Source organism: Stenomitos rutilans (assembly GCF_059505485.1).
In genome coordinates this window covers 57,672-115,342 of sequence record NZ_JCACKR010000025.1, presented here as the reverse complement: position 1 = coordinate 115,342, position 57,671 = coordinate 57,672, and the positions used below count along the sequence as shown (strand labels likewise).

51 protein-coding genes and 1 pseudogene (2 of these 52 cut by a window edge) are annotated in these 57,671 nt (G+C 50.6%); 26 read left to right on the top strand and 26 right to left on the bottom strand.

Going from position 1 to position 57,671, the window contains the following annotated elements; all coding sequences use genetic code 11:
* A protein-coding gene (locus AC5JLP_RS03175; protein ID WP_496066450.1) for a BrnA antitoxin family protein crosses the window boundary here: on the top strand, window positions 1–256 show its 3' portion. It extends 5 nt beyond the left edge of the window; 256 of the gene's 261 nt are visible here — the last part of the coding sequence; its start codon lies off the left edge, out of view; the stop codon is at window positions 254–256.
* Window positions 257–541: 285 nt separating this feature from the next.
* On the opposite strand, the gene AC5JLP_RS03170 is transcribed toward AC5JLP_RS03175, so the two are convergent.
* Window positions 542–1,027, bottom strand: a complete 486-nt coding sequence (locus AC5JLP_RS03170) for a discoidin domain-containing protein (protein WP_496066449.1) — start codon at window positions 1,025–1,027, stop codon at window positions 542–544.
* Between the two features lie 406 nt (window positions 1,028–1,433).
* Here AC5JLP_RS03170 and AC5JLP_RS03165 point away from each other — a divergent pair, with 406 nt between their 5' ends.
* Window positions 1,434–1,790, top strand: coding sequence for a VOC family protein (locus AC5JLP_RS03165; protein ID WP_496066448.1), 357 nt, complete (start codon window positions 1,434–1,436; stop codon window positions 1,788–1,790).
* 109 nt (window positions 1,791–1,899) lie between these two features.
* Here AC5JLP_RS03165 and AC5JLP_RS03160 read toward each other — a convergent pair whose 3' ends face one another.
* The 6 genes from AC5JLP_RS03160 to AC5JLP_RS03135 form a co-directional block, all read right to left on the bottom strand.
* Complete coding sequence (locus AC5JLP_RS03160; protein WP_496066447.1) at window positions 1,900–3,291, bottom strand: hypothetical protein; 1,392 nt, start codon at window positions 3,289–3,291, stop codon at window positions 1,900–1,902.
* A gap of 156 nt (window positions 3,292–3,447) precedes the next feature.
* The gene (locus tag AC5JLP_RS03155) at window positions 3,448–3,630 is read right to left on the bottom strand and encodes a hypothetical protein (RefSeq protein ID WP_496066446.1); all 183 of its coding nucleotides are present in this window, start codon (window positions 3,628–3,630) and stop codon (window positions 3,448–3,450) included.
* A 485-nt stretch (window positions 3,631–4,115) separates the two neighbouring features.
* Window positions 4,116–5,315 (bottom strand): glycosyltransferase family 4 protein, encoded by a 1,200-nt coding sequence (locus AC5JLP_RS03150; RefSeq protein WP_496066445.1) that lies wholly within the window; start codon window positions 5,313–5,315, stop codon window positions 4,116–4,118.
* A complete protein-coding gene (locus tag AC5JLP_RS03145; RefSeq protein WP_496066444.1) occupies window positions 5,293–6,579 on the bottom strand; it encodes a glycosyltransferase family 4 protein in 1,287 nt (428 codons plus the stop codon). Before AC5JLP_RS03145 ends, AC5JLP_RS03150 begins: the two co-directional genes overlap by 23 nt.
* Window positions 6,576–7,700, bottom strand: coding sequence for a glycosyltransferase family 4 protein (locus tag AC5JLP_RS03140; protein WP_496066443.1), 1,125 nt, complete (start codon window positions 7,698–7,700; stop codon window positions 6,576–6,578). The genes AC5JLP_RS03145 and AC5JLP_RS03140 overlap by 4 nt, the downstream gene beginning before the upstream one ends.
* Before the next feature lie 234 nt (window positions 7,701–7,934).
* Window positions 7,935–9,191 carry a glycosyltransferase family 4 protein gene (locus AC5JLP_RS03135; RefSeq protein WP_496066442.1) on the bottom strand — a complete coding sequence of 419 codons (1,257 nt, stop codon included), beginning with the start codon at window positions 9,189–9,191 and terminating at the stop codon, window positions 7,935–7,937.
* A gap of 344 nt (window positions 9,192–9,535) precedes the next feature.
* Here AC5JLP_RS03135 and AC5JLP_RS03130 point away from each other — a divergent pair, with 344 nt between their 5' ends.
* Complete coding sequence (locus tag AC5JLP_RS03130) at window positions 9,536–10,579, top strand: bestrophin family protein (RefSeq protein WP_496066441.1); 1,044 nt, start codon at window positions 9,536–9,538, stop codon at window positions 10,577–10,579.
* Between the two features lie 136 nt (window positions 10,580–10,715).
* Here the strand turns inward: AC5JLP_RS03130 and AC5JLP_RS03125 are convergent, their stop codons facing one another.
* From AC5JLP_RS03125 to AC5JLP_RS03085, 9 genes are all read right to left on the bottom strand, one after another.
* Window positions 10,716–12,314, bottom strand: a complete 1,599-nt coding sequence (locus tag AC5JLP_RS03125; RefSeq protein WP_496066440.1) for a peptide ligase PGM1-related protein — start codon at window positions 12,312–12,314, stop codon at window positions 10,716–10,718.
* 104 nt (window positions 12,315–12,418) lie between these two features.
* Window positions 12,419–13,189 carry an MBL fold metallo-hydrolase gene (locus tag AC5JLP_RS03120; RefSeq protein WP_496066439.1) on the bottom strand — a complete coding sequence of 257 codons (771 nt, stop codon included), beginning with the start codon at window positions 13,187–13,189 and terminating at the stop codon, window positions 12,419–12,421.
* A gap of 136 nt (window positions 13,190–13,325) precedes the next feature.
* Window positions 13,326–14,048, bottom strand: a complete 723-nt coding sequence (locus AC5JLP_RS03115) for an anthranilate synthase component II (RefSeq protein WP_496066438.1) — start codon at window positions 14,046–14,048, stop codon at window positions 13,326–13,328.
* A gap of 158 nt (window positions 14,049–14,206) precedes the next feature.
* The gene (locus AC5JLP_RS03110) at window positions 14,207–14,674 is read right to left on the bottom strand and encodes a diacylglycerol kinase family protein (protein WP_496066437.1); all 468 of its coding nucleotides are present in this window, start codon (window positions 14,672–14,674) and stop codon (window positions 14,207–14,209) included.
* Window positions 14,675–14,835: 161 nt separating this feature from the next.
* Window positions 14,836–15,375, bottom strand: a complete 540-nt coding sequence (gene ybeY / locus AC5JLP_RS03105; RefSeq protein WP_496066436.1) for an rRNA maturation RNase YbeY — start codon at window positions 15,373–15,375, stop codon at window positions 14,836–14,838.
* 59 nt (window positions 15,376–15,434) lie between these two features.
* Window positions 15,435–15,698, bottom strand: a complete 264-nt coding sequence (locus AC5JLP_RS03100; RefSeq protein WP_496066435.1) for a DUF3285 domain-containing protein — start codon at window positions 15,696–15,698, stop codon at window positions 15,435–15,437.
* Between the two features lie 121 nt (window positions 15,699–15,819).
* A complete protein-coding gene (locus tag AC5JLP_RS03095) occupies window positions 15,820–17,112 on the bottom strand; it encodes a glycosyltransferase (RefSeq protein WP_496066434.1) in 1,293 nt (430 codons plus the stop codon).
* 352 nt (window positions 17,113–17,464) lie between these two features.
* Window positions 17,465–18,578 (bottom strand): peptide chain release factor 2 gene (gene prfB / locus AC5JLP_RS03090; RefSeq protein WP_496066433.1). Its coding sequence is split into 2 segments (ribosomal slippage): window positions 17,465–18,505 and window positions 18,507–18,578, totalling 1,113 coding nucleotides; the frame shifts between segments, so codons are not numbered across the junction.
* Between the two features lie 167 nt (window positions 18,579–18,745).
* Entirely contained in the window at window positions 18,746–19,474 is a 729-nt protein-coding gene (locus AC5JLP_RS03085; protein WP_496066432.1) for a Bax inhibitor-1/YccA family protein, read from the bottom strand.
* 274 nt (window positions 19,475–19,748) lie between these two features.
* Between AC5JLP_RS03085 and AC5JLP_RS03080 the strand changes: the two genes are divergently transcribed.
* Window positions 19,749–20,534 (top strand): RNA polymerase sigma factor SigF, encoded by a 786-nt coding sequence (locus tag AC5JLP_RS03080; protein WP_496066431.1) that lies wholly within the window; start codon window positions 19,749–19,751, stop codon window positions 20,532–20,534.
* Between the two features lie 235 nt (window positions 20,535–20,769).
* On the opposite strand, the gene AC5JLP_RS03075 is transcribed toward AC5JLP_RS03080, so the two are convergent.
* Both AC5JLP_RS03075 and AC5JLP_RS03070 read right to left on the bottom strand, forming a co-directional pair.
* Window positions 20,770–21,675 carry a 4-hydroxybenzoate solanesyltransferase gene (locus tag AC5JLP_RS03075; RefSeq protein ID WP_496066430.1) on the bottom strand — a complete coding sequence of 302 codons (906 nt, stop codon included), beginning with the start codon at window positions 21,673–21,675 and terminating at the stop codon, window positions 20,770–20,772.
* A gap of 123 nt (window positions 21,676–21,798) precedes the next feature.
* Window positions 21,799–22,863 carry a hypothetical protein gene (locus AC5JLP_RS03070; protein ID WP_496066429.1) on the bottom strand — a complete coding sequence of 355 codons (1,065 nt, stop codon included), beginning with the start codon at window positions 22,861–22,863 and terminating at the stop codon, window positions 21,799–21,801.
* A 326-nt stretch (window positions 22,864–23,189) separates the two neighbouring features.
* Here AC5JLP_RS03070 and purC point away from each other — a divergent pair, with 326 nt between their 5' ends.
* The 7 genes from purC (at window position 23,190) to AC5JLP_RS03035 (ending at window position 31,844) form a co-directional block, all read left to right on the top strand.
* On the top strand, window positions 23,190–23,918 hold the full coding sequence (gene purC / locus AC5JLP_RS03065) for a phosphoribosylaminoimidazolesuccinocarboxamide synthase (RefSeq protein WP_496066428.1): 729 nt from the start codon (window positions 23,190–23,192) through the stop codon (window positions 23,916–23,918).
* A gap of 237 nt (window positions 23,919–24,155) precedes the next feature.
* Window positions 24,156–26,615 (top strand): BamA/TamA family outer membrane protein, encoded by a 2,460-nt coding sequence (locus tag AC5JLP_RS03060; RefSeq protein WP_496066427.1) that lies wholly within the window; start codon window positions 24,156–24,158, stop codon window positions 26,613–26,615.
* Window positions 26,615–27,508: a UDP-3-O-acyl-N-acetylglucosamine deacetylase gene (gene lpxC, locus AC5JLP_RS03055; RefSeq protein WP_496066426.1), complete on the top strand. Its 894-nt coding sequence runs from the start codon at window positions 26,615–26,617 to the stop codon at window positions 27,506–27,508. Before AC5JLP_RS03060 ends, lpxC begins: the two co-directional genes overlap by 1 nt.
* 92 nt (window positions 27,509–27,600) lie before the next feature.
* A complete protein-coding gene (fabZ, locus tag AC5JLP_RS03050) occupies window positions 27,601–28,146 on the top strand; it encodes a 3-hydroxyacyl-ACP dehydratase FabZ (RefSeq protein WP_496066425.1) in 546 nt (181 codons plus the stop codon).
* 179 nt (window positions 28,147–28,325) lie between these two features.
* Entirely contained in the window at window positions 28,326–29,159 is an 834-nt protein-coding gene (gene lpxA / locus AC5JLP_RS03045) for an acyl-ACP--UDP-N-acetylglucosamine O-acyltransferase (RefSeq protein ID WP_496066424.1), read from the top strand.
* Window positions 29,152–30,507, top strand: a complete 1,356-nt coding sequence (gene lpxB, locus AC5JLP_RS03040) for a lipid-A-disaccharide synthase (protein ID WP_496066423.1) — start codon at window positions 29,152–29,154, stop codon at window positions 30,505–30,507. Before lpxA ends, lpxB begins: the two co-directional genes overlap by 8 nt.
* A gap of 308 nt (window positions 30,508–30,815) precedes the next feature.
* Window positions 30,816–31,844 carry a class I fructose-bisphosphate aldolase gene (locus AC5JLP_RS03035; RefSeq protein WP_496066422.1) on the top strand — a complete coding sequence of 343 codons (1,029 nt, stop codon included), beginning with the start codon at window positions 30,816–30,818 and terminating at the stop codon, window positions 31,842–31,844.
* Between the two features lie 353 nt (window positions 31,845–32,197).
* On the opposite strand, the gene leuS is transcribed toward AC5JLP_RS03035, so the two are convergent.
* Entirely contained in the window at window positions 32,198–34,921 is a 2,724-nt protein-coding gene (gene leuS / locus AC5JLP_RS03030) for a leucine--tRNA ligase (RefSeq protein ID WP_496066421.1), read from the bottom strand.
* 233 nt (window positions 34,922–35,154) lie between these two features.
* Entirely contained in the window at window positions 35,155–35,505 is a 351-nt protein-coding gene (locus AC5JLP_RS03025; protein WP_496066420.1) for a hypothetical protein, read from the bottom strand.
* A gap of 558 nt (window positions 35,506–36,063) precedes the next feature.
* Between AC5JLP_RS03025 and AC5JLP_RS03020 the strand changes: the two genes are divergently transcribed.
* Window positions 36,064–37,221 carry a tetratricopeptide repeat protein gene (locus tag AC5JLP_RS03020; protein ID WP_496066419.1) on the top strand — a complete coding sequence of 386 codons (1,158 nt, stop codon included), beginning with the start codon at window positions 36,064–36,066 and terminating at the stop codon, window positions 37,219–37,221.
* Between the two features lie 100 nt (window positions 37,222–37,321).
* Complete coding sequence (locus AC5JLP_RS03015) at window positions 37,322–37,744, top strand: hypothetical protein (protein ID WP_496066418.1); 423 nt, start codon at window positions 37,322–37,324, stop codon at window positions 37,742–37,744.
* 73 nt (window positions 37,745–37,817) lie between these two features.
* On the opposite strand, the gene AC5JLP_RS03010 is transcribed toward AC5JLP_RS03015, so the two are convergent.
* Window positions 37,818–38,003: a hypothetical protein gene (locus tag AC5JLP_RS03010; RefSeq protein ID WP_496066417.1), complete on the bottom strand. Its 186-nt coding sequence runs from the start codon at window positions 38,001–38,003 to the stop codon at window positions 37,818–37,820.
* 358 nt (window positions 38,004–38,361) lie between these two features.
* On the opposite strand from AC5JLP_RS03010, the gene dps reads away from it, so the two are divergent.
* The 6 genes from dps to AC5JLP_RS02980 all read left to right on the top strand — a co-directional run bounded on the left by dps (window position 38,362) and on the right by AC5JLP_RS02980 (window position 44,357).
* The gene (gene dps / locus AC5JLP_RS03005; RefSeq protein ID WP_496066416.1) at window positions 38,362–38,943 is read left to right on the top strand and encodes a DNA starvation/stationary phase protection protein Dps; all 582 of its coding nucleotides are present in this window, start codon (window positions 38,362–38,364) and stop codon (window positions 38,941–38,943) included.
* Window positions 38,943–39,764 carry a tetratricopeptide repeat protein gene (locus AC5JLP_RS03000; protein WP_496066415.1) on the top strand — a complete coding sequence of 274 codons (822 nt, stop codon included), beginning with the start codon at window positions 38,943–38,945 and terminating at the stop codon, window positions 39,762–39,764. Before dps ends, AC5JLP_RS03000 begins: the two co-directional genes overlap by 1 nt.
* 269 nt (window positions 39,765–40,033) lie before the next feature.
* Entirely contained in the window at window positions 40,034–40,744 is a 711-nt protein-coding gene (locus tag AC5JLP_RS02995; RefSeq protein ID WP_496066414.1) for a hypothetical protein, read from the top strand.
* 118 nt (window positions 40,745–40,862) lie between these two features.
* Entirely contained in the window at window positions 40,863–41,933 is a 1,071-nt protein-coding gene (locus tag AC5JLP_RS02990; protein ID WP_496066413.1) for an ABC transporter permease, read from the top strand.
* A 68-nt stretch (window positions 41,934–42,001) separates the two neighbouring features.
* Window positions 42,002–42,940: an ABC transporter permease gene (locus tag AC5JLP_RS02985; protein ID WP_496066412.1), complete on the top strand. Its 939-nt coding sequence runs from the start codon at window positions 42,002–42,004 to the stop codon at window positions 42,938–42,940.
* Window positions 42,941–43,535: 595 nt separating this feature from the next.
* Window positions 43,536–44,357: a squalene/phytoene synthase family protein gene (locus tag AC5JLP_RS02980; protein WP_496066411.1), complete on the top strand. Its 822-nt coding sequence runs from the start codon at window positions 43,536–43,538 to the stop codon at window positions 44,355–44,357.
* Here the strand turns inward: AC5JLP_RS02980 and AC5JLP_RS02975 are convergent.
* The 4 genes from AC5JLP_RS02975 to AC5JLP_RS02960 form a co-directional block, all read right to left on the bottom strand.
* Window positions 44,337–44,462, bottom strand: a complete 126-nt coding sequence (locus tag AC5JLP_RS02975; RefSeq protein ID WP_496066410.1) for a hypothetical protein — start codon at window positions 44,460–44,462, stop codon at window positions 44,337–44,339. The genes AC5JLP_RS02980 and AC5JLP_RS02975 overlap by 21 nt on opposite strands.
* 141 nt (window positions 44,463–44,603) lie before the next feature.
* Window positions 44,604–45,482: a 2-hydroxy-3-oxopropionate reductase gene (locus tag AC5JLP_RS02970; protein WP_496066409.1), complete on the bottom strand. Its 879-nt coding sequence runs from the start codon at window positions 45,480–45,482 to the stop codon at window positions 44,604–44,606.
* Window positions 45,483–45,526: 44 nt separating this feature from the next.
* Window positions 45,527–46,762 (bottom strand): hypothetical protein, encoded by a 1,236-nt coding sequence (locus AC5JLP_RS02965; protein ID WP_496066408.1) that lies wholly within the window; start codon window positions 46,760–46,762, stop codon window positions 45,527–45,529.
* Between the two features lie 72 nt (window positions 46,763–46,834).
* Window positions 46,835–48,163, bottom strand: a complete 1,329-nt coding sequence (locus AC5JLP_RS02960) for a four-carbon acid sugar kinase family protein (protein WP_496066407.1) — start codon at window positions 48,161–48,163, stop codon at window positions 46,835–46,837.
* A gap of 217 nt (window positions 48,164–48,380) precedes the next feature.
* On the opposite strand from AC5JLP_RS02960, the pseudogene AC5JLP_RS02955 reads away from it, so the two are divergent.
* From AC5JLP_RS02955 to AC5JLP_RS02940, 4 genes and pseudogenes are all read left to right on the top strand, one after another.
* Window positions 48,381–48,533 (top strand): annotated as a pseudogene (locus tag AC5JLP_RS02955) (BrnT family toxin); the annotation flags it as partial.
* Between the two features lie 195 nt (window positions 48,534–48,728).
* Window positions 48,729–48,995, top strand: coding sequence for a hypothetical protein (locus AC5JLP_RS02950; RefSeq protein ID WP_496066406.1), 267 nt, complete (start codon window positions 48,729–48,731; stop codon window positions 48,993–48,995).
* A gap of 60 nt (window positions 48,996–49,055) precedes the next feature.
* Complete coding sequence (locus tag AC5JLP_RS02945) at window positions 49,056–50,594, top strand: cryptochrome/photolyase family protein (RefSeq protein ID WP_496066405.1); 1,539 nt, start codon at window positions 49,056–49,058, stop codon at window positions 50,592–50,594.
* A gap of 181 nt (window positions 50,595–50,775) precedes the next feature.
* Window positions 50,776–52,182, top strand: a complete 1,407-nt coding sequence (locus AC5JLP_RS02940) for a hypothetical protein (protein WP_496066404.1) — start codon at window positions 50,776–50,778, stop codon at window positions 52,180–52,182.
* 12 nt (window positions 52,183–52,194) lie between these two features.
* Here the strand turns inward: AC5JLP_RS02940 and AC5JLP_RS02935 are convergent, their stop codons facing one another.
* Window positions 52,195–52,503, bottom strand: a complete 309-nt coding sequence (locus tag AC5JLP_RS02935; RefSeq protein ID WP_496066403.1) for a hypothetical protein — start codon at window positions 52,501–52,503, stop codon at window positions 52,195–52,197.
* Between the two features lie 613 nt (window positions 52,504–53,116).
* Between AC5JLP_RS02935 and AC5JLP_RS02930 the strand changes: the two genes are divergently transcribed.
* The 3 genes from AC5JLP_RS02930 to AC5JLP_RS02920 form a co-directional block, all read left to right on the top strand.
* A complete protein-coding gene (locus AC5JLP_RS02930) occupies window positions 53,117–55,624 on the top strand; it encodes an MASE1 domain-containing protein (protein WP_496066458.1) in 2,508 nt (835 codons plus the stop codon).
* Window positions 55,625–55,626: 2 nt separating this feature from the next.
* Window positions 55,627–56,946 (top strand): hybrid sensor histidine kinase/response regulator, encoded by a 1,320-nt coding sequence (locus AC5JLP_RS02925; protein ID WP_496066402.1) that lies wholly within the window; start codon window positions 55,627–55,629, stop codon window positions 56,944–56,946.
* A 528-nt stretch (window positions 56,947–57,474) separates the two neighbouring features.
* Window positions 57,475–57,671: the start of a cell division protein SepF gene (locus AC5JLP_RS02920; RefSeq protein WP_496066401.1), read on the top strand. 346 nt of this gene lie beyond the right edge of the window; 197 of the gene's 543 nt are visible here — the first part of the coding sequence; it begins with the start codon at window positions 57,475–57,477; its stop codon lies beyond the right edge, outside the window.

The following is a 57,671-nucleotide window of genomic DNA, read 5'->3' as shown; positions in this document are numbered from 1 at the left end:
GGAAGCAGAGTACGATTTCAGTCAAGGAAAGCGCGGTGCAGTTGAACCGATCGCGGCTGGAAAAACTCGCATCACCATTCGGTTAGATGATGATGTGTCGGCATGGTTTCGGGAACAGGTTCATGCAGCAGGCGGCGGCAATTATCAAAGCTTGATTAACGAAGCCCTGCATCAACACATTGAGCAAAAACATGAGCCTTTAGAAGCAACCTTGAGACGAGTGTTGCGCGAGGAACTTGAACGGGTAGGCAAGTAGTAAACACAGGTGATACCGATTTAAAGAATGACGGCTACAGATCAATCGGTGGGTAGGGGCAAGGCAATGCCTTGCCCCTACAGGATGTGTCGCATTTTCAATTCAAATTGGTATGAGATTCACAAGCTAACAAAGTGCGATCGTCCATCTCGTCACTTGAATCGGTAGTAGAAAATCCAATATCAAAACTATGTCATGCGATCGAAACCAGTAGTTCTGCCTTTCTATAAGATTGCAGACTCACTTTTTCTTTACAGAGTAAGCTCGGAGTTGATGGAAGGTGCCCTAGCCATTCCATGAGCCATCGGGTGGTTCCCAATACTTGACGTAGCGAGCTGCGATCGGTTGAATGGCAATATCAACATTGAGTTTATTGGAACCACTTGTACCAGAGTAGGGATGAACAATTTGAGATGCTAATTGCCAATTTTTATTATTGGTTGAGACCTCTACGCGAAAGGTTAGTGAATTCTTAAAGGCACCGTCCCAGTCAATGTTGTAGCCAACCTTATTAAGTACACAAACCGCGCCTAAATCCACTACTTGAACAGTCCCGTTGCCATTGTTGGTTTCGTTTCCCCAACGCCTTGGCTGAGGATAGTTTGTTGTTGTTCTGTAGTCCACTGAATCGTTAGCATTACCCCAAGCGGGATAGGTAATCCCTCCGGCTCTAGCAATGACTCGTTTACTGGCTGCAACATTAACAACCGCCACAGTCTTTCGCTTCGCAGTTGTATTTTTGCCAATGCTGCTTTCTGGCGTTGCTTTCACTGCTGACGGTGGAGACCCAATAGTATTTGATACTTGAGTAGGTTGAGCGTAACCAACCAGTATCAGACCACTAAGGGAGATCCAAGCAGCCAAAGAACGGGCTTGTCTAATCATTTTTCTCATTCAATAGCAATACTCAACCTAGGTTGCACTGCAAGGAGAAAATTCTATCATCTTGACTAAGAGAAATTAGCTATAGCGATCCTATTTGGATTGTGAGAAAGGATTCCACTGGAATCCTTTCTCACCAAGCCTCTCAATCTCACAAATGATTTAGGACTGCTATAGATCGGTGATCGGTTTAGTTTTCCTAAGCAAGCCAGGCAGCAAAAAAGACGAGGAACGGTTAAGATTCAGTGGAGCAATTCGTTAAAGAATGCCCTTTGTCGTAACACAGACCACTCCAATGAGTATTGAATCGATCGACCATTTGTATGTTGAAACCCCTGCTTTTGAAGCAGCCTGTACTTTTTGGAAAGGGCTAGGCTTTAAGCTTGTTGATCAGTGGGAAGAGGAGACCCATCGTGCTTGTCGTTTAGAAGCTGGTAATACCTACATTGTTTTGGCGGAAGCTGCAAAGCCTTCATTGACTGTTCATTTTCGCGTCACTAATCTTGAGAGCGATGCTCAACAGATCGGAAAAAATGAATCAATCGTGGTTCAAACTCCACTAGAAGCAACTCATTGGGGCAGCCATTGGATGTGCGTTCAAGATCCAGATCAACATCTATTTGCTTTAGAAGAATCAAATAACGATTCATAGAGTCGTTATCTCAAGCTAACAGTGCCTATCTACATGTCTAATACAGGGTTGTTTGTAATCGCTGTTGGTAGAGAGCAATTGCCCCTCCACTTTAGTGTTCTCCTTCGCTCTACTGTCTATCTGGATAGTAGATCATCGTGGCTAACGTGTTAAGTTGCTCATAATGTTGCTGCCGTTTAAGCTGACGCTCTTGCCACTGTAAGCCGATTAGTACAGCAATAGAAAGCATAAAACCAGGTTCTTCTAGCAGTGTAAAGATGAAGCCATTAATCAAGACATTAAAAACAATGAATTTGGAAAGGTCATCGGGGCAAAGGCGTTGCCATACAACGATCCAGATATAGATATAAGCAATTAAGCCTAAAACGCCTAAATCCCCCCAAATGGCAGCCCATCCCCAGAAGGGAGAGAACATACTGGAGTCTAGATAGCTGCCATCCCAAATTTTCCAAAACTCGTTTGTCACCACACTATTGCTAGTTGCACCAAGCGGATTGAGAATACTTGCATAGTCTCGAATCATCCAGCCACCAAGACGACCGATCGTGTGCCCAGGGCCGAGTCCTAAAAAGCTATTCAAGATTGATGCGTAATAGGTGGGAATAATGCGAAGCGGTGACAACTTTTGCAAAGTCGCATCACCATCAGGCCCATAAATTTCTGGCCTTACCCACGTTTTGTAAGCTCGAAAAAGTTCGATGTTCTCGACACACCAAAATAACATGAGTACAACCACAGCAGCTAGCGCTACGTATTGTAAAGTCACACGGATATTTTTGGCACGGGCAAGAATCAGGCAAACCCAACTCACTAAGGCGACCAAAAGCACCTGCTTTGCATCGGCAATTAAAATTTGCAGAAAAGCCGCAAAGACGATCGCGAGTCGAATCCAAAGTTTAACGTTTTTAGCAGATGCTAGATAGTAAAGGCTAAAAAATAAGGAAACAGATGCCGCTACGACGTGCCCACCATAGGAGAAATAGAAAACGCCTTGCACATTGTCTTCGATCGTGGCTTTAGTATGAGCGAGAATACCTAAAGCAATAGCAATTCTTTGACCAAATGCCAGGATAGCATGCCCAGCGATAAAGCCTAATAGCCAGTTTCTAAATGATTGAAACTCTTTCCAGGAGATGGGGATACAAAGAATCGTTAGAAGCAGAAGGAATCCTTCCGTCAGCAGTAAAAAATCTAATGTGACATTAATAGCAGCGGCTGTATTGAGCAACGCACTGGCGATAATGACTCCCAGAAACAGTAAAAGACTGGATGCTAAGGCTCTAATCGTGGCAATTTGTTGTCGATCTTTGACGCGGGTTTGAAAGAAAATAAGTCCGCATACGAACGGAACCACTGCAAAGTGCACAAAATTAATGGCTGGCGGTGCACCCATTGCACTCAAAATTCTGGGAAAGAAAGCAGTGGCAAAGGCGATGAGAACGAGTGTTGAGCCTTTGAAGATGCCACCTTCGTGTTGATAGGTCACTGTGTGTCCGTTCATGACGCTCTTTCAAGGTGAGTCTTGGTGAGTATTGTCTGCTGCGGGCAGTCTGATACCAATTTGAATTGAAAATGCGACACATCCTGTAGGGGCAAGGCATTGCCTTGCCCCTACCCACCGATTGATCTGTAGCCGTTATTCTTTAAATCGGTATGACTAGAGTTTATGGCGATGACAGATGATGACGATCGCAAACAATCCGTCGCTTTCACCAACGGCAGCCTGCTCCCTTGTCTCTATTAGCAGCCGTGCCGCTGCTGCATCAGGAAAATGAGCGAACTGGATGGCTTGTTGGTTAGCTGAAGTCTGTTGGCTAAAATCTTTGATGGCAGAACGCAAGTATCATCCGATCACTTCACCTGATTAGGACTTACGCAAAAGCGGTCATCTTTCGCCCCCTAGTCCCCAACTTTTGGGGGAACCGTCTCAATCAAAGCCCCCAAGATTGGGGGTTTGGGGGCAAATGCGTAAGTCCTACTGATGCCTGCGTTCTGCTGGAAGCCTTACTGTACAGCGTTGTCTGCGTTTCAGTCTCTATCTGTTTGCTGGTTGAGTCAGTCTGGAGCGTTTTGCTCTGCTAAAGGTCGGGCTGGACTCTAGGGCAGTCAATCGATTTGCGTTGAGACGGTGTGCCAGTTAGTGCTGAAGCTTTTGGTGAGAGTCAAACGAAGCAACCTTCTTTGCTGCTGCTTAACTCTGTTCTGATTGAACGGTTGTTTTACGTTTAACTGATGTTGCTTAACGAACGTTGCGCTTAACTGATCTCGTGTCTTTTCGGTTTAAGCTGCCTACTCATGCCGTGTGATGAATCGCATGGTTCGCTATCAACCAACTTTAACGGGCGTTACAGATTTAAAGACAGCATTTGGCTGCACTCGTGCGTAAATATCCATCAGCTTGTGGTAGTTCTTAGATGGTGTGTACTTTGCCTCATACTCGGCACGTGCGGCCTTCCGCATCTGCGCGAGTTTACTGGCATTGGTCATCGCCCAGTCAACTTTTGCCGCTAGGTCGTTGGAGTCAGCCGGATGGAAGTGGAGACCAGTCCGATTGTTGTCTACTAATTCGGCGATCGCGCCAATGTTTGACGCAATGACAGGCGTTCCTTTGGCAAAGGCTTCGATAGCAACCCGACCAAAGGTTTCATACCATTTAGACGGGAAGACAAGGAATTGTGCCTCACCCATGAGGGCATACACCTCTGACATGGGTTTGCGTCCTAGCCATTCAATGTGGGGCGATCGTTGGCTAGCTGCCATCACTAGATCGGCAAGCGGCCCGTCCCCAACGATTTTGAGCGGCATGGGATGCTTCAATTTTTCCCAGGCTTCTAGCAGCGTATCCAGCCCTTTTTCTACCGAGAGCCGTCCAACGTATAGCGCATAGCCACCCTGTCCTGATCCCTGACGTGAATCGGAATAGACAAAGTTTGGCTTCACGACAATCTTCTCAGCAGGCAAACCACCCTCAATAAATTTTTGGCGAGCAAATTCAGTCAAGGCGATGTAAACATCCACCATGTCTGTCCATGTGCTCATGGCGCGGTGCGTGGTGATCATAGCTGTAACCGCCGTGCTAGCAGGGCGACTACCGCGATAACACCCACGTGCTACCGCTGGGTATGGGACGGGTTTACCCATGCAGTCTTCGCAAACCTTGCCTTCCCGGAAAAAGAGACCGTTAGGGCACAGTAGACGGTAGTTTCGCAGCGTTTGGACAACGGGTACACCCTCAGCTTTGGCGGCATAATAAACAGAGGGTGAAATCAACGGAAAGAAATTTTGGACATGGATTGCGTTGTAATCAGCTCGCTTCAGCCGTTTGCTGACCATTTGATAGGCTTCTTGAGACCAGATGGTTTTCATAGCCATCTGTACTGGATTCATCTGTGAAACCTGATCGTTGCTCTCCTCGTACACATCAACCAAATGCCCCCTGTCTCGTAGCAACCGCTCTTCGGCTTCGCGTGACTCATCTTCGCCACCGCGAATTTGATACTTGTTATGTACGCTTAGGATACGCATGTGGGTCAATCTCCTGAGTGAGGGCTTGCGTCTCTGCTGCCGAAAGCACGTCGGCATAGAGCTGTGTGAAGCGATGCACCCTAACGTTCCAGTCGAAAACGGTCTGCACCCTCTGCTGACCGGCTTGTCCCATCTGAGTGCCTAGCTCAGCGTTGTGCGCGAGGTGCGCCATTGCCTCTGCTAGATGTTTGACGGCCTGTTCTGGGTCAGGCGCTGGTACTTTGAACCCAGTTGCCTCTGTGACCTGAGTGGCTGGGCCACCCAAATCTAGGCAGATGACGGGACGGCTAGCTGCCATTGCTTCCAGGCAAACCCAACCGCCAGAATCGTGCAGGCTGGGATGGATCAGGGCATGGCACGTCTCCAGCTTTTGCAGGGTTTGGTCACGAGGCAGCAAGCCCCAGAACCGCACCCGATCGCCAATCCCCAACGCTTGAGCCAGCGCTTCTAACGCAGCTTTCTCAGGCCCGTCCCCCACCACCCAGTACTCGGCATCAGGAATATTGAGTTGAGCAAACGCTCGTAGCCCCAGGTGGAAGCCTTTCCAATGCAACAGCCGACCGATCGAGATGACACGAAAGGTTGATTGCGGCATGGGAGACAGAGCCGAAAGGGTGGCGAAATCAGTTTTGGGAATCCCTGCAACCCCGAAAATTTCGATGCGCTTGCACCCCATAGCGGCCAAACGATCGCGGGTTTCGGCGGTAGCTGCCAGGGCGATCGCGCTGCGTCGTGCTGTAAGCCGCACGAAGGGATCGCGTTCACCGAGCGATCGCGCCGTATCACGCAACAGTTCATAGACCTTGCCGCGCAGGCTCAGGTCATGCCAGAAGGGTTTGGGAGCCGATTCGCCACCCCCGATCGGCCCCCAGACAAACGGCACGGGTAGTAGCGCGAGAAAGCTGGGACCCCAATGCTTGACGTAGGTGACGTGGTGTACGAGGTCGAAACCAATGTCGCGGTGGAGCGTTTTAGCGGCAAAGTAGATGCCGACTTGCCAGAGGTAGTAATGCAACTGCCCGCCACGCAACCCCTGTTTCCACCAGCCCATCCAGTAGGGAATGTCGTAGTAGACGATGTGGAGGTTGGGGTCGGGGTGCCTGACCAACTCCGCTTCGATACCAGCACGGTTATCCTCGCGGGTGAGTACCCAGACGTGATGCTGCCCGGTAAGTTCCTTGGCAATATGCCAACCAATGCCGGGATCTGACCCGCGTCCAGGCCCACAGGCATAGGCTGAAAGCAACAGCTTAAGAGGCTTCATAGCGTGTCATCCGAGAGTTGTTCGTACACTTCAGCGATGCGCTCGGCAGTGCGTTCCCAGGTAAAGGCTTGAACCCGTGCCAACCCTTTTTCTATGAGCGATCGACGAAAGGTCGGATCATTCCGAATCCGGCAAACCGCTTGCACGATCGCGCCCACATCCAGCGGTTGCACCACCACAGCAGCATCACCCGTCACCTCTGGCAGCGAAGTCGCGTTAGAAGCGATGACGGGCGTACCACAGGCCATTGCTTCCAGTACCGTCATGCCAAAGCCCTCATACAAAGACGGCGTGAGCAGCACATCGGCAGCGTTGTAAAGCTTGATCAGCGTGTCTTTAGACGTTCTGCCTACGTGGGTGATGACATCGCTCAGGTGATGGGTGTTGATAAACGTTTGCTGAGCCGCGTTGAACGGGGCACCAGACTTGAGCAAATGCACTGGAATACCCTTCTCCTTCAGCACATAAAGCGCTTGTAGCACCGTTTCTATATTTTTGCGGGGGTGGTTGGAACCTACGTTGAGCAGACAAATGGTTTCGGGTGCAAAACCGTATTGCTGCCGGATGTCTGCGATCGCATAATTAGAACCTGGTTGAAAACAGGGTTCCACCGCGTTGGGAATCGTGGTCAATCGTGTCGGTGCGATCGGCAGCAGTCGCATGACATCCTTTGCCGTGTAGTCAGAAACCGTGAGGATGCGATCGGCATGGCAAATGCCCTTCACCGCCAATCGCCAAAACGCGGCGCTAATGGGTGCAAACCGTGCCTGGTCACTAATGTTTTCAGGCTGAAGGAAATTGATGAGGTCGTGGCAGGTCACAACGAATGGGGTTTGGGACGATCGCAGCCAGTACCCAACGTGCCCATCGCTGTGATCCACTACATGCACCACATCAGCTTGCAGGCGTTTGACCCGCGACGGAAAGCGCCAATAGCGTTCGGTGTATTTCCACGCACCCGCAATCGGCGACTTTCCCAAACCGCGAGGAGTTGAGCCAGGTGCTAGTTCAATGATGTTCCACTGCGGTCGAACGGCTTTTAAGCCGTTGACGATGCCATCTGCGTAGACATCCATGCTAAAGGACACACCACGCGCCCTACGAACCATTGCAATACGCATGAATTCCACTGCTCGCGATCAACAACTGAGAGGGTGAGCAAACCAAACTTGCGTTCAGAGACAGAGCTTTAAGGGAGGCAGACCGATTGTGATTAGTTGGGTCTGCGCTTAGAGGTTGGTAGGCTAAAGCGCTGTTTGCTCACGGATGCACCCGTTGTTTCCAGACCGCACTATCAAGCGGTTAATCTACTCTTGATGAGCAGTTAGTCCACTCTTCATAGGTTCGAGCCGTCATCAGGGCATTGTGCTAACAGATATGTCTTGAGATAGAGATTTTGTTTCTTTGCTATGACGTTTTAGCGGAGGCTGGAGCTGTTCAATGAGGGTCATGAAGGCGTTCAATTCGCAGTTCAAGTCCTGCCCCGCGAAGACTTCACGGGCATGCTGGCTGTATGCAGTGCGAGTTTCGCGATCAGTCAACGCTAAGACAGCCTGCGTGAGTGCCTCGACATCTCCGCAGGCGTAAACCAGTCCGTTATGGCGGTGCTGCACCGTGTCGCGGTAGCCCCAATTGCCACAGCGATCGCTCAAAATTGCGGGACATCCCGCTGCCATTGCTTCAGACACCACTAAAGGGTGTGGGTCAATGCGAGAGGTCGAGACAAAGCTATCTAGCGCTGCGTAGTACAGTGGCAGCTTACTCTGGTTCACAAACCCCACGTTTAGCACCTCGCCCTGAAGTTCGGACAGGCGTTGCTCGATCGCGGGCTTGAGTTCACCGCCACCAATCATCACGCCGCGCACCCGTGAATCCTGCTGATGGGCTTTGGCGATCGCCTCGATGAACTCAAACGGATTTTTGCGATCGATATATTTGCCGACAAAGCCGTAGAGAATGGTGTCATCATTCCAGCAAAGCTCCCGTCGGATTGCCTGGATTTCGTCGTGCCGTTGGGCGATCGTCTGCTCAAAGCGATCGCGATCGACGGGATAGCAGCCCCGCACCATTTTCTCGTCGGCCACCCCATAATGCCGCAGGTAAATCTCATTGTGATCGCCGCTCGAAATCCAGCGATCGGCTAACCCATACATCCAGGGATAAAGGATGGCTTGAATGACTTTTCGCAGGTAACTGTAGCGATCGTCGGTGATGATGGTCGCGTCATTTTGCATGATGATGGGAATGCCGCGCAGTTTGCACAGCAGCACCGTCAGACGATAGGAATGGTTGAAAAAGCTGGGCAGAAAAACGGCATCAAAATTCTGCCGGGTTAACCGCGACCATAGGCCTGGATTGAACAATTTCTTGTCAATTTTGCTGGCAACCTTACCGCTGAGCGTGGGCAAAAACTCGTGCTCATAGCCTCCTGTCAAATCCACATCCCACGGTTCGGTGCTACCCAGATGACGATCGCCGCTCATTTGATTCTCATTACACAAATAGAATGCCGTCACTGCGACTCTGGGCTGCTCATTTAACTTGCGCCACAGGGGGGCATGGTGTTGTGTTGGATGTGTAAAGACAATGCCCAGGCGAAAGGGGTTAACCATAGAAGGCTCCAGGGAATAATGGGGGCAAAATTCGTTGAAAAACGGTATTTCGTCGCTCTATGTCTCTCTAAGGTCTTCCCAGCGATCGATAATTATCCGCCTGTAAAAGATGAAGAATTGATGAACCTAACCCAGAAGCCAGGAGAAAAGGTAAAAGCCACTCCTTGCCCATCATCTTGATCTTGACAAATTACTAGCCATAAAATTTACAGCGATAATTTCTAGCCGTAGACAGGTATAACAAAGTTCTGCAAAGGCTTCGACGATCGCAAGTCGAGACATGGGATAGCCAGCGTCGTGGAAACGACCCAGCTACCCTATCAGGCACTTACAACCATTTTCAGTTGCATGCACACACCCAACACCCTGACCCTCACACCCATCCTCAAAGTCGCTGGTTCATACACGACATCATCTGGCTGAAGAAGTCGATCGATCGTTTAAACTGCTTGAAAGAACGGTGGGGTAAAACTGATTTGGAGCCTATGGTGACTGAGCGCAAACACTGGTTTCAAACGGTCTTTCAAATCAAAGGGTCAGTCATTCCCTCCATTTTGGGACGCACAATTCTGTGTGGAGCGTTTGGTATTTTTATTTCTGTGCTGTTTTACTACGGGCTACCCGTAGCCATGCCAACTCTGGCAAGCCTCATTCCTAACATCGTGCTGGGCTTGCTGCTCGTCTTTCGCACTAACACAGCCTATGAGCGCTTTTGGGAAGGACGCAAGAGTTGGGGCACGCTGGTAAATACCGTGCGTAACCTGGCGCGGCAAATTTGGCTAGCGATCGCCACCCCGACAGCAGAAGCTCACACTCAAAAAATGGTCGTTTTGCGAATGCTCGTTGCTTTTTGCGTTGCCACCAAGCTGCATTTACGTCACGAGCCTATCAACGAAGAGTTACAAGCGCTTTTACCACCTGAGAAGTACGACATGCTCCATAAAATGAATCATCCAGCTCTGGAGATTGCGTTTTGGATTGGGGACTACTTCCAGCAGGAGTACGAGCGCAATACCCTCAATCCCTATCAAGTCAGCGCGTTGCATAAACTGCTAGACGCAATGGTGGATATGCTCGGAGCCTGCGAACGCATCCTCAAAACGCCGATGCCACTAGCCTACGCCATCCATCTCAAACAACTGCTGCTGCTGTACTGCCTATCGCTACCCTTTCAAATGGTCGGTAGCATTGGCTGGTGGACAGGCCCCGTGGTGATTCTCATCAGCTTTACCCTCTTCGGCATCGAAGAAATCGGCATCGAAATCGAAAACCCTTTCGGGCACGACCCCAACGATCTCCCCCTGGATGCCATCTGTGCCACGATGCTCCGCAATATTGAGGATTTGATGACGCTAACTCCGGGGGGAGGGATGAAGGGTGGGGGATGAGGGATGAAGGGTGGGGGATGAGGGATGAAGGGGATGGGGAGAGTTATGAGTTTTGAATTTTGAGTTTTGAGTTCTGCTTCCCCCGCTTCCCTCGCTTCCCCTGCTCCCCCTGCCTTTTACCTTCTGCCTTCTACCCCTACCACCCCATCGATAGCCCTACTACGTGCGATCGTGGTTCTTCGTCGCTCGATCGAGTTTCTTCGTCCAGGGCGCGGATCAGGCGATGGTACATTTCTTCTGCTTGCTGGGGCGAGTTGCCAATGCTGGTTAAGCCCAACTTGCCAAACTCGGATAGACAGCCCATGAGGTGAAATACGGTGCCGGTTTCGGTGCTGGTGTCAAAGTGGAGTTGATGCAGGGCGACGATATCCATTAGGTCATTAGGCAGCAAGCCCTGATAGCGATCTTTTTGCAGATTATCGGTGGCAATGTAGTACTTGGGTCGTCCCTGCTGACTGTAGAATAGACCGCTGGACAGGTCATAGCGTCCGTTTGTCAAAAACTTGAGCGTCATGAAGGGGTGAGTCGTACCGCCTTTACGCAGGTTAATTTCGATCGCTTGAATATCCCACTCTGGTTTACCGGGCTGATCGGGTTGATGGACGGCAACAAAATCTACGCCAAAGCGTTCCATTGCTCCTTTTTCGGCAAGATTTTTGCCAATCCGCAGTCCTAAATCCTGCAAGCGTAAGCGGTAGGTTTCATCAGCAGGAAAGCTACAGCCCAAGTAAATCTGTCCGCTGGGGCCACCCAAAATTTGGTCGTGAGTGGACAAAATTTCGACTTCGCCTGTTGGTGTGATCCGACCCTGCACGCTGGGAGATCGCTTTTCGTCACCTTCGAGAAACGCTTCGACGATCGCACCCAACGTTGGAATCCGGCTGCTGAAGTTTGTCCAGGTTTCGGTCGTGGCTTCAAAAGCAAGCTGCTGAAACTGATCTTTCAAGACCTCTACTCGTTTTTGATGCGACGTTGTGCCCGGTTCGGCAAATTGAATCGGACGCAGATCCAGCATCGCGTTTCCTTCGCCCGAAAAGCCCTCGTTGAGCTTGACGACCATGCGGTTGAGGGTGGGCTGACGTTCCCAAAGCTCGGCAGCGGCGATCGCCAACTCCTCAGCGCTCCACAGGCTGTTGCTTCCGTCTGGATGAGGTACGCCAGCTTCTGCAAAAATCTGGCGGCTACCGCTTTTAGTACCCCATTCCAATAAAGCAGGATCAAGGGCATACAGGGGAATGCCGAGCTTCACCGACAGATCCCGCTCTGCTGCCGTAGCGTTGTAGCAAATCATGTAGGCCCGATCGCGCTGCACCGCCATCCGAATGCGCTCCAACAGACGTGGGCGATCGAGAATCTTTTGGCTCAGGGGCCTCAGCGACGAATCGTAGGTAGACAGCAGCAGCAGGCGATCGCGGGCATGGGAAAACGGAATACCCGGCAGCAGTTGCAGGTAATAGTCAATCACGCTGGGATGCAGCGGTTGAGACGTAATGTACACCAATCGTGTACGGGGATTGCGTAGCCGAATCAGCGAGAACAGCAGCCGCTCCTCATAATGGTGCACACCCTGAATTTTGACCAGCTCGTGTGGGTCAAGGCTGAGCGACGGCACCACTACAATATCCGCATCGCTGCCATCAAACCGTTCGACGGTCTGCCAGCGATCGCGCAACTGACTTTGCAGCGTATGAAACTGAGCCGCTGTCTCAGAGGCCGCAAGATTTCTTGTTTGCATCAACACCCGCCCCCGCGCTCCTGGTCGTCCTCATTACAGTCATCTTAGACGAGCAAGAGAAGAAATCTGTCTTCTCTGGGAAGGAGTGCGGCGGTGTGAATGGTCTAAAAGGGGTAGCTAAACACTTGAATGGCAGATCCTTCTTTGGGCAAATCTGCTGATCGCAGACTCAAGGTATTGCTACCTCGGCGTACCGGAGTGCCACTCATGAGTGCCAGAAAACGATCGACCCCCACACTCTCACACTCTTTGTTCGCGGCCTTAGTGCGATAGTGCGTGGGCACAATCAATTTGGGATTGAGCACCTGAACGGCTTGCTTTGCCTCATCAGGTGTATAGACATTTGCCCCACCACCGATTGGCAAAAACAGGACATCTGGCCGACCCATGAGGATTTTTTGCTCTAACGAAATCGGCCCTGCAATGCCACCCAGATGCAGCAGTTTCAGACCGCCCTGCTGCCACTGCCACGCCACATTTGTGCCGAAGCGCTTCCCGCCGAAGCGATCGTGATCCGTCTGAATGCCCTGAATCCGCTTTTTGTTGAACTGATACACGCCCGGTTCATACAGCAGACGCGGGTTGCCAGGAACGATTTCTACCGCCCCTTCATCCAGTAGCTGACTGCTAATCAAGACCAGTTCTACCGACACTTTCGGTGCCTTATAGCCAGCCGTACAGCCCAGCGATCGAAACGGGTTCACCAAAATCCGCCGCCCGTCACCTGTGAATAAAAAGCAGGAATGCCCCAACCACTGCACGCCTAAACCACCGCCACTCTGAGCGTGATAGCCCTGCAACCCAGAAGCCACTCCCAACCCAACCGTAGACAGTAAGCCTGCCCCTGCATAGCGTAACAATCGCCGCCGTCTCATAATCTCCCCTCACCGAACAAAAAAGTGTTGAGTTTTGAGTTAAGAGTTTTGAGTTAACAGGTCGTAGAGGTTGATTGACCTAAACATCAACACCTAAACATCAACTCAAAACTCAAAACTTAGAACTCATAACTGCTCATTGCTGACTGGCGATCGACGCTAAAAAGTTCCTTAATAGCTGCTTACCGGAGTTCGTGAGAACACTTTCAGGATGAAACTGCACGCCTTGAACATGGGGATACTGCCGATGACGCACACCCATAATCGTACCGTCGTCCACCCAGGCCGTAATTTCCAGTACCTCTGGGCAAGCCTGCCGATCAATCACCAGACTATGATACCGGGTTGCGGTCAGCGGATTTTCGATTCCTTGAAAAACGCCCACACCCGTGTGATGGACAGGAGACGTTTTGCCATGCATCAGCACTGGCGCAGACACAATCTTGCCACCAAACACCTGCCCAATGCCTTGGTGCCCCAGACAAACACCCAAAATCGGCAGCGTTGCCCCAAAGGTTTCAATAATCGCTTGCGAAACGCCTGCATCTTCAGGACGACCCGGCCCCGGTGAGATCACGATCGCATCCGGTTGAAGCTGACGAATTTCCGCCAACGAAATCTGATCATTGCGATAAACCTGAACGTCCGCCGCAACCAGAAACTCACTGCCCAACTCGCCCAGGTATTGCACCAGGTTGTAAGTAAAACTGTCGTAGTTGTCAATCACAAGAATCATTTGGAAACCACTCAGGTTTTGGACAAGGGATTGCTTATACCAATTTGAATTGAAAATGCGACACATCCTGTAGGGGCAAGGCATTGCCTTGCCCCTACCCACCGATTGATCTGTAGCCGTCATTCTTTAAATCGGTATTACGCTAAACATCCTAGCCGTTTTATGATTTTTAGCTGTCAGCCCTCAGCCCTCAGCCCTCAGCTTCTTTTGCTGCTCGCCTTCTGCCTTTTGCCCTTTACCTTTCGCCTTTTCCCCTCTACCTTTCGCCTTTTCTTTCCACCCTAAAGCAGATAAGCGGCAATCAATAGCCATAGTTTCGGCAGTAGCAGCGAACTTGCGACACAAACGGCTGCCAGAGCAGAAACCAACACAGCGGCGGCTGCACAGTCTTTAGCGATCTTGGCTAACTCGTGGTAAGACTGCTTCACCGTTAAATCAACCACAGATTCTAACGCGGTATTCAAAAGCTCCATCGCCAGAACAGCCCCGATCGTGAGTCCAATAATTGCCATCTCCACCGCATCGAGCTGTAAAAAAACACCCAACGCCATCGCAAACGTACCGACAAACACATGCACACGGAAGTTACGCTGTGTTTGAAATGCGTAGCTAACACCAGCCCATGCGTACTTAAAACTAACCAGTAGACTTGGCGCAACTTGCCACGAAAGATCTCGGTTTAGCGTTGCGATCGGCACCACTTTGCCATTTGTACGATCGGGGGTCGGGGCTTGAAGTTCAGGAGGCATACACCACAGGGAGAGAGAACCGTGAAGCGACTGAAAGAGACGGAGCTAAGCTTGCCAAAGAGGTAAAGAACCACCGCAAGAAGCAAATGCTAGAACTGCCTTAATTATGTAGCTACTCGTTTTGTGCAGATCATAGCCTTAGCTACAAACTACGAAGCATTCTATCCGGTCTTGCCTCTAAGACCAATGATCTCAAGCAGAACTTGCTGTTGCTTTAACATTCGGTTCAGGCTATCTTCATCCGGATGATCCCAGCCCAGCAAGTGAAGCAGGCCGTGAGCGGCTAACCACGCCAGTTCAACGTCTAGAGAATGTTTCTGCTCCTCGGCCTGTCGTTGAGCGGTACCCACCGAAATCACAATGTCGCCCAAGTAGAGCGGCAGCGTCGATTGCAACTCTTGTGGTTGCGGGTACGCTGATTCGAGCGCCGCAAAGGCAAGCACGTCTGTGGGCTTATCTTGCTGACGGTACTGATGGTTTAACTGTTGCATCTCTCGATCGCCCGTTAAACGTAAGCTCAACTCGTAAGACTCAATGGGCGACTGATCTGGCTCCAATACCTCTAACCAGGCTTGAAACCAGCGATCCCACGTTTCTGAGGCGATCGGGCAGGGCAGCGCGGTTGGATCAGGCGACCAGGCGATCGCGTCCCCTTCAGATAGCGTGTCATGATCCGCCTGTACGCAAACTTCAACGTTCACAGTTCAAAAGCCTCTGCGAATGGCTGCCGTCTAAGTATGCCAAAGGGAGCGCTCAGCCTTTACCGCGTGAGATACGATAGCCCCACCAAAACGGCTAGTAGAGCGATCGTGGTTAAAGTAAAGTGTTGCAGAGAAAGACCACGCTTGCGCACCATGTTCCGCATGGCGAGCTTGACGTAGCTTGGTTTTGGCTCGGTTACCGCTGGTGTCGTCGCTGTCGTCGAAGCTGCGGTAGCCATTTCTGCCTGTGTGGTGCTAGGCGAAAGCACAGCTTCTGCTGGCTCAGGCGAGTTCGCTTCAAAACTGGCATTCTGGGGTTCCATAAACTTTACTGCAATGACCTTACCCACTTATGGTAACAATCGTTGCTCTACAGATGAATGTCTAGGCGAACGTCTTGCTGTGCAGCAGCAGTTAACCTTACTCGCTTGCTATTTACGTTGATTAAACTAAATACGCTTTCAACAACTTACTGCGCTCATGGAAAACAACCTCAGAGTTAAAGCGCTTCCCGTTCTCGCCTGCTTGCTGCACCAATTGCGCTAGCCGAGGACGATCGCTCGATAAGGTTGTGATCAAGTCGCCGAGTTGTTTCCATTGATGGATCGGTACAAAAGCACCGCCCCCCAGTTCTTTTACAAGATCATCCGCATAGTCGCTCTGGTAACCCACGATCGCCGTACCACTGATGAGTGCCTCGATCAAACAGCGCGGTGACTCGGATGTAATGTGCGTGAACAGCATCACATGAGCCGCACGAATTTTTTGCAGCAGACAATCGCGATCGCTCTCAAAACCAGCCAGTTCGATGACGGCTTCTAAGCCGCGATCGGTGATCATGCGCTGCATCTCTTCCCGCAGACTGCCAGCACCGAGCCAAGTCGCTTTTAGGTTGATGCCTAAATGATGGGCACGTTCGATCGCTTTAATCCAATCTAAGGGCGCTTTCATCGTTTCCATGCGACCGGCATAGCAAATCTGGATGGGTTGACCATTCAAAACAGCGGCTACTTTTTCGCTGAGCGCTGCTGGTGCAATGGCATCTAATGCTTTTGTATGAATGTCGTGAACCAGAAAGCTGTTGTGGCAAAGTGGACTGTAAGCTGAATAACAGTCGGCTCCATGCCACAAACCAAGCGCCGCCCGCCGCATAATCCACCCGTTGTATTTTTCGATGAGGACGGAGAACACTCTGGCTTTCAAGCGCTTCGGCAAGCTTTTGTCCTTGGAAACTTGCAGGATGTGCTCATGTTCAACCCAATCCATGTGGATCGCATAGGGACGCTTTTGCCGATGAGCCGCGATCGCCCCCACGGCTGCCCAATCGCCGACTAGTCCACCCAAGCAAAACTGCAAGTAGCGGCTACGCGCAACCAATTGCGCTAACAACGACTGGGTTGCACGATAATGTTTCCCAAAAAGCGCGAACGAATACGCCCACGGCAAGGGCACAAACTCAAAGCGCTGTGGGTCTGCCAACGTTGCGGTATCACGCCAAACGATATTGGTCTGCTCTGCTGCCAGTGATTCTGGCATAAGTAGCGCGGCTACGGTGACAAAGCCAAAATTATCAGCCCACTGTTCTAACCCATTGCAGGCTTGCGCTTCAAAGAACAAGCGACCATCTACGAAGCGGAGCGGTACTGGTAATACCAGCAGCATCCCTTTTTGTGAAGTGTTTGTTGCGGCTGTTAAGCGAATCGATTCATCAACCTGCTGTGTAGCAAGATTAGCCATAGCGCACCAGCCTCAAAATTTTCAAAAGGAAAAATGCGTTGCACAAACCCTTCTCTGTGTAAGCTACCAAACCGATGAGATGTGCGTAAATGCATTCCACTGAGGCTTCACAGAATTTACCGTTGGCCTTTGTAAAACCTTTACGCATAGAGCTTACACACTCGCCTTTCTTTCTGGATGGTTCAATGGGCTCTTGGCTGCCTTTTTGATTATTTGCTAAACGATGCCGTGTACCCTCTACAGTCCTGGTACACCTTGTCAGAAGTAACTGATCATCTCACAAAAGCTCAGAGGCAGAAAGAACAACGTTTTTGCCTTCTGCCCTCTACCTTCCTACGTCTGCCTTCCTGTGCTAGCTATCAACCAGTTGAGCTTCTTGACGTAAATATGCCTGGATAAACGGGTCTAGATCGCCATTCATTACATCGGTAATAGCTGTGGTTTCAACGCTGGTGCGAAGATCTTTCACCATCTGGTAGGGATGAAACACATAGTTGCGGATCTGATTACCCCACGCTGCCTCGACCATATCGCCGCGAATATCAGCAATTTCCTTGGCTTTCTGCTCCTGGGCAATAATCAGGAGCTTTGCTTTAAGAATTGCTAAGGCTTTTTCCTTATTCTGAAGCTGCGATCGCTCTTGAGTACACCGCACGGCGATCCCCGTGGGAATATGCAAAATTCGCACAGCCGTTTCCACCTTGTTAACGTTCTGCCCCCCTTTGCCACCTGCACGGGAGGTGGTGATCTCCAGATCTTTATCGGGAATGTCAAGCTGCACAGAATTATCAATCAAAGGCATCACCTCTACCCCTGCAAAGCTGGTTTGGCGCTTGTCGTTGGCATTAAAAGGTGAGATGCGTACCAGGCGATGAGTCCCTTTTTCGGACTTGAGATAACCGTAGGCATAACGCCCGTCAATTTCGAGCGTGACGGATTTGATCCCGGCTTCATCGCCGTCCGATCGTTCAACTTCATGAACTTTATACCGATGGTCTTCTGCCCAGCGAAAATACATGCGTAGCAGCATCTCAGCCCAATCTTGAGCATCTGTGCCACCTGCACCCGCATTAATGGTCAAGACAGCACCTTTCTGATCGTAGGTGCCTGACAACAATTGCTGAAGTTCCCACTGGTCGAGGGCCTCACTAAGCTGCATCACATTTGAGTGCGCTTCCTGGAGTAAGGACTCATCCTCCTCTAGCTCCAGTAGTTCTAAGACGGCTCTGGCATCTTCTAAATTTGTCTGCCACTGGTCAAACTGTTCAAGATGCGCTTTGAGGTCGTTGAGCTCTTGCAACGTGTGTTGGGCGCTGTTTTGATCATCCCAAAAGGCTGGCTGGGCGGCAACTTGTTCTAAATCTTGGATTTTGGCAGTGATTGCAGGTACGTCAAAGATAGTCCTGAGTTTTACTCAGGCGCTCAGACAACAATTCGACTTCTCGCTTAATTTCGAGGGCTTCCATCACGATCGCAAAAATAACAGTTCGATTAATAGTTTAGGCGATTGCTGAATGCAAAGACGCGATCATCAGCCCTTGAAGACATCGCTTCTTGTATGAAGCTGTCTTTAATGAAGCTGCGATCGCGTCTCCGTTACGAAATATGAAGCACTTGCTTCTCGCTGGGATGTTTAGCGTCGTCCGTTCAACGCAATGAGCAGCCGCAAGATGAAGACAAACAGGTTGATGTAGGTCAAATACATCGACAGCGCGGCTGGTAGATACTGATCGTCTCGGTAGGTACGGGGCAGAATGTAGAAATCAACAACCGCCGCACCCGCAAACAGCAGCACACCAATGCCTGAGATAGCAACTTCTAAAAACGTAGGTGTGTAAATGCCGAAGAAACTTAGCCCAAATTGCAGCAACACAACTACAAATAGGGCAATAATGCCGAGGCGTACCGTTTTAGCCAGGGCTGAGCCATCGGCATCGCTCAGGTTAGAGCCAATTTGCCGCCCCGCAATGAACGCGATCCCGCAGCCAAGAGCCGCAATGCCAACGCCATTGATACCAACTCCCTGCGTGCGGAGGGCAATCGCCACCAGACCACTGAGCGTATAGCCCGAAAGCAGGCTATAGGTCGCCAGCAGGGGCAGCGCGACCCCATTGTTGCCTTTTTCTGCGACGCTAGATGCCACAAAAAAGAGAATGAGTTCTAACACCACCGCACCAATCACGGTAGGGAAGAAGATTTCTGGATTATTTTGTAAAACCTTTAGACCGCCAAAGGTGCCCACAGCAGTGAGTACTAGCCCACCACCCAGCCAGGGCAGCGCGTTGGCAATGACATTAGGACCCACAAGTGCGTGACCTTGAGCCTCACGCATGGCTTGCCGAAAGTTACTGGTATTACTCACAGGACGCTCTCTCGTTTAAGAAACAGTAATGGATCGTCATAGTGTCTATTTTCGCTCGAATTTTGGGAAACCGATCCAGACGCGGCTGATAATTTACCCGCCTGGTCGCCACTAAATCATGAGGTGTTAGACAGCTAGCGATTTAGTCGCGCTTACGTGTTTATGCCGAACTGCCCTTAGACCTCCCTGTATGAGTACCGTAGATCGACGATGGTGAGACCCCCTCTGCGTGAAGAACAATAGGCTCAACTCTGAAGTGAAAGGTGACCTGCAGATGATGGCTACTCAATCCTCGATTCGTTCACGCGGTATGGAATTGCTGATGTCCTACTATCAGCAGCCCTCGGTCAGGGTACGCAACCAACTGGTGCAGTTAAACGCAGGCTTGGTGAGAAAGATTGCTCATCGCGTAAGCCACCAGTGCGCTGAGCCTTATGAAGACCTTGAGCAAATTGGCTACCTGGGTTTGATCCGTGCCATCGAGCGTTTTAATCCTCATCAAGGGTGTGCGTTCAGTTCCTTTGCTGTTCCTTATATTCGTGGCGAGATGCTGCATTTTCTCCGCGATCGCAGCGGTACCGTTAAGATTCCCCGCCGCTGGCAGCAACTCAACAAAGAAGGTCAACGAGTGCGTGAAGCGTTGATGGAAGCGACAGGTCGTCAGCCTGGCGATAATGAGATTGCAGAAGCGCTGGGTGTCACGGTTAACGAATGGCGTGAAAGCAAGTTAGCGACCAAAAATCGGTTGCCACTTAGCTTGGATGCTACGATTTGCCAGCAAATTGACTCACCCATGACGCTCGGCGATACCTTACCCGATGCTCACTATCAAACCTTGCAAAATCTAGAGGAAGACCGCCAGCAGCTTCAGCGTGCCCTCAATCAACTAGAAGACAAAACACGTCAGGCGATCGAGTTTGTGTTCATCAAAGATTTGTCTCGTAAAGAAGTCGCAGAGCAAATTGGCGTTAGCCCCATGACTGTCACCCGCCGCATCCACCGTGGAATTCAGCAAATGGTAACGCTGCTTCAGCCTCAAGTGTTGCAGACCGATCCTTAAGCGTTGCAACCCATTATTATTCGGTTACGCTTTCACTAAGTAACTAGTATCCTGTGCTGGGTCGGCTGTAGCTGATCCAGCTTTTTTAATGAAGTAGAAGGGAATGGGGAGTCGGTTAAGGATGAGGGATGAAGGCTAAAGGATGAAGGATAAAAAGCTGACGGCTGACAGCTAATTTAACCGCTCTTTTCACTCAAAACTCAGAACTCAGAACTCAGAACTCAAAACTTCTTGTTTATCCCCTTGCACCTAAAATCATGCCAGCTAGTAGCACAAAACCGATCGCAACGTTTTGTTTAAAGAGTTGGGCGTAGGTGTGGTGTGGAATGGTTTTCTGGCAGAGGCGGTAGTATTGCCATGCCCAGAGGAGAGCGGCGATCGCTAGCGTGATCCAGAACGCTATGCCTAGAGACATCACGAGGCCCAGTTGCCATAAGCAAAGAACGGTACCTGCGTAAAAGAGACCGACTGCGTGCGCTACGTAGGCACCGAAGAAGAGGGCACCCGATTTGATGCCAATGCGGCGATCATCATCGCGATCGGACATGGCGTAGACAATATCGAAGCCGAGCGTCCACAGTACAGTAGCTCCCCAGAGCAGCCAGGTCGCGGTGCCCAGACAGGGCGTTGGTGCAGGAGTTGCATTACAGCTAACGGCACTCCAACTAATGAGGACGGCAAAGCCCCAGGCGATCGCCAACACCAACTGCGGGATGGGAAACAGGCGCTTTGCTAGTGGATACAGCACAATCACGGGCACGGCTGCCACGCAGAGCCAAAAGGTAAGCGGGTTGAGATACAGTGATAGCCCCCACGCGCAGACAAACGCAACCAGCGCAATGACAATGCCAACCTTAACGGAAAGAGTTCGTGCTGCCAGCGGACGGCTACGGGTGCGCTGCACTTTAGGGTCAATGTCTCGATCCCAAAGGTCATTGACAACGCAGCCTGCCGCACTGGTTGCCAGCGTTCCCAGGACAATGACTCCGATCAGCAGTGGTGGTGGAGTCCCTCGTGCGGCAAGCACAACAGCCCACAGTGCAGGAATCATTAAAATCAGGCGACCTTCTGGCTTATCCCAGCGTAGAAGCCGAAAAACGGTTAGCCAGGTAGGTGCAGGGCGTTCAGGGGAAGCAGTCATAGAGAAAACTGGAATAGAGGGTCAACAAGATATCTTGACCAAAACCTCGGAGGTTTAAGCAACGACATCAATAATGCTTGATTCCTGGTTCAAACCTCCGAGGTTTGCGTCGGTCGTATTGAATTAATTCTCGTTCCTCAGCATGCGCTGCTGTACCTGTTGAAGCTGCTGACTATCTTTTTGCCAGATCGTCCATGCGCTGAGGCGAAGTGACACTTTTTCGCCGCTGGCATCGGTGGTCAAACCGTATTTTTGCCGCAGCATGGTCGCGTCTGCCAGAGAAACGGGTACGAACTGATCGAAAACATCATCATAAAGCCACTGGGTGTTTGCGGCTTTGAAGGCCAGGTAGTCTTTCCACAACTTGAGAACAAGCTGATGATCGCTGATCGCGGCTGCTAGCACGGGATAGATGGGATGACGTTTTGCCTCTGGCAGCGACGCAAACTGCTGAAAGGTTTTCTGTAAGGCCTCGACAAGACGGGTGTAGTCTTCGTAGCTAATGCCAATGCGCTGAGGGGTTAAATTTGCCTGGTAGACGTTATCTGGAATGCTTTTTAACTGAGTTGCGATCTCTGAAAAATGTTTGAGGGTCAGGATGGCTTGCTTTTCGGTGATGAGGCGCTGGGTGATTGCGTTTTGGTTACTGCGGTAGACGGGCAGTTTTGCCTGACTTTGTGCTGCGATCGCAGTGGTGGGTGGAATCGACTGAAGCATGGTAATCGCGGCTTCCCATTTTTCGCTGGCGCGCTGCCAAACTTTGAGCGTGTAGGGTGGCTTTTGAACGGTAACCGCTGCCTGCCATGCTAGTGTTTGAGCGGCTTTAAAGCGATCAGCGGCGGTTGTCTCGGTGGTGAAGCGATCGTTGATAGCCGCATAGTTAACCTGATAAACGGCTATTTTTTCCTTTGCCTGAGCTGAAAGGGCAGTTCCTTCGGGAATCGTTTCTAACAGGTTGATTGCCTGCCGCCACTTGACCCGCGCGGCTTGCCAGGTTTCAACCCTGTGTGGTGGATGTTGTACCATGACGGCTGCGTCCCAAGCGAGTTTGCGAGCTGCAATAAAGGTGCCGAGCGCTGACGTTGCCTGCGGGGAAGTCGCATCCGCAGGTGATGAAGCCGTTTTTACCGTTTGGCTGACCTCATCCGCAAAGCCGCGATTGTCAGCATGACAGGCTGTTAGCAGCATCAGGCCGGTCGATAAAACGATGGTTAAACGCAAACAGTGCATCACTTTCGATCGTGGATGATTGGAACTTGGAGGGGCAGTCCAGGTGCATTGCTAGACTGAGCCGTTGTGGCTCCTTACAGTTCTAACCTGCCTCAAACCAATGTGAAGGATGAGAGGATAGCATCACAGCGTACAATCATGAGAGCGACCCGACGAACGGCGAGAGCGTGATTCTGTAGATAAAGCAAATAGATAGAGTAAATCGACGATGCTATTGTGCTCAAGTGTGGCTCAAGCCCCTGCTATCATCCTGGGACCATCCTAATTCACAACCCAATCTCTCTATGACTGCTCGTTCTCAGCTTTACGAAGGCAAAGCAAAAATTCTCTACACCACTGATGATCCAGCGGTGCTGCTTACCTACTTTAAAGATGATGCCACGGCCTTCAATGCCCAAAAGCGCGGCAGTATTGAGGGCAAAGGAGCCTTTAATTGCGCGATCGCCAGTCATTTGTTTAAGCAGCTAGAAGCCAGCGGCATTCCCACTCACTTCATCGAGCAAACGAGTGCAAATGAGATGCGGGTACAGGCCGTGCAGATTGTGCCACTTGAGGTGGTGGTCAGGAACATTGCAGCGGGTAGTCTCTGTCAACAAACGGGATTGAGCCTGGGCACTGTGCTGAAACAACCGCTGGTGGAGTTTTACTACAAAAATGATGCGCTGGGTGATCCATTGCTAACGCTCGATCGCTTACTCCTACTGGAGCTTGCCACAGCAGAACAGGTCGAGCAACTCCGAGTTATGGCACTCAAGATCAACGACGTGTTGCAACCGTTCTTTATGACCTGTGGTATCACGCTGGTTGATTTCAAGCTAGAGTTTGGACTGGATCAGCATCAGCGACTGCTGTTGGCGGATGAGATTAGTCCCGATACCTGTCGCCTCTGGAATTTGACGGAGGATGATCCCAAGCAACGGGTCATGGATAAAGATCGCTTCCGTCAAGACTTGGGTGATGTGGCATCGGCTTATCGGCAAGTTATGGAGAGAGTGCTGCAACAGGCATTGTAGCGATCGTTCTAAGATGAGGCTGTCTTGTCCGAAACCGTTTTCCAGGTAGTTGCTCCTGGTGCCAAAGCACTCATTCTGGCAAGCTCACTATATTGGTACCAAGCAATGCGGTAAAATTTCACAGTTTGTCTGTTGTTTTAATCTCGCCCAGGTTTAATCTGCCGACGTTTTTGCTGTTTCATGGGTCCTGCTTTAGACAGGGCGTGGTGTGTGGACGTGTCAACTAATCCGAACAATATGCGTTTTTCTCCAGTTTTGGTGGCGTTTCTGGCTGCCACGGCAACGCTAGGTATGTCTAACACAGCCAGGGGGGAAGCTCCCGACCCAGCGCTTGTGCGAGCGGCATCGAATCAGTCTGCGACAGCTACCGATAAAGGCTCGATTAACAAACCCTCGATCGGCAAGCCTGCGATCGTGAAACCAGTCGGGAACGCTGCGATCGCCACACCAGCGACGATCGTTCCGCCAGCGACCATCGTGACTCAGGCAAAAGCGAGTCAGGCAGAGTTACTGAGTGGGCTTTCTGCACCGTCAAGCGCGAAACGGACAAAAGCCAGTCAGCGGTCAAAGTCTGCTGTATCTGCGATCGCTCAAGCTGGGCCAGGGCAAGAAACTCCCAGCCAGATTCAGCTAACGCCAGGTGGCAGCTCTCCCGCTCCACAGCCTAGCCCTGAAGCCTCCCCAACGCCAACCCCAGAAACCACCCCTTCTCCAGGTACCACTCCTGCCCCAGAAGCGTCTCCCGCTCCCGAAGCAACTCCCGCCCCAGAAACTGCGCCGACTCCTTCTGCACCAACCACAACGCCAGAGACGACTGCGCCTACAGAACAAGAACCTCCTGTGCTGGTGAGTGAAGTCGTTGTCCAGGGCGTTGAAGGAGACATTCAGCAGCAGGTTTATCAGGCGATTCGGACGCAGCCAGGACGCACCACAACGCGCACTCAGCTACAGGAAGATATCAACGCTATCTTTGGGCTGGGCTACTTTTCTAACGTGCGGGCCGTGCCAACCGATACTCCCCTGGGGGTACGCGTCACCTTTGAAGTGCAGTTAAACCCTGTGCTGCAAAAGGTGCAGCTAGAGGGCACAACCCTTTTACCAGAACCAGTGCTTACGGATGCATTCAGTGATCAGTACGGCAAAGTACTGAACCTGGTGCAGCTGCAGGAAGGCATCAAGAAAGTCAACAAATGGTATCAGGATAATGGCTATGTCCTGGCTCAGGTGGTTGAAGCGCCGCAGGTTTCGCCCGATGGTATTGTCACGCTACAAGTGGCTGAAGGGGTGGTTGAAGATATCCAGGTACGCTACGTCGATAAGGATGGCAACGAATGTAAACGAAACGATCAGGGTAAGTTTGTCCTTCTGGACCCTCAAGGCAACCCGGTCTTAAATAAAGAAGGCAAGCCAACTGGATGTCGGGCACGCACGCGCCCCTATGTCGTCAAACGCGAGTTTGAATTGAAGCCTGGACAGGTCTTTAACCGCACTAAAGTGGAACGTGACTTACAGCGCGTTTTTGGCCTTGGCATTTTTGACGATGTGAAGCTATCGCTGTCACCGGGACAAGATCCCCGTAAAGTGGTGGTTGTGGCAAATGTGGTTGAGAAGAACACGGGATCGATCGCAGCCGGTGCCGGGATTAGTTCTGCAAGTGGTCTCTTTGGTACTGTCAGCTACCAGCAGCAAAACGTGGGTGGTAACAATCAGAAGCTGGGTGCTGAGGTGCAGTTGGGGATCCGAGAAACGCTGTTTGACCTGAACTTTACCGATCCGTGGATTGGGGGCGATCCCTACCGCACGTCGTATACAGTGAACCTGTTCCGACGACAAACTATCTCGCTCATCTTTGATGGTGGCCCAAGGGATGTGAACCTGCCAAACGGCGATACCCCCAGAGTCGTGCGGACAGGAGCAGGGGTTAGCTTCTCACGTCCGCTAAATGGTAATCCGTATACCCGACCCGAATGGGCTGCTTCACTGGGCTTCCAGTATCAGCGCGTCAGAATTAATGATGGTGACGGCAGACTAAGCCCACGAGATGAATTTGGTAACAACCTCAGCTTTAGCGGCGAGGGCAAAGACGATTTGTATACGGTGCAGTTTGGGGTCGTGCGCGATCGTCGTAATGACCTCCTGCGACCCACAGCAGGATCGTTGCTGCGACTGGGAACTGAGCAATCGATCCCTCTGGGTAAGGGTAATATTCTCTTGAACCGATTGCGGGCAAGCTACAGCTTCTACATACCCACACGCCTCCTACAATTTACACCTGCCTGCCGCGATCCCAAATCTAGAGACTGCCCGCAAACCTTTGCCTTCAACGTTCAAGGAGGTACGGTGTTGGGTGATTTACCCCCCTACGAAGCGTTTGCCTTAGGCGGCAGTAACTCAGTCCGGGGGTATGACGAAGGCGATCTGGGCAGTGCCAAGACCTTCCTTCAGGCAACCGTCGAGTATCGCTTCCCGGTGTTTTCTGTCATTTCGGGTGCGCTTTTCTTGGATGCCGCTACCGACTTTGGCACTGGCGATAACGTTCCAGGTAATCCAGCAGGCGTTCGTGGCAAGCCAGGAGAAGGCTTTGGCTATGGCTTGGGTTTGCGGGTGCAGTCACCTTTGGGACCGATTCGGATTGACTTTGGTATTAACGATAGCGGTGATACGCAGTTCCACTTCGGTATCGGAGAGCGCTTCTAATGGAACCAGAAGTCAACCGTCAAACGCTAGAAACAGGCGGCTTTGGCAAGGGGCTACAACAAACGCTGCGGACTGGCTTTGTGCGATCGGGCATTGGCCTCCATACCGGAGCGTCGGTTCAGGTGCGCGTGTTACCAGCCACTGTAGGTCAAGGGCGCTATTTTGTGCGGGTTGATCAACCAGGTACACCAGTCATCAAGGCCCAAATAGCAACCGTTCGCCCAACCCAACTCTCGACTGAATTAGCCCAAGGTGAGGCCACGGTGCGGACAGTTGAGCATTTGTTAGCCGCGCTAGCCGCCTTGGGCGTGGACAACGCTCGCATCGAGATTAACGGGCCAGAAGTTCCGCTGCTGGATGGGTCGGCCAAGGATTGGGCAGAGGCGATCGTTCAAGTTGGTACAGTGCCCCAATCTGAACCGCGATCGGTCTGGGCACTGCCAGAGCCGCTATGTGTCCAAGAGGGCGATGCCTTTGTGATAGCACGTCCCTCTAGTGAACTGCGCTTTACCTATGGCATTGATTTTGATTTGTCCGCGATCGGCAATCAGTGGCACAGTTGGTCACCCGATGCAATGCGTGAAGAGTCCTTAACCTTTGCCGCTGTCATTGCGCCTGCCCGCACCTTTGGACTCGCCCACCAAATTGAAGCGCTCCGCGATCGGGGGCTGATCAAAGGCGGGAGTTTAGACAATGCGCTGGTCTGTGGCTCCGAAGGCTGGTTAAATCCGCCGTTGCGATTTCTAAATGAACCAGTTCGTCATAAACTTTTAGATTTAGTAGGAGATTTGAGCCTGCTAGGAAACTTTCCCGTAGCGCATTTTCTGGCATACAAGGCTAGCCACCATCTGCATACTCAATTGGCACGTTCGATTGCCGCCCTTCACTGTTAGCTACTCGTCGCCGCTTCCAAGTTTCCAGAAAAGATAGTCGCTAACCAACATGTCCTCCGGCCCTACTGCACCTCTATCGAAGCCCTAAACCCATGTCGATCTTCGCTGATGTCAATACTCCCGATGCTCCTTCCAGCCATGTGACAACGCCTCTTCAAGCTGAGATGGATCACATCTCCTCTGAACACTCCCATCCCGAAACTGAAGTGACCATCCCGGTTGAAGAGATTCAAAAGCTCCTACCCCATCGCTACCCGTTTTCGCTAGTCGATCGCATCATTAAGTACGTGCCAGGAAAATTTGCGGTTGGCATTAAAAACGTCACTTTTAATGAACCTCATTTTCAAGGCCACTTTCCAGGCAGGCCGATCATGCCGGGCGTGCTAATTGTGGAAGCAATGGCACAGGTGGGGGGCGTTGTGTTGACACAAATGGCAGACGTGCAAAGCGGGCTGTTTATGTTTGCAGGTATCGATAAAGTGCGGTTTCGTCAGCCTGTCGTACCGGGCGATCAGCTTATCATGACAGTAGAGCTGCTCTCGGTGAAGCGCCGTCGTTTTGGCACCATGCAAGGACGGGCCGAAGTCGATGGACGGCTTGTGGCTGAAGGGGAACTCAAGTTTGCCCTTGTTGATTAATCACCGTTCAAGACTCACACGAGATTGCTGTTGGGCCAATCTATGTTCTCGATCTGCCGCGTTTTCAGTCTGTCTAAAATTTGTTTAGTGTGGTTAAACGGCTGAGAGTTTGCTGCGTTATCAGTTTCTACCCCGTAACGTGTCACCACTCCTACCCCATCCTCGATCGCTAATACCCTATGGCAACCTTAATTCATCCAACGGCTGTGATTCATCCTGGTGCTGACTTGCACCCAACGGTGCAGGTGGGTGCGTATGCGGTCATTGGTGCGCGGGTTAAGGTTGGCGCAGAAACTACGATCGGCCCTCACGTCGTGCTGGATGGTTGGACAGAGATTGGCGCGAGAACTCGCATTTTTCCCAGCGCGACCATTGGCTCAGAACCTCAAGACCTCAAGTACGACGGCTCCGAAGGCTTAGTTAGCATTGGCGATGACAATTACATCCGTGAATACGTCACGATTAATCGACCCACCTATGCAAACGAAGCTACGTTGATTGGCAATGGCAATCTGCTCATGGCCTACGTCCACGTTGGGCACAACTGCGTGATTGAAAATCAGGTGGTTATTTCTAATGCTGTAGCGCTGTCAGGCTACGTTCATATCGAATCGAGAGCACGCTTGAGTGGGGTCTTTGGGGTTCACCAGTTTGTCCACATTGGGCGCTATGCGATGGTGGGTGGGATGAGCCGCATTGTGCGTGATGTGCCGCCCTACATGGCGGTTGAAGGTAATCCTGCACGGGTGCGATCGCTCAATCGGGTTGGTCTCAAGCGTGCTGGCTTTGCAGATGCGATGGAGGGGAAACCGTATCAGGCGCTCAAGCAAGCTTTCCGCATTCTCTACCGTTCTGGCCTCTCCCTCAATGAGGCGCTGGAGAAGCTAGAAATGCTGCCATATGATGAACATGTGCATCACCTCCAGCACTTTTTACGATCGTCTCAGCAGCCAGGGCGACGGGGGCCAACGTCTGGTAAGCGAGTGGTAACGTCAGGTGATGACGATGATTGAGCCAGAACATGAGACTGGGCATGAAGGCACAGTCATTCAAACGGATAACACCATTCCTCAGGTAACTGCTTCAACTCAACACTCAACACTCAACACTCAACACTCACCTCGCCCCATACGTCTGTTCATTAGTACGGGCGAAGTGTCGGGCGATCTTCAAGGATCGCTGTTAATTAAGGCGTTGAAGCGTCAGGCTGAACAACTAGGACTCGCACTAGAAATCTTGGCGATGGGGGGCGATCGCATGGCGGCAGCAGGCGCAACGCTCCTGGCGCATACCAGCGCGATCGGCTCGATGGGCATTTTTGAATCCTTGCCGTTTGTGTTGCCGACTCTCAAAGTGCAGCGTCAGGCGAAACGCTATTTGCAGCAGCATCCACCTGATTTAACCGTTCTCATTGACTATATGGGACCTAATCTGGCGTTTTGTGAATATCTGCCAGCTCAGTTTCCCAAGGTTCCGATCATCTACTACATTGCGCCGCAAGAATGGGTCTGGGGCGATCAATGGCCGTGGGGAGTTAAGCTTTTTCGCTCTGATCTGGTGGTCAAAGCAACGAAGCGCATACTGGCGATCTTTCCGGGTGAAGCCAGCTATTTTCAACGCAAGGGGGGGCAGGTTGCCTGGGTAGGACATCCGTTGCTCGATCGCATGCAAAGCGCCCTCGATCGAAACAGTGCTCGCTCTGCGTTAGGCATTCCAGCTGATCAAACGGCGATTGTCCTCCTACCAGCCTCACGGCAGCAAGAGTTAAAGTACCTGATGCCCGTGATGTTTGCGGCTGCCCAGCAGATTCAGTCCAAGTTGCCCAACGTACACTTCTGGATTCCGCTGGCGTTAACCAAATATCGTGCCCTCATTGAGCAAGCCATTCAGCGCTATGGGTTACAGGCTACTCTTCTCGAAGAGCCACGAGCCGCTGCCAGCGATGTTGCAGCGTCTTCGCCCACCCTTCAAGCGATCGCGGCAGCAGACTTAGCCATTACCAAGTCGGGCACCGTTAATCTCGAAATTGCCCTGCTTAAAGTGCCTCAAGTCGTGATGTACAAAGTTAATCCGGTCACGGCCTGGATTTTAAACCGTGTGCTCAAGATTTCGTTGCCGTTTGTCTCGCCGCCGAACCTGGTAGAGATGAAGCCGATCGTGCCGGAATTTTTGCAGGATCAGGCAACGCCAGAAAACCTGGTTCAAGAAGCGTTGGCGCTGCTGTTAGATCAGAACCGTCGTCAGACCATGATGGCAGACTATGACAGTATGCGTCGTGCTCTGGGCGATGTTGGCGTGTGCGATCGTGCCGCTCAAGAAATCTTTAGCCTGCTGGATGAGGCGGCAGATGGCAAGCGCTAAGAGAGTCGTTTTTTCATGCCGTTTTAAGCCGTGTTTAAGGCAGAACACTTAAGCTAAGCGTCGGAAAGCAGATGCCACATACCACACTTAACACTCATAACTCCCTCTCCCCTTACCCTTGCGTTCTCAATCTTCTCTGGCATTTACCTGATTAACGTCGATCGTCGCAGCCTAAAGCCAGTGATGCAGAAGACGAACGGATAGCTCAAGATTAGCTAGGCTTGAAAAGTACGAGTGCATTGGACTAATTAGTACGTTGGACTAGTTGGTGCGGATGACGAATACGTTGCTCCTGACGAGGTAGAAGTATGTACGCGCAAGAATTGGTTAGAACAGCAAACGCGATGGTCGCTCCTGGAAAGGGCATTTTAGCGGCAGATGAAAGCTATAGCACGGCAAACAAGCGTTTCGAGAAGCTGGGCATTCCCACAACAGAAGAAATGCGTCGGGCATACCGCGAAATGCTCTTTACCACTCCGGGCATTGGTGACTTTTTTAGCGGCGTGATTTTGTTTGACGAAACAATTCGGCAGTCAACCAAAGACGGTACGCCCTTTACAAAGGTACTGCTGGACGCTGGCGTTATTCCAGGTATCAAGCTGGATGAAGGCGCAAAACCTCTAGCCAAATCCCCTGAAGAAACCGTGACGGAAGGGTTAGATGGCCTACGCGATCGCATTGCCGAGTACTACAAAATGGGCGCACGGTTTGCTAAGTGGCGTGCAGTCATCAAAATTGGCAACGGTATTCCCTCCCATCGTTGCATTGATACCAACGCGCACGCCCTCGCTCGTTATGCCGCGCTGTGTCAAGAAGGGGGACTGGTGCCGATCGTCGAGCCAGAAGTATTGATGGATGGCGATCACACCCTGATGCAGAGCTATGGCGTGCATCACGAAGTTCTCAAGACGGTGTTTGATGCCCTGTACGTTCAAGGCATCGAGCCGGATCAAATGATTCTCAAGCCCAGCATGGTCATTTCTGGTGAGAATTGTCCTCAGCAGGCAAGCGTGGAAGACGTAGCACGCTGGACGGTAAAATGTCTGCGAGAGCGTGTTCCCGCAGCCGTCCCCGGTTGTGCTTTCCTTTCAGGTGGGCAAAGCGATGAACTGGCAACCGCCCATCTCAGCGCCATGAACAGCCTGTTCAAAGACCAACTGCCCTGGAAACTGACGTTTTCCTATGGTCGGGCGCTCCAGCAAGCCGCTATGCAAACCTGGAACGGACAGGATGCGAACATAGCAGCCGCGCAAAAAGAACTGTACCATCGGGCGAAGCTAAATAGCGCCGCCGCTCTAGGACAATACCAGCCAGACATGGAAAAAGTCGCGGCCTAAGCGGGTATGGCGGCTCAAGGCAAGCATCAAAAGATCCCTTGCTTTGAGCCGATTATAGTAAGAGGCAGGGGGCAGGGGCAGAGGGCGGAAGGCAGAAGAAGTTGTTGGTTGTTGATTTTTAGAAGAAAGTGATGGCTGATGGCTGACCGCTGACCGCTCTCTCACGCAAAACTTCTACACTGACTGCTGATAGCTAATCGCTCTTTGGTAGTCCTATTTTGAAAAGGATAAAGAATAGTGGAGCGAGGGTGAGAGCGTGTGATGATGGGCATTTCTCCCTCTCCCACGCTCTCGTCATCCTGCCCTCTGGGGCACTACCCGCTCTTTAACTCAAAACTCACTCCCCTCCATCCTTAACCTGCCACTACAAAATTCACCAATTTCCCAAGGACGACAATCACCTTTTTGATGTCTTTGCCGTCGGTATGTTTTTTGGTGATCTCGGAGGCACGGGCATGTTCCTCTAGAGCTGGCTTGTCATCCGCGATCGCCGATGCCACCTGAATTGTGCCCCTGGTTTTACCGTTGATTTGAATCACAACCGTTTTTTCATCCTCAACCAGCGCGGCAGGGTCAGCCGTCAGCCAGGGTTGCATGTGTACCGAATCCGTATGACCCAGGTTGTGCCACAATTCTTCGGCAATATGCGGTGCAAAAGGAGCCAACATGAGCAGCAGCGCGTGAATCCCCTCAGCATATGCAAGCGAATCCTTGCAGGTCGCATCCGTCAGCGCATTACTCAGCTTCATCAGTTCCGAAACAGCCGTATTGAACTGATACTCACCTTCCAGGTCATCCGTAATCGCTGCGATCGCCATGTGGATCGATCGGCGCAATTCTTTTTCGGGCTTGGTGAGGGTTGTGAAGACAGTTTTGAGTTTTGAGTTTTGAGTTTTGAGTTCTGAATCAGGTCTGGCTCCTGACTCTTGGCTCCTGTCTCCTGACTCCTGATTCCCAAACTCCATCACTAACCGCCACACCCGATTCAAAAAGCGCGACTGTCCTTCTACATCAGCCTCATCCCACTCCAGATCCTTTTCAGGCGGCGCTTTGAATAAGATAAACATCCGGGCAGTATCCGCACCGTATTTTTCAATCACTGCACCTGGAGCGACACCGTTGTAACTGGACTTGGACATTTTTACGTAGACACATTCCAGTGGATCGCCTGTTTCGGGATCAGTCGGATTTGTCAGATCGGCAATTTGTGTGGCAATAACGTACTTGCCTGTGCGAGGATTCCGGTAGGTTTCGCCCTGCACCATGCCCTGCGTCAGCAAGCGCTGAAACGGTTCGCCAAAGTTGAGCAGGCCGCGATCGCGCAGCACTTTGGTAAAGAAACGCGAATACAGCAGATGCAAAATCGCGTGCTCAATGCCGCCCACGTACTGATCGACGGGCATCCAATCGTTGGTTTTAGCAGGGTCGAAGACCTTTTGATCATCACGGGCATCAGGGTAGCGCAAGAAATACCACGACGAATCAATAAATGTATCCATCGTGTCGGTTTCGCGTCTCGCCGCCGTCCCGCAAGTTGGACAGGGCACATTCACCCACGACTCCAGCGTTGCCAACGGTGAGCCTCCCCGACCAGAAAGCTCCACATTCTCTGGCAACTGCACAGGCAAATCGGCATCTGGCACTGCAACAGGGCCACACTTCGGGCAATGAATAATTGGAATCGGTGCGCCCCAATAACGCTGCCGCGAAATCAACCAATCCCGCAATCGATACTGAATCCGCGCCTTGCCAAAGCCTTTCTGTTCAGCAAATTGCACGATCGCCGTTTTCGCCTCTACAGACTGCAGCCCGTTAAATTCGCCTGAACTGATCAAGACTCCCGGTTCGGTAAAGGCTTGGGTCAAGGGTGCGGGGTGTAGGGTGTAGGGTGTAGGGGAAGATTCTACTCCTGACTCCTGACTCCTGACTCCTGACTCCTCTCCCTGCCCTTCTGACTCCTGCCCTCTGCCCTCTGTCTCCCTTGCTGCCACTACCTGTCGAATCGCTAATCCCTGCTCCTTCGCAAACTTGAAGTCGCGCACGTCATGGGCAGGCACCCCCATCACCGCACCTGTACCGTACTCATACAGCACATAGTCTGCAATCCAGATGGGAATTTCTTCACCCGTAAAGGGATTAATCGCCTTGCCGCCAGTGGGAATGCCGCGCTTGGGTTTATCTTCTGCGGTGCGTTCCAGTTCGCTTTGATCAGCAATTTCTTGCACAAAGGCTTCTACAGCCGCTTGGCGATCGCTCGTTGTCACCTTCTGCGTCAGCGGATGTTCGGGTGCCAGCACCACATAGGTTACGCCATACACCGTATCGGGTCGGGTCGTGAACACCCCAATCTTCTCATCGGAACCGACGATCGGAAATTCCAGGTAAGCCCCGGTAGATTTGCCAATCCAGTTTGCCTGCATTAGCTTGACGCGCTCAGGCCATCCAGTTAGCGTTTCTAAATCGTTCAACAACTGCTCGGCGTAGTCGGTGATTTTGAAGAACCACTGGCGCAGCAGCTTACGTTCGACCTTTGCACCCGATCGCCACGATTTACCTTCGCCATCCACCTGTTCGTTTGCCAGCACCGTCTGGTCGATCGGGTCCCAGTTCACCGCCGATTCTTTCTGGTATGCCAGACCTGCCTGAAAAAATTGCAGAAAAATCCACTGCGTCCATTTGTAATAGTCAGGCGAGCAGGTTGCCACCTCGCGGCTCCAGTCGTAGGACAGGCCCAGCCGCTTCAGCTCAGCTCGCATCTGGTCGATGTTCTGGTACGTCCACTTAGCAGGATGAACGCCGCGATCGATCGCTGCATTTTCCGCAGGTAACCCAAAGGCATCCCAGCCCATTGGGTGGAGTACCCGATAGCCCTGCATCCGCCGCACCCGCGCCAGCACATCTGTAATCGTGTAGTTGCGGACATGCCCCATGTGCAGGCTTCCCGATGGATAGGGAAACATGGACAGCGCGTAAAATTTTGGCTGGCTGCGATCATCGGGCGTGAGGTCTAACCCCTGCTCTGCCCACGTTTGCTGCCAGCGCTTTTCAATTGATGCGGGGTTATAACGGGACTCCACGAAAACGGCTCCTACTCAGTCCTTTTGCTATACTCTACCCTACAAAGAAACGGCGCGTCTGCTATGACGAATCTTCTAGAAGCCATACAAAATATTGTTTATAGTTCCATTTCAAATTTAGTTAGCTACTAAGCCGCTCATCATCTAAATTCTGAGTTAAACGCCTTCCAGCAACGGCCTCATTGATATTTTTGTATGAGTTAAATGTGTAATAGCTTGACGATTAACTTTCGCTAATGGTTTGCTATACAACCAATAGCTTCTCTAAGCTTACGTTTTAGATCTCCAGAAGTAGGCAAATCTCCAATTTCTTTGCAGAGCTTTTGCTTAGGCTCTCCCTTCTTAAGACGCTCTATGTAAACTCCTATAAGGAAACCATCAAGCCCATACCTAACTAAAGCATCAGTAATTAGGCCGGTAATTCCAAGAAGACCTATTCCACCAAGCATTCCAAATGGCCCCCCAAGGGTCGCTAACGCTGCTGTTATAGCAGCGGCACCAAACAGACCAGTAGCAGCCATTGTGATAACAAGTAGTACACCAGGTAAACCAAAAGCAGCAACCTTTCTGAACACTTCATCCATAAATTATTAACCAATGAGTTTTGACAATAGTTTAGATGCAGAGTTCCCTAAAGCTGTCAAGACAAGAATAGCGATTTTGCAACCCTTTTTGGCTGAAGATGCTTAAAATTGCAGATCTTCACAGCTAATATAGCTGATGAGCTTGGGCTACTGTAACCATTTACATCAGATGAAAGCTTCGACTCCGCTAACTTTTCCTAGCGTCGCTGTAATCTAGTTGGGTTTCATACCTCACTCAACCTACATATGTCCTCAATTTAATTGAACCTAACAAGAGCAAGTTTTAAGGGCTGTGAGAACATGGGGGTGACGGGTGATTGGCTTTGATAAAGGTAGAGCGATACTACATCAAGACATTGGGTTGTGCCTCCATTCAACCTACGGGGAAGATAGCAGTCAACCAGAATTCGTGCTGTCTTCGTGCCTCCACCTCGCCCATGCGTTTTTTTGCGTTTAGATACACTGCCACAACCATTGCAGCGATTCAGGCAATTTTGGGAATGCTGAGCATAAAGCACCAGAGACGCTTTTGCTGGCTAGAAGGGCGCATTAACATCCATGACGCAGACCACCGAAACTGAACCGTTTGAAGCTGAAGCCGTTTTTCAGCGCGGCTTGACGTTGAGCGAACAGGGAGAATACGAAGCGGCGATCGCCCATTTTGATCACATCTTGCAATTTCAGCCGGAGCATGGCAACGCCTGGAACGAAAAGGGCAATGCGCTCATCACGCTCAACCGTCATGCAGAAGCCTTGACCAGCTTTGAGCACGCGATTCAGTTCAGTGCAGCATCCCCATCAACACACTACAGTTTGGGCTGGGCAGCCTCCGTACTGGGGCAGCATGAACGCGCGATCGCCAGCTTTGAACAGGTGCTGGCACTTCAGGCAGACTTTCCCAATGCGCACTATAGTTTGGGGCTTGCGCTCTACATGACCGGGCAGTACAAAGCCGCGATCGCGCACCTGCACACCGCTTTGGAGCAGCAGCCCACGTTTGCAGATGCCTGGTACAGTCAAGGGTTAGCCCTTTATGCCACAGGTCGCTACGAAAGCGCCATCAAGCATTTCAACCAAGTGCTAGAGCTACAGCCTGACTACCAGGTCGCGTTTAGCGGTCGTGGAGCCGCGTTGATGGGCTTGGGCGACTACGAAGCCGCGATCGTGAGCTATGACAAGGCGCTGGGGTTAAATCCAGACGATGCCGAATCCTGGTATCAGTGGGCCATGTGTCTCAAGCGTTCTGGGCGGTATAAAGATGCCATTTTGGGTTACGACAAGGCGTTTATGCTTCAGCCCAATCATGCGGCTGCTTTCGGACGAGGCTGTTGCTGGTTGAAGTTGGGGCACTACGACGATGCGATCGCCAGCTACGAGCGCGCACTGGAGTATCAACCCAATCATTACGAAAGCTGGTTCAACCGAGGGGTCGCACTCAAACAACTGGAACGGTTTGCCGAAGCGGCTGACAGCTATGACCACGCGATCGCGCTACGACCAAACGATCCCAAAGCGCGAAACAATCTAGGGAGTATTTTGCTTAGCCTGGAGCGAGTAGACGAGGCGATCGCTTGCTACGACAAGGTGTTAGCGCTCAACCCAGACGACGAACTGGCCCAGAAGAATCGCACTGTTGCTTTGCGGCGATCGCAGCCAGTAAGAGATAATAAGGCTTACGCAAACCTCGGAGCTTTGAACCAGAAATCAGATAGCTAAAACAATGCTGTTGCTTCAACCTCCGAGGTTTTAGTCAAACTGCGTAAGTCCTGGGTAATAAAACTTCAGGCGCAAGCTAATCGTCGAATGGGGGAATGCAATGGGACAATACGAGCGCTTAATCCTCATGGCAGAGGACGAATTGACGCAATACAGCACCGATGCCCGCAAAATTGAAAAGCTGCGGCAAAAAATTGGCTTGTCTGTACCTCCAGGTGAACAACGTCAGGTCAAAGAGACCCTTCTGGCAGAATTGCCGACCGATCCCATTAGCCAGATAGTCGAGAATCAGCGTCAGGCCGTCGCGCTACCCTTCTGGGGCATTGCAGGGTTGGGCTTGCTGCTCGGCATTTCGTTCATGCAGCCATTGGATTTCATTGCCACGTTTATCGGTAGTGCGATCGCCTTCAACGTGCAGAAATGGGGTTGGAACCTGCAAGCTAAACGCCTAGTCTTGCAAACGCTAGAGGATATTGAATCCAAAACTCGTAAACCCGTTGCAGAGACAATCACCGAAGAGTAAAGGCAAAGCATCGGGCAATGCTTTTTCGTGCAGTTTAAAGGAATGATGAACCGTATGCTTCGCCCCTACCTCTTTACCAGGCTTGATCAATCGCCGAAAGCTTTACGGCTGTCTCTCTTTGCATGGGAGCCTCCAGCGCCACACCTTTGATATCAGCGTTGAAGCGAGGGATAGGCAACACGGCTACAACCGTCCCAATTAAGGTAAAGACGGCAAACAGTTTGAATGTCATGGCGCGATCGAAAAGGGGAGTGTTCATAGCAAATGCAGTTAATGACTCTTCGTTCTTCATGCAAACTTCAAGTGATCCGGGGAATACCCTTCTCTTTCTTTCAGTAAGGCTCTTTCTTTTAATTAGGACTTACGCATTTGCCCCCTAGCCCCCAATGCTGAGGGCTTTAATTGGCTCGGTTCCCCCAGCATTGGGGGCTAGGGGGCGAAAGATGATCGCTTTTGCGTAAGTCCTATTAATAAGACTGTCGTGAGGTCGTAAGCGGTTCACTTGCGAGGGCATAAAAGGCTCACCCAACAGGCTATTTCTCAAAACCATTTGCGCGTTTTAGGACTTTTCTCTCTAAACTGGGTATAGATAATGGTTCTGTCAGAGGCTCAAGCACATGGGTAGTAAGGATTACAAGCAACCACTGTATGCAACGCGCATTGATCTTCTCGCTGAAACGCGCGCACAGATTATCGGACTGCTCAATCAGACGTTGGCCTTTACGCTAGACCTTAAAACGCAGGTCAAGCAGGCACACTGGAACGTGAAGGGGTTGGACTTTTATCAGCTCCATGAATTGTTTGATGAACTGGCAGGCGAACTGGAAGAGTTTATTGACCTGGTGGCTGAACGGGTGACGGCATTGGGCGGTCTGGCTTTGGGCACGGCTCGCGTTGCCGCACAGGTTTCGGAATTGCCGGAGTATCCCTTTGACATTCTGGATGGCAAAGATCATGTGGTGGCGCTGGCCGATCGCTATGCCATCTACGCCAAACTTGTTCGCGAGGGCATTGCCAAAACTGATGACTTGGGCGATGCCGATACGGCTGATCTCTACACCGAGGTATCGCGGGCGATCGACAAGCGGCTATGGTTCTTGGAAGCCCACCTGCAAGCGAGCGTTGTGGATTCTCACAATGGCAGCACGTCTGCAACCGCAGACACTGAAACCACTAAAGCGGCTGGCAAAGCAAAATAATGGGTACTTCCGTTGCGGTTAATCAGGCCAATTTTGAGGCTGAAGTGATTCAGCAATCTCACGCCAAGCCTGTACTCATCGATTTTTTTGCCCAGTGGTGTGGCCCCTGCCAAATGCTAAAGCCTGTGCTAGAAAAGCTGGCACAGGAGTACGATTTTGTTCTGGCAAAAGTCGATATCGATCAGAGTCCTGACTTAGCCCATACTTACGGCGTGGAAGGCGTTCCTGATGTCAAGGTTGCAGTCAACGGCACGGTGACGGATGGCTTTGTCGGGATGTTACCGGAGCCAAAACTCCGCGAATTTCTGGCGCAGCTACAAATCACATCGGTTTTGGATGAGGCCCTGGAAGCAATCTATGCCGATGCGGCGATCGGTCAGGTCGAGCAAGCCGAAGCACAACTCAGGGCGTTGCTAGAACAGTACCCCGACAATCGTGGGCTGATCTTGGAAGCGGCTAACTTTTACCTCGAAGCCGATCACCTGGATGTAGCAGAATCGCTGCTGGCGAAAATTCAGGACTATGACAAAGAGTATGCAACCCATGCCAAAACGTTGAAAGCACTGGTGCAATTCAAACAATTTGCGTTGCAGCCAGACGGGGATAGTGACCTCGATCGTGCCTTTCAACATGCCGCCAACCTGGTGCTAGAAGAGAACTACGCCGCCGCTTTGGAGCAATTTCTTAGTATTCTCACCAAAGACCGACGGTTTCGAGAGGATGGTGCCCGTAAAGCAATGGTGGCAGTGTTTGACCTGCTTGGCGACAACCATGCGTTGACCAAAGACTACCGCAAACGGTTGGTCATGGCGCTGTACTAATAGTTGGTAAGTTTTTAGTTGTTAGTTTTTAGTAGGGTGGGCAACGCCTACCTAGCCTGGGGCAGATCAAACGAGATCGCGGTTTTCGGATAAGCAATCGGTAGAAACCTGCTACGCCGAATGAGTGGACTATGAGGTTTGAATGGTTGGTTCACCCCATTGTGTGGATCGACCATTTGCGATCGTCTAAAGGATACTTGATGCATGACATGTCGTATAACAAAGGCAAGATGGGCACGATAAAAGGTTGCAACTCACCGCAGAAATTAATGACGACGACTTACAGACTGTCACCTGAATTCTTCCGTCAGATGAAGCAAAGAATGCTTCTCACAATGATTCCAACTTTTACGATCGCAATGGTCATTGGCATACTTGTTGCTGATCGGGGAAAACTGTCAAGCACTTCGCTCTTTCTTATCCCGCTCTTTAGCGTTATTTTGTTTTTTTCTGTTCGCAACACCATAAAGGAACAACAAAAGCGCTGGTCAAGTTATGGTCTTATCTTACGTGAAGATGCTCTCAGCCGCATTCAGGATGGCTTTCCAGGCGTGATCATTGATCGAAGTGAAATTGCCAAAATTACTGAGTATACGGGACGAGAATTGTTAATTCAGGGATCAAATAAAAATCTCCAAATTTTTGTACCAGCGACACTAGAGAGTTACACAACATTAAAAGAACAGCTCGAACAGTGGCATCCGATCGAGATACGACCAAACAACGATCGCCTTAACAGCTTATTAATTCTATTTGCTAGTTTTGGTTCAGTCGCTGCCTTTGCGATTACAGCGCTATCCCCAAACAAGTACATTGTCATTGGCGTTGGTACAATGTATCTAATACTTTTAGGGCTTGCCATCATCCAGACTCAGAAAAGCTCTCTGGTTGATAGAAAAACAAAATCTGCAATTTGGTGGGTAATTATACCAATGTTGGCAATTGGGTTGCGTATCGTTGCAGCAATTGCAGGTCTCTAAAAAGCTGTTTTAGGATTAGTTTGGTCAAACATCCCAATTTACGATTGCAGAGAACAGTGATCAGAGAGCAACTTGAGGTAGTATGCGAGTCATTGTTTCCTACCGCCTTTAACTGCTTGTGAACGATCGTGCGCGTTGGCTGTTGCCTGTTTTGTCTCCCCTTTTGGCGATCGCGGCTGCCTTACTCGTGGGTGCAGGACTCATTGCGATCGCGGGGGTCAGTCCCCTCAAAGCCTACTCGGTGCTGTTCACAGAATCCTTGGCTAACTACTACGGCTTCAGCAACACGTTGACTAAAACGGCTCCCCTGTTGCTAGCGAGTCTGGGTATTCTGGTTGCTCTTAAAGCGGGACAATTCAACATTGGTGGCGAAGGGCAAATTTATATGGGTGGCTTGGGCAGCACGATCGTCGGGCTGTACCTGCATGGCCTACCCCTTGTGATCCATGTACCGCTGGCGCTGCTGGGAGGCTTTCTGCTAGGAGGGTTGTGGGGCTTCATCCCTGGTTACTTGAAAGCGGTACGAGGCGTGAACGAGGTCATCACTACGCTGCTGCTCAACTACATCGCTCAAAACCTGGTGAGCTATCTGGTGAGCAGTCCCATGAAAGATCCCGAAGCGCCTACCCCTTACAGCAACCTGATTGATCCCTCTGCTCAGTTGCCGATCGTGCTGCCGCAAACGCAGACTCACGCTGGAATTTTGCTGGGCGTGCTGGCTACCATCGTTCTGTGGATCGTCTTTGCCCGATCGCCCCTTGGCTATCAAATTGAAACGGTGGGGCAAAACCCGCTTGCCGCTCGCTATGTGGGGATCTCGGTAGAACGCACGATTATGCTGGTGATGGCATTATCGGGTGGCTTAGCAGGTCTGGCAGGCTCCGGCGAAGTCATGGGCTTGAAATATCGCTTGTTTGAGAACTTTTCACCGGGGTACGGGTTTGATGCGATCGCGATCGCCTTTCTCAGTCGAGGAAACTTAGCGGGCGTGTTGCTCACCTCGCTCTTTTTTGGTGCGTTGCGCGGCGGCGCTAACGTCATGCAGCGCAGTGCGGGGGTTCCAGTTACAGTGGTTTATGCCATTCAGGGGCTGACCGTTCTCTTTATCGCTATCGGACTCGTCCTAGAGCGCAAAGTATCGTCTCGCTCACAGCCGATCGCCTCGCTTGCCGCCGCCGCAAAACCTTAATCCTGATTTTCAAGGGCGCGTCAGTGGAAACTTTTCATCCTTTATCCCTTATCCTTTCCTCTGCATCTATGAACGATCTCGCCTTCCTTTCTGACTATCTCTCTGCCAGTTTACGGCTGTCGATGCCGTTAGCGTTTGCAGCGTTAGGTGGGCTATGGTCTGAGCGATCGGGCGTGTTGAACATTGGGCTGGAGGGCATGCTGCTGACGGGAGCGTTTGTGGGTGCAGCAGCGACGTTTTACAGCAATCAAAATGTGTGGTTGGGGATCGTGGCAGCGGTGGTGAGTGGTGGACTAGTGGGGTTGCTGCATGCGTACCTATCGGTCACTTTGCAAGTGAATCAACTGGTTTCAGGGCTAGCCATTAATCTCTCTGCTGCGGGGCTGACGGCGTTTATGTCGCGGCTTGTTTTTAACGGTAGTACGACTCAAAAACTGCCTGGACTTCCTGCGATCGCCATTCCAGGGCTAAGCCAAATCCCAGTGTTAGGGCCATTGTTGTTTAATCAAGATCCGCTGGTGTATTTCTTGCTACTCCTACTGCCGTTGAGTACTTATATTCTCTTTCATACCAGTCTTGGCTTAACCCTGAGAGCCGTTGGAGAATATCCCCGTGCCGCCGATACAGCGGGTATTCGGGTGGGATTGGTGCGCTACGTCAGCGTCATGTTGAGTGGCTGCTTAGCCGGGTTGGGAGGGGCGTATCTGGTGCTGGTGCATGTGAAGTTCTTCACGGAAGATATTAGCGCTGGGAAGGGCTTTATTGCGCTGGCCGCATTGATTTTCGGGCGTTGGCATCCCGTAAGCACAGTGCTGGCCTGTTTGCTGTTTGGCGCAACCGAAGCATTGCAGCTTCGCATTCAAGCGTTTAATCTCAATATTCCTTATCAGTTTTTGGTGATGTTGCCCTACGCGATCGCGCTACTGGCGATGATTGGTCTGGCAGGTAAAGCAACGCCTCCAGCAGCATTAGGCACTCCTTATAGCCAAGAAAGCGTCGGTGAATAAACCGCTATCAATCTCATCTTGCAACCACAAAAGGTTAATATATCTTAAAATAATCTGAACGTAAAAATTTCCGCTTTGTCAAGATGAGATGAGAATGCAAGCTATTAGTGAATCAGCGGTTTCCGGGAACGGTTCACCTTATTTTAGCTTCTCTCTCCTTATGCCTTGGGTCTCATGCATTAAGTCATGATTCGAGGCTGGATTTTTTCGTTCATCTGATACGTTAGGCAAGCTTTTTGTCAACCGTGGCGATCAAAACAGAACCGATTTTGCAGGTAGAATCCCGTTTTCGCTTGGGGTCAAACGCTGCGGCTAAGACGACTTCTTTAGCGCTCTTTACCCTATTTTGAGGTTGATTGAAGCCAGGTATATGGCCGTCTCATCGTCAGTTTGTTGAGGCTGAAATAGTCAAGGCATTCCCTTACACCAGCAAATATTACCGTTTGCTAACTTGCAGGAGGAGGGCAATTTTTAGGTTGTGTAGTATAAGGGTCTAGATACCTTAAGCAGGGTGCAGTCTCCTTCTTAGTAAAAATTAAGTTTTTTGCTATATATTTAGAGCGAACTCGGTGTGGTGGTTAAGAGGAGCGAAGGAATGGAATTACGTAAGACTGCTCTAGAAATTTTGGCAGAAACAAGCCGTACTTTTTACATCCCGATCAGTCGGCTGCCTTCGGGTTTACAAGAAGCCGTTGCTTCAGCGTATCTTTGTATGCGTGCGATCGACGAGATCGAAGACCACCCTGATCTAGATAATGCGCTGAAAGCAAAGCTGCTACAGATGATTAGCTTGGCCTTGCAGGCCGCAGATGGTGCTCTCGATGAGAGCCGCTTAGAGGCGCTTCTGATGAATCATACGACCTTGCTACCAGAGGTAACTACCCGTATTGGGGAATGGGCAACGTTTGCACCGATTGCGATCGCGCCACGCGTGTGGGATGCGACTGCTGCGATGGCAGACCGCATGGCGTACTGGGCAGAGCACAATTGGACTATTAAAACAGAGGCTGATCTCGATCGCTACACCTTCTGCGCAGCAGGTGCCGTTGGCTTGTTGCTCTCTGACCTGTGGGGTTGGTATGACGGCACGCAAACAAACCGTGCTCATGCCGTAGGGTTTGGACGCGGCTTGCAGGCGGTCAATATTCTGCGCAATCAGTCGGATGACTTGGTGCGGGGGGTTGGGTTCTTCCCTGAGAACTGGCACCAGGATGAAATGTACGCCTATGCACGGCGCAATCTCGCCCTGGCAGATGCTTATACGGCTGCCCTGCCTCCTGGCCCTGCGCTAGATTTCTGCCGCCTGCCGTTAGGGTTTGCCCATGCCACCCTGGATGCGCTAGCACAAGGTGAAGCCAAGTTGAGCCGTACGAAGGTACTGGCACTGGTAGAGCAGTTAACAGGTAGCAGCAAGTAAAGCTGGAGAGATGAAGACGATCGCGGGTTGATAGCGATAGTGTTGCTGCAAAACTAGCCACTGCCAGACAGTTGCTGTCGGTCTGGAATCGCTAGGGCACGTCATCAATTAAGCTCAGAAACCTTGAAGCATCGGCCGTACCGCGCCCGTCCTCACAAACGAGGCTAGGGGCTGGAGCCCCTGCTGCGAGCCATATGTATGAGTCATTGATGACAGCCGCTAGAGCCATGTCGAAGCCGCGATCGTTCAGCTCATCCCTGAAAGTAGCTCGTACAAAGTGGCGATCGCAGCGTTGTCCAATTCTCCCTGATCTTGAGCCAGTAGCGCGTCCATCATGCTAGTCACCTGGGCAGAACCAAACAATGGTATGCCCAACTCTCGCCCTGACTGCAACACAATATTCATATCTTTGCGGTGGAGCTTGAGCTTGAAGCCTGGTTGGAAGTTTCCGTCCAGAATGCGTTTGCCGTGAACATCCAAAACACGGCTCTGAGCAAAGCCACCCATGAGAGCCTCACGGACTCTGGCGACATCCACGCCTGATTTTTTTGCCAAGGTAAGTGCCTCAGCAACCGCCTGTACAGTGAGCGCGACAACAATTTGGTTACAGGCCTTGGTCACCTGCCCGGCTCCCGCTTCGCCGATGTAAACGATATTTTTGCCCATTGCCTGCAAGATGGGGAGCGATCGCTGAAACACCGCTTCATCGCCGCCCGCCATAATCGACAAGGTGCCTTGCTGTGCCCCAATATCACCACCTGAAACCGGAGCATCCAGTGCATCCACTCCCTTCTCCTTGAGTTCGGTGTAGACTTTGCGAGCCGTAGTAGGGGCGATCGTGGACATATCGATAAACGTCATCCCTGGTTTTGCGCCCTCAATAATGCCCTTGCTGCCCAGCGCGATCGCCTCTACATCCGGTGAGTCAGACACACAGCTAATTACAACATCTGTTTGTTGGGCGATCGCTTGCGGTGACTCAGCCAGCATCGCTCCATCCACTGCCAATTCATCCATCGCTGCCCGACTGCGGTTGTAAACAACTAGCGGATACCCAGCTTTGAGCAAGTTCCGCGCCATTGGCTTGCCCATGATGCCGAGACCGATAAAACCGATGCGTTCCATAGTTGTGAAGGGGGAGTAGGGAGTTGCGCTTCTAGCCGTACCCATCAATTTTTGCAGATATACTCACGAATATACTGAGCTGTCGTTTCCGCGTGTTCCTGTGCTGCCGCTTTTCTGACGTGGGTAGGTTTCCAATGGTATTCGTGACTGGAGAATTGCTTCACTAAAAGCGGCTTGCCTGAAGACAACAGCAACCTTAGCTGGTAATTGACTTCGTAGTACATGTAAACATCGTCATCATCTTTTTCGATCGGATCTCCAACAGGTAGCGTTTGCACCTCGACAACATCCTTCAGCTTATAGGTATCGACCGTGTTACTACCCTGATGCGAAAGCGATCGGGTTGACCAATCAAAACTCCAGACGCTCACTGGCTCTAGCCGAGTGTGGAAAAACCGTATGTTCACATTCATTGGTTGGTTCTTAGCGGTTTGCTGTTGCACCCAGTGGTGCCAGAAGTCAATGGTAAGTTGCCAGGAACGGTGAGTGTAATGGCTCGCTTGATCAGCGAGGGGCTGTACTTGCTGCCACTTTAAACCGAGTAAGGATGTCCGCTGTCCCTGAAAAGAGGCACCAACTAGGCAAAACACTTCACCCGATCGCAACTCCATCAAAAACCGTGCTTTAGCCCACTGGTCTAAATCGACAATCAACCGTTGAATGTGTGAGAAGGGGTATTGCTCCTGGTGCCGCCGTAGAAGGCTGCCATACCGATAGATCAGTTGATGTTGAGTTGAGTCAAACTGATACGATTCAAACGCTCTGGTCTTGATGCTAAATAAGCTCACAGACAGCGATCGCAACCCCAACAGGAAAAAAAGCGCTCCCGGTGCAAGTCCCCACCATTGCAGCCAATCCACCTGGGCAACACTTAAATGAGTGGCGGCTGGGTCTTTGAGAAAGGTCTGGATGCGATCGACGGTTTCTCTCGTGTTGTCCCATCCAGACGTTTGGTAGGGTCTTAATGGCACCTCACCCTCGCTGGTAAGCAAAACAATCTTATAGAACATGCCCTCAGCTACAGAGGTATCTAGGCGCACGCCTTGCAAGTTGTGGATGGGTTTGTTTCGCCACATCGCCAGGCCGAGCCAGCCGGGAGTGTTAAATTGGCACGTTACCTGAGTTAGCTCTATTTTTTGGCAGTCCAGCTTCGCAGGACCACTCCAGAGCAGCAATCCCGCCCCCAAAAGAGTGTTAAAAACCGCACTGGCAAGACTACGAAAGGAGAATGAGCGACGATGGAGAATCAGCGGTTGTGGCGTTTGTTCAGCAATCGACATACTGATAAGAATGGGTTAAAGCGATGAACACTGTATTCATCCTAAGCATGCCCAGTTTGGAATTTGCCGTCCCTAACTCTTCTGCTGGCTCAAGCGTTGATAGACCGTTGCTAGAGCACTCGCATCGCCGACATTGCCAGGAAATAGCACAACAGGCAGATCGGGAAACTGGGGATGATTGGATGGGGTACGCACCATTGAAACGCCTGCTAGCACTTGACCCAACAACCGAGCGGTTCTGAGCGCCAAGCCATTGCTGAGGGTATCGTTGGAGGTGATGCCACCTTTGCTAATGAGAAAGCCGATGTCATCGGGCAAGTGGCGAATGATGTCCATGAGCAGGGCCGAGACGGCTTCACCAAAGTTCAGTCGGGTCTGCGTATCGTCGAAGGTAAGTTCTTGACGGCTCGTATACACAACAGGGGTTTTGCCTCCAGTGTGAGCAGCGTTGACCGCTTGAACGGCTTCGGCAAGGAGGGACGATCGCTCATTCTCCCCTTTCTCTAGCAACCGTGCCACCGCTAGCTCAACGCCAACGATCCCCGGTTGCGCCAGCAGGTGTTCTAGCTGCTCGGTGGTTTTCTTCACGTGAGATCCCACAATGACACCACCGGGCTTCCCGTTACGGACATAGTTTGCCATCGCTTCAGGCGCGATCGGCTGGGGTGGCAACGCTGCTAGCGCGGTCAGCAAACTTGCCGCACTGCGAAAGAGAAACCGTTTGCCTTGGGACGCGGCTGCCAAAACATCTACTGCGAAACGATCGAGATCACCTTGCGTCACCGCATCCACTACACCACACTGATTGTCATGCAGTTGCAGAAGGCGATCGAGGACACCCGCCTGAATGTCTTGCACCAGAAAGCGTTCTACCCGATCGGCCAGAATCTTACCGTCTGTTTTCTCTTCAACATAGGCAGGTAAGTAACTATGGTGATAGCCAAACACCGAATCGCGTGCAAACTCGGTTTCGTGTACGGGCGTATCCACACCGTTAACCTTTAGGTAATGGATGCTATCTCGCGTTGTGCGTCCCCCTTCAAAAAAGGCAGGCGTGAGAAAGTGAGCATCAAAAGGGCCAAGCTCCTCTGCAATGACATCGGTTTCGATCGGGTAATGTCCGCGCAGGGTAGAATCCGATCGACTCACCACCAAAAAATCGTGAATCTGTTCGAGGGCGATCGCCTCTTTCAGGTGATGGCACACCTCCCGCGTGACCGCTGCTGCTTTATCTGGGGTTAAGGCCCGTGTATTCGTCAGCACGAAAAAGATCGGCGCGTCGTCTGTCAGCCCCAGCCGCAACGTTTCCACATCCCACTGCATCAACAACAGACAACTGTGTACCGTCTGCGACCCCGTTGGATCGTCGTCCAGAACAATAATTTTGGGTTTTGTAGTCATGGGTAGCAGATGTTGCATTAGCTCATTATCACGCGAGATGAGGATAGAGGGATAGGGTATGGGATCAGGGCTAGGAGATTTTGCACAGTTTGAACTGTTGCATAGAAAGATCATTAAGTAAGGGTGATAATCAAAAAAATTGGTGCATCAAGCGTTACCGCATTGGGGTGAGAATTTACCATACAAAGATATGAAGTTTACTTGAGACGAAAACAGAGCAAACAGCAATCTGTCCAAGCACGGTATTCAGTTTGAGGAAGCGAAGACAATTTTTGATCATCCGCTTTACGTTGACTTCTACGACCCCGACCACTCTGAGAAAGAAGAGCGTTATCTTAGAATGGATAGGACTTACGCAGTCGCCCCCTAAATCCCCCAATTCTGGGGGACTTTGAGTGCTTGCTCCCCCAAATTTGGGGGTTGGGGGGCTAGTTTTAGAGAATTTGCGTAAGTCCTGTTGGAGAGTCTAATCGAGGACGGTTGTTGCTTGTTTCGTATACGGGGAGAGGAAAATCCATTCGTCTCATTAGTGCTAGAGAAGTCACCCGATCTGAGCGAGAAGCCTATGCAGAAGGATAATCCAGAACTGGAAGACGAACTTCGTCCAGAATACGACCTGAAAGGCTTAAGCGTCAGAAAGTTAGGCACTGGACGAAAAAGCTTTGGTAGGATGGTCATTCGCTTGGAGCCTGATGTGGCAGAAATGCTTCCAAGCGCCGCTGCCGTCAATGAAGCATTACGATTTTTGATTAGAGTGACACAAGAGCGCCAATCTTCTGCTTCTAAACCGCTCCCCAACAAGCCTGTGAAGGTGGACCAGAGACTATCTTGATGGGTGGATAGTCATTTCTATAACAGCCATTTCAGGTAAGTGTTTGCGTTAGGAAAGCAGATGACGATCGTTGGAGTCTGGGTGCTAGGGGATCAACTGTGGGCAGAGCAAGCCGCGCTGCAAAGCTGTGTAGAGCAGCGATCGCGCACGCCTGTGCTTTTCATTGAGTCACTAAAGCATGTGCAAGAACGCCCCTATCATCTGCAAAAGCTGGTGCTGGTGTGGTCAGCAATGCGGCATTTCGCTGAAGAACTTAGACAGGCAGGCTGGTCAGTCACCTACGAGCAAGCTGAGGATTTTCTCACGCCACTGAAGGCTTGGATCAAAACGCATCACATCACGGAACTGCGGGTAATGGTGCCGAACGATCGCCCCTTTGCCCACTTCATCGCCTCTCTTCAACTTCCGTGTACAGTCACCCTTGTTCCCAACAACCACTTCATTTGGAGTGAAGCTGATTTTAGAGAGTGGGCAGGCAAGCGCAAACGCTTACTGATGGAGGACTTTTATCGTGAAGGCCGTCGCCGCTGCAACATTCTCATGGTAGGTGAGCAGCCCGTCGGTGGTCGCTGGAACTTTGATCAAGAAAACCGCAAACCACCCAAAGGCAAACTAACCCTACCCGAAGCCCTCTGGTTTTCACCTGATGCCATCACGCAGGAGGTGATCACCTGGGTCAAGCAGAGCGATCACTTCAAAACCAGCCAGCAGTATTGGCAAATTGAACCGTTTCAATGGGCCGTGACGCGTGAACAAGCGCTGCAAGTGCTGCATTTTTTCATCACGATGCGCCTGTCTGACTTTGGCCCTTACCAGGATGCTATGTTAGCGGGCGAAATCACGATGTGGCATGCCATGCTGTCGCCCTACCTCAATCTGGGCCTGCTACAGCCGATCGAAGTCATCGAAGCCGCCGAGCAAGCCTATCTTGACAATCGAGAGACCTGGCACCTCAGCAGCGTTGAAGGCTTCATTCGGCAAGTGCTGGGCTGGCGGGAGTACATGCACGGCATCTACAGCTTCATGAGTGACGACTATCCAGAGCGTAACTGGTTTCATCACACTCAACCACTACCTGACTTTTACTGGACGGGTGACACATCCATGAACTGCCTGCATCAGATCCTCACGCAGGTCAAGGAAATGGGATACGCGCATCACATTCAACGACTGATGGTGTTAAACAACTTCGCGCTAATTGCAGGTATCTCACCCCAAGCGATCGAAGACTGGTTTCACGCTGCGTTTATTGATGCCTACGATTGGGTCATGCAAACAAACGTCATTGGCATGGGGCAATTTGCCGATGGTGGCGTGCTGGCATCCAAGCCCTATGCGGCCTCTGCTAACTACATCAACAAAATGAGTGATTACTGCGGCAAGTGCGTTTACAACCCTAGAGCGCGCACGGGCGAAAAGGCATGTCCCTTCAATTTCTTTTACTGGGATTTTCTCGATCGCCATCGTGCCAAACTCACCACTCAGGGACGCATGAGCTTTATCCTCAGAAACCTCGACAAAATGGCTCCAGAGGAACTAGAAACCATTCGGCAAGAGGCGATCGCATGGCATGAAGAGGCCGCGGCAAAAGCAAAATAGTGCAAAGCGAAAGGGTCAAAAAGCAAAGGTCAAACAGACGGCTAAGATAACCCAAACGGGTACCACTGACTTTTCATTTTTGCATCAGAATTAGAATAATCTGAGCAAGCCATAGAAAGTTTTGGCAATCAGCGAAACCTCGCAGCTTGGAAATACTTCAACCAGACAGCGGAGGTTTTCGATGACGTTTCAGCACGAAGAAACCGCTCAGCCAAACCAAACTGCTTCTGAGCGTCAAAATAATGGTCGCCCAGAGATCAAAATTACTGTTTTCCCAGCAGTACATACTCAAAAATCTGTCTTAGATAATCTTAAGCAATTAAGAGAACGAATTGCTCAAGACGTTAGAGAATTTGATCAAAAAGACTTACCTGAGAACTTACAGACCGAAATTCCCAAGCTTGCCGTTCTGTTGCAAAGAATTGAACGCCTGGTTTTAGGCACTAATCAAGACAAAAAGTTAGGCGCACTCAACAGCTTGGTCTGTTCACTGGAAGTTGCACTGTCCTCTTTATTTCAGAAGAAACTCAGTAAAGAATTCACTCGACAAATCCGCCTTGATATTGAAAAAGAGGTAATCAGACATGAACATCCGCGAGTAATAGGTTTGCTTGCCAACCAATTCTTTTATATCTGGCATTCAAAGTCAGTTCGACTTAGTGTTATTTATGGACTTTCCTGGTCATTTATCATTATATTCGGTGGGCTTTTTTCCCTAGCACTACTCCAGTATGCAGTATATAATTCTAATGCAGATACTAGAAAAGTCGAGGCTTTAATTAGTAAGCAAGATAAGAAAATTGACGACCTTAACGCTAAAATAGATCGGGAAAGAGCCAAAACAAAAACGACACCTTCTCAGCTGGGAGCTGAAAACCAAAGAGAAGCCTTATTGGATGATGAATTGGCTACTAAAGCGCTAGTCATTGCCGATCTTCAACGAAAGACTGATGAGGCACAGATGGTTAAGCAAAAGCTTGAAACTCAGCAAGAAAGAATTGCTCAGACTAAACGAAGCTCATTAATACAAAATATTTTATCTAGCGTTGACATTGGATTTTCAAAAATACTTAGTCAAATACTTTGGGTTGCAGCAGCAGGCACACTAGGCAGTATTGTCAGCATTCTGACTCGTGTAATCGGTAAATCGTATGATCAGGAAGCATACTGCGATCGACTTACCCCCATCTTCATCGGCTTTTTCAAACCTGTAGTCGGTGCATCTTTTGGTATTCTGTTTCTAGCATTCATTAATTCTGGCGTGGTCAGTACACCGCTCATACCTGCAACAACCAATGCTTCCAGTTCAGATGCAGCGATTAAAGCGGCTGATAATCCAGAGACCAAAGCTGCTTTTTTCCTTTTCTCCGTAGCTTTTGTCGTTGGTTTTAGCGAACGGTTAGCGAAAGACACTATTACTAAGCTGGAGGGTGGTAGCCAGGAAGAGAAGGAAACCTCACAACAACCAGTCAATACTCGTGTTATAGTCATTCGCTCTAGTAAAGCTGCAAACCAGAGCAGACGAAACCAAAACGCGATCGCATCAAATCAAACTGCCGACTCCAGTAACCAGGATGAAAGCGCCTAAGTTTGAAAAGCACTAATAGAGCGTCTTTTCTAATTTCCTGAAGTTGAAACTAGAAGTATTTGGGTTGGCTTTGCAGGTTTTAATAATATTATTTAAACTCGCTGGCACACTTCCAGTTTGGTTGATCTGGCTATTAAGAATTTGAAATTCCTCATAGGTATATTTTAACTGAATGCCCTTAATGATGCAGGCACAAACAGCACGAGCTTGAGCACCTCGTCCGGCAGTACAGTCTTTAATGTATTGAGCAACAACGTTTCTGGGATAGGATGCTTGTGCCTGAGTTACTAAAGTTGTAGCGGCTAGTAAGAGCAACGTCATAAAAGATATAGGAAATAAGCGCATATTTAGAATGACCTTATAAGGGAATCAACATCCTGTCAGGTACTCGACACCATATCAACTAAAAAAGTTCCGTCGGAGCAATTTTTACGACTAAGTTTAGAAGCGCAGCTCCTTTTAAGTAACCAAACGTAATCAAACTGAGTATGCTCGATGGGCTGACCGCTGACTATGACAGCCCTTCATGAAATGCTGGGTGGGTCGATCGCTTAATGGCTTCTATCATACTGCCCAAGTCGATATAAGCTTCTAAATTGCTCAGGATGACGTTAGACCACGTTTCCATACATAACGTCATGATCCGATTGGAGATTTTTAAACTTGGGAACGTTTGCTTTTGCGATCGACATACCCAATGTTACTCATGCAGGGTTGCCGGGAATACTGAGAGCGAACTGACATTGGGCGACTTTCATCTCGATCGAATTCACGTTGGTTTTAAGCCGCAGCAATTCTACACAGCGGTTTCTTTGGAGGTGCTTTGATCGCCATCTTTATTGAAAATATTGCTAAACGACCGCTGAATCCGGGCAGTTTAAGATCTGACCGTAAACGGCTTAACCCTTTCATACTTCAGATTTGACTCACTGTGATGGATTCGCTAGCCTTCCCCAATCGATCCAACAAAGTTCTGCTGATCTTTTCGATCGCGCTTGTCTACTATGTCACAGCAAAACTTGGGCAATATCTTGCCATTCCACCCGGATTTATTACCCCTGTCTACCCACCCTCCGGCATTGCACTTGCCGTCATTTTACTCGTAGGCTATCGCGCTTGGGTCGGCATTTGGTTAGGAGCTGTTGTTGCTGCAACGTGGCCTTTGTGGGCAAATACAGGCATTTTATCAATGTCGATCGCGTCGGGTTTGGGCATTGCTACAGGCTCAGTGCTACAGGCACTTGTGGGTGCGTTTCTCATCAAACGCTTCATTGGGTCTTACCAGGCATTTACCAATGCACCGAACGTGACTAAATTTACTGGTATTGAACTTTTAAGCTGCATGGTGAGTCCGACTTTTGGGGCGACTACCATGCACTTTTGTGGATTCATTGAGGGAAAAAACTACATCATTAGCTGGCTAACGTTCTGGTTGGGAGACACCATTGGCGTTCTGGTCATTGTTCCATTGTTGTTGTTTTGGATTGAGCATTGGTTGCGCAGGCGGAACCACACAGCCAATCAAGCAACTACCCCAGAATTGCAATCCTCATCCCCCCGATCGCTTCAGTTCACTCTGGAAGTGGTGATCTGGGCTTGCTCACTGCTAGGCGTGGCAACCGTTGCTTTTGGCTTCGGCTACCCAGTTGAATACTTGCTGATCCCGTTGCTTGTATGGTCAGCCTTTCGGTCTGAGCAACGGTTCATTGCTATTGCGATCGTGCTAGTTTCGGCTCTGGCGATCGCGGGTGCTCTCCGAGGGACGAGTTCATTCAATCGCAGCACCCTGAATGAATCCCTGCTGCTATTGCAAGCCTTTATTGGCACGATCACGGTTACAACACTGATTTTATCAGCCGTCATTATTGAGCGCGAACAGGTAAAAGCACGACTAGAGCGGGCCAACGAAGAGCTAGAGTTCAAAGTTGAGGAACGTACAGCAGCCTTGAAACAATCTAAAGAAACGGCTGAGGTTGCTAGTCGTGCCAAGAGTGAATTTCTAGCAAACATGAGCCATGAACTTCGCACACCCCTTAATGGCATTCTGGGTTATGCCCAAATTCTTAGCCGCTCTCAAAGTTGGGGCGAAAAAGAACGCAAAGGCGTCAATATTGTTTATCAGTGCGGTTCTCACTTACTAACCCTGATTAATGACATTCTGGATATTTCCAAAATTGAAGCCCGTAAGCTGGAATTAGCTCCTCACACGGCCTATCTACCTGCACTGTTACAGGGCATCGCCGAGATTGTGAGTATTCGCGCCGAGCAGAAAGGCATTGACTTTGTCTATCTGCCAGATACTAGCTTACCGGAGAGCATTGAAGTTGATGAAAAACGGCTACGGCAGGTATTGATTAATTTATTGGGCAATGCCGTCAAATTTACCGATCGGGGGAAGGTCACCTTTAGGGCCGAACGACTTGATCAACTTCCCCTAACTAGTCTGGAGTCTTCTACTGAGTTTTCATCAACCAAACTTCGGTTTCAGATCACCGATACCGGAATTGGTATGAGTCCAGAAGCATTAGAAAAGATCTTCCAGCCGTTTGAACAGGTCAGCGACCAAAAACGGAATGCTGAAGGCACCGGGTTAGGTCTAGCCATCAGTCAGACGATTGTTCAACTCATGAACAGTCAGATTCAGGTGCAAAGTCAGCTTGGTGCAGGTAGCACCTTTTTCTTTGATGTGACACTGCCGATCGCCACAGAATGGCAACAGGCAACCAACACCATAGGAGAGCAACTGATGGGCTATCAAGAGGAACGGCAAACCCTTCTGATTGTTGATGACAAATGGGAAAATCGCTCTGTAATTGTCAACATGCTACAACCGTTGGGCTTCACGGTCATTGAAGCAGAAGACGGCCAGGATGGACTGACGAAAGCGATTCAAAACAAGCCGAATCTTATCATCACCGATATTCTGATGCCTGTGATGGATGGCTATCAATTACTCCAACAGATTCGGCAGTCTAATCTACTCAAAACGTTGCCAGTGATTGTTTCCTCGGCCTCCGTCTCCAGCATGGACCAAAAACAGAGCTTAGATGCTGGCGGCGATGATTTTCTGACCAAACCTGTGCAGGCAGACGACTTGTTTCAAATGCTCCGCAAACACCTGCAACTGACCTGGATTTATCAATCTACGGCTTCAGCGCATGAACAGGTGCAAGCGTCAATCTCTGCACCACAGAGCAGTCTTAACCCATCCATACCTTTAGCCGTGCCACCGTCAGCAGATCTGGAGCAGTTGCTTCAGTTAGCCCAACAGGGGCGATTGAAAAAACTGACCGAAGTTGCACTTGGTTTAGCCCACCAAAATCCTCAATACGCGCCCCTGGCAAAGCAACTGCTTGAACTGAGTAAGGGCTTTCAGGTTGCCAAATTGGAAGCGTTGATGCAGCAATTACTCGATGAAAGTATCCGCGCTGGAAGAGGTTAATCATGAAAGATACTCCGTTAATTTTAGTGGTCGATGATACTCCAGCCAATTTGTCGGTGCTGGCAGAAGCATTGGGTGACGCTGGGTTTGAGGTGGCGATCGCCACGGATGGAGAACGCGCCATTAAACAAGCAACGATTAGCCAGCCGGATTTAATTTTGCTGGATGTAATGATGCCGGGCATTGATGGCTTTGAAACCTGTCGCTACCTCAAGGACTCTTCGCTGACCGACGACATTCCAGTAATTTTTATGACGGCACTCTCTGACACAACTGATAAGGTGAGAGGCTTTAACCTGGGTGCAGTGGATTACGTCACCAAACCCTTTCAAGAAGCAGAGTTGCTTGCTCGTGTGACCACTCAATTGAAATTGCGCCACTTGCATCAAACCTTAGAGCAACAAGTTGAACAACGCACTGCCGAACTCCAAAAAGCTTTGCAACAAGTGCAGCAGTCGCAGGTGCAATTAGTGCAATCAGAGAAGATGGCAGTATTGGGGCAATTGGTGGCTGGTGTTGCCCATGAAATTAACAATCCCGTTAATTTTATTCATGGCAATCTCGCTCATGTACAAGGGTATGCCGACGACATCTTATCCTTTGTCCAGTTGTATCAACAGCACAGCGCTACAGCGGCTCCCGAACTTCAAAAGGCTGCCGCTCATCTCGATTTAGAGTTTATTCAAGAAGATCTGCCCAAAACGCTCACGTCGATGAAGATGGGCACCCAGCGTATCTGCGAAATTGTGCGATCGCTCCGCAACTTTTCTCGCCTGGATGAAGCCGAATGCAAGGCGGTGGATCTCCACGAAGGCATCAACAGCACGCTTTTGATTCTGCAACATCGCCTCAAAAGCACATCTGACCATCCAGAAATTCACGTCAGGCGAGAGTATGGTCAGTTGCCACCTGTAGAATGCTATGCCGGATCGCTGAACCAGGTATTTATGAATATTCTGGCAAATGCCATTGATGCCCTGGAAGAACTGAGCGCTAAACGCACGTATCCAGAAGACCAACATCATCCAAGCCAAATTACGATTCGGACGACAGCAATTGATGCTCAATGGGTACAAATTGCGATCGCCGATAACGGCACTGGCATTCCCAAAGCACTGCAAGCGCGAATCTTTGAGCCGTTCTTTACAACAAAAGCCATTGGTAAGGGCACTGGCATGGGCATGTCTATCAGCCATCAGATTATTGCTGAAAAGCATCAAGGTAAACTCATCTGTCTTTCAACACCGGAACAAGGCACAGAGTTCATCATTCAAATTCCCATACGACAACCACTTCAGGCTGCACCTGATCGATCGATTTAGCCGTATGCAGAACGTTCTTGTAGCTGCATCCAAAATGGTTGTAGTCGCTGAACGTTCGTCGGGAAGTGGAGTTGGGCGTTAGTAAGCACTAGTGCATCCTGTCTATCGCCAGCCTATGATTCCATTGCAAGAGACTTCGCCTATAATCCCACTGTTGAGCAGTAGCAGTTCTCAATGAAACGGACGCGCTTTCAAAGCGGTCAGCGGTCAGCCATGTTCAGCTTCATTGCGTCCAGTTGCTTAAGACGAGTCAGAGCGCTAGGCTGTGTTTTAAAACTCCTAATCGCTTCGTTGCTGAAGCTTCTGCCCCCTTTTCTTGTATGCCCAAAGGGCTTTAAGCCCCCAAGATTGGGGGACTTTGAAGCCTGTTTGGAAGCCCCCAGAATTGGGGGTGGGGGGGCTTTCGAGGGTTTTAAAGCACGCCCTAGCAAAAAAACTGTCGATCGGAGGTTCCTCCGCAAGCCTCTGGTGAAGAAAACAATCCTCGGTTAAGATGGAACGCATGAACTAATCTAAAGGTTGGTCGTTATGAATATTTTTCGGCGAGTATGGGACTCATTTGGGTTTGAAGACCGCTACGACGAAAACGAATATGAGTACGAGTATGAGGAAGAGGGCACACCGTCTTATTATTCTTCAGACGAGTATAATGCGGCGCAGCAGCCCATTGCTCCTGCTAGCAACGTCGTTGGTATGCCTAATCGAAAGATGGCGCATACCGAAAT

Coding starts and splice junctions, on each gene's coding strand:
- AC5JLP_RS03165 (WP_496066448.1), top strand. CDS start 1,434: ATGAGTATTGAATCGATCGACCATTTGTATGTTGAAACCCCTGCTTTT.
- AC5JLP_RS03160 (WP_496066447.1), bottom strand. CDS start 3,291: ATGAACGGACACACAGTGACCTATCAACACGAAGGTGGCATCTTCAAA.
- AC5JLP_RS03150 (WP_496066445.1), bottom strand. CDS start 5,315: ATGCGTATCCTAAGCGTACATAACAAGTATCAAATTCGCGGTGGCGAA.
- AC5JLP_RS03145 (WP_496066444.1), bottom strand. CDS start 6,579: ATGAAGCCTCTTAAGCTGTTGCTTTCAGCCTATGCCTGTGGGCCTGGA.
- AC5JLP_RS03140 (WP_496066443.1), bottom strand. CDS start 7,700: ATGCGTATTGCAATGGTTCGTAGGGCGCGTGGTGTGTCCTTTAGCATG.
- AC5JLP_RS03135 (WP_496066442.1), bottom strand. CDS start 9,191: ATGGTTAACCCCTTTCGCCTGGGCATTGTCTTTACACATCCAACACAA.
- AC5JLP_RS03125 (WP_496066440.1), bottom strand. CDS start 12,314: ATGCAAACAAGAAATCTTGCGGCCTCTGAGACAGCGGCTCAGTTTCAT.
- AC5JLP_RS03120 (WP_496066439.1), bottom strand. CDS start 13,189: ATGAGACGGCGGCGATTGTTACGCTATGCAGGGGCAGGCTTACTGTCT.
- AC5JLP_RS03115 (WP_496066438.1), bottom strand. CDS start 14,048: ATGACGGCTACAGATCAATCGGTGGGTAGGGGCAAGGCAATGCCTTGC.
- AC5JLP_RS03110 (WP_496066437.1), bottom strand. CDS start 14,674: ATGCCTCCTGAACTTCAAGCCCCGACCCCCGATCGTACAAATGGCAAA.
- AC5JLP_RS03100 (WP_496066435.1), bottom strand. CDS start 15,698: ATGGAACCCCAGAATGCCAGTTTTGAAGCGAACTCGCCTGAGCCAGCA.
- AC5JLP_RS03095 (WP_496066434.1), bottom strand. CDS start 17,112: ATGGCTAATCTTGCTACACAGCAGGTTGATGAATCGATTCGCTTAACA.
- AC5JLP_RS03080 (WP_496066431.1), top strand. CDS start 19,749: ATGATGGCTACTCAATCCTCGATTCGTTCACGCGGTATGGAATTGCTG.
- AC5JLP_RS03075 (WP_496066430.1), bottom strand. CDS start 21,675: ATGACTGCTTCCCCTGAACGCCCTGCACCTACCTGGCTAACCGTTTTT.
- AC5JLP_RS03070 (WP_496066429.1), bottom strand. CDS start 22,863: ATGCTGCTAACAGCCTGTCATGCTGACAATCGCGGCTTTGCGGATGAG.
- purC (WP_496066428.1), top strand. CDS start 23,190: ATGACTGCTCGTTCTCAGCTTTACGAAGGCAAAGCAAAAATTCTCTAC.
- AC5JLP_RS03060 (WP_496066427.1), top strand. CDS start 24,156: ATGCGTTTTTCTCCAGTTTTGGTGGCGTTTCTGGCTGCCACGGCAACG.
- lpxC (WP_496066426.1), top strand. CDS start 26,615: ATGGAACCAGAAGTCAACCGTCAAACGCTAGAAACAGGCGGCTTTGGC.
- fabZ (WP_496066425.1), top strand. CDS start 27,601: ATGTCGATCTTCGCTGATGTCAATACTCCCGATGCTCCTTCCAGCCAT.
- lpxA (WP_496066424.1), top strand. CDS start 28,326: ATGGCAACCTTAATTCATCCAACGGCTGTGATTCATCCTGGTGCTGAC.
- lpxB (WP_496066423.1), top strand. CDS start 29,152: ATGATTGAGCCAGAACATGAGACTGGGCATGAAGGCACAGTCATTCAA.
- AC5JLP_RS03035 (WP_496066422.1), top strand. CDS start 30,816: ATGTACGCGCAAGAATTGGTTAGAACAGCAAACGCGATGGTCGCTCCT.
- AC5JLP_RS03025 (WP_496066420.1), bottom strand. CDS start 35,505: ATGGATGAAGTGTTCAGAAAGGTTGCTGCTTTTGGTTTACCTGGTGTA.
- AC5JLP_RS03020 (WP_496066419.1), top strand. CDS start 36,064: ATGACGCAGACCACCGAAACTGAACCGTTTGAAGCTGAAGCCGTTTTT.
- AC5JLP_RS03015 (WP_496066418.1), top strand. CDS start 37,322: ATGGGACAATACGAGCGCTTAATCCTCATGGCAGAGGACGAATTGACG.
- AC5JLP_RS03010 (WP_496066417.1), bottom strand. CDS start 38,003: ATGAACACTCCCCTTTTCGATCGCGCCATGACATTCAAACTGTTTGCC.
- dps (WP_496066416.1), top strand. CDS start 38,362: ATGGGTAGTAAGGATTACAAGCAACCACTGTATGCAACGCGCATTGAT.
- AC5JLP_RS03000 (WP_496066415.1), top strand. CDS start 38,943: ATGGGTACTTCCGTTGCGGTTAATCAGGCCAATTTTGAGGCTGAAGTG.
- AC5JLP_RS02995 (WP_496066414.1), top strand. CDS start 40,034: ATGACGACGACTTACAGACTGTCACCTGAATTCTTCCGTCAGATGAAG.
- AC5JLP_RS02985 (WP_496066412.1), top strand. CDS start 42,002: ATGAACGATCTCGCCTTCCTTTCTGACTATCTCTCTGCCAGTTTACGG.
- AC5JLP_RS02980 (WP_496066411.1), top strand. CDS start 43,536: ATGGAATTACGTAAGACTGCTCTAGAAATTTTGGCAGAAACAAGCCGT.
- AC5JLP_RS02975 (WP_496066410.1), bottom strand. CDS start 44,462: ATGACGTGCCCTAGCGATTCCAGACCGACAGCAACTGTCTGGCAGTGG.
- AC5JLP_RS02970 (WP_496066409.1), bottom strand. CDS start 45,482: ATGGAACGCATCGGTTTTATCGGTCTCGGCATCATGGGCAAGCCAATG.
- AC5JLP_RS02965 (WP_496066408.1), bottom strand. CDS start 46,762: ATGTCGATTGCTGAACAAACGCCACAACCGCTGATTCTCCATCGTCGC.
- AC5JLP_RS02960 (WP_496066407.1), bottom strand. CDS start 48,163: ATGACTACAAAACCCAAAATTATTGTTCTGGACGACGATCCAACGGGG.
- AC5JLP_RS02950 (WP_496066406.1), top strand. CDS start 48,729: ATGCAGAAGGATAATCCAGAACTGGAAGACGAACTTCGTCCAGAATAC.
- AC5JLP_RS02945 (WP_496066405.1), top strand. CDS start 49,056: ATGACGATCGTTGGAGTCTGGGTGCTAGGGGATCAACTGTGGGCAGAG.
- AC5JLP_RS02940 (WP_496066404.1), top strand. CDS start 50,776: ATGACGTTTCAGCACGAAGAAACCGCTCAGCCAAACCAAACTGCTTCT.
- AC5JLP_RS02935 (WP_496066403.1), bottom strand. CDS start 52,503: ATGACGTTGCTCTTACTAGCCGCTACAACTTTAGTAACTCAGGCACAA.
- AC5JLP_RS02930 (WP_496066458.1), top strand. CDS start 53,117: ATGGATTCGCTAGCCTTCCCCAATCGATCCAACAAAGTTCTGCTGATC.
- AC5JLP_RS02925 (WP_496066402.1), top strand. CDS start 55,627: ATGAAAGATACTCCGTTAATTTTAGTGGTCGATGATACTCCAGCCAAT.